The sequence below is a fragment of the Candidatus Mesenet endosymbiont of Phosphuga atrata genome (assembly GCF_964020175.1).
Lineage (GTDB): Bacteria > Pseudomonadota > Alphaproteobacteria > Rickettsiales > Anaplasmataceae > Mesenet.
Genome location: NZ_OZ026541.1, coordinates 1153429 through 1211099, shown reverse-complemented (window position 1 = coordinate 1211099; position 57671 = coordinate 1153429). Strand labels below are relative to the sequence as shown.

Here is a 57671-nt window from a genome sequence, read left to right as displayed (position 1 = left end):
CTTATATCTGATATAACGGATGAAGTATGCGAAGTTAGTAGCCTACTTTAATTATTTTATTTGAATTCATTTAAACATGAGCATTAATTATAAATATGATTTATTACGTATTGAAGATGTAAGCTTACTAGATATAGCTGTAGAAGTTGGAACACCTTTTTACTGCTATTCATTTGATGCTATCTGTAAAAATTATAGAGAGTTTGCAGATAATATTCCAGATAGCATGATCTGCTATGCAGTTAAAGCAAATCCTAATATCGCAATTATTAAAGCTATTGCTAGTATGGGTGGTGGAGCTGATGTTGTCTCTGGTGGAGAGATAAGACGCGCCATGGCTGCTGGAGTTCCAGTAGATAAAATAGTCTTTTCCGGAATTGGTAAAACGAGAGAAGAAATAGAATTTGCTTTAGAAAATAATATTTATCAAATTAACGTTGAATCCAAAGAAGAGTTAGAACTAATAAATCAAGTAGCATCTAGCAAGGGAATTAAAGCTTCGGTTGCAATTAGGGTTAATCCTAATATTGATGCTAAAACCAATGATAAGATCACTACAGGGCTAAAAACAAATAAATTTGGTATACCTGAAGAATATATTGATGAGATTTTTGCCAAAGATTTTTCTAATATCAATTTACTCGGTATCTCTGTTCATATTGGTTCTCAGATTTCTAATTTAAACATATTTCTAGACGTAATTAAGAAGATTAAAGTGATCATATCTAGAATTGAAAAACTTGAGCATAAAATCTTAAGAATTGATTTAGGTGGAGGGCTAGGTATTACATACGCTAATGATGATAATATTCCAAGTATTACTGAATATACTAGATTACTGAGGGAAAATATTTGCAATTTAGATTATAAAATAATATGTGAACCAGGTAGAGCTATTGTTGGTAATGCCGGGGTTTTAGTAACTAAAGTTCTATATACAAAAAGCAATGATGTTGTAAAACATGTAGTAGTGGATGCAGGCATGAACGATTTGATTCGTCCAGCGCTATATGGTAGCAAGCATCGAATAGTTCCAGTTAAAAAGAACGAGGACTTACCAGAAGAGGAAGTTGATGTAGTTGGTCCTATATGTGAGTCTGACGATGTTTTTGCTTATAAATACAAAATGCAGCAAGTAACCTCAGGTGATATGTTGGCTATATGCGATGTAGGTGCATATGGAGCTTCTATGTCTTCAACTTATAACTCTAGGCTACTTATTCCTGAAGTGCTAGTAAACGGTGACCAATTTGCCATAATTAGAAAACGTGGATCATACGAGGAAATGTTAAGTCAGGATATAATGCCTAACTGGAAAAATTTTGAATAACTTAATTTTGCTTTCAAAATAAGTGAGCTTGATGAGTAGTTGTTTATTGATTATACACATAATTTCCTAAAACATTTCCTGGTACATGAGGTTCGCCACGAAAGTTTTTTACGTTATTAAATTTATTTTTGCACGTAAGAAATTTCTTATCACAGCCAGCAGTGATGAAATATTGGTCTTTTTCCATAATTTTATGTGGCACCTGCATAAAAAGAGTAACGCTTCCTTTCCGATATTCTCGAATGGTAAAAGTTAAGCCGCTATTTGCTCCACTGGCAAATTTAACTATTCCATATTTGTAATAATTGTCATCTTCTGTTAAATTTTCATCTTGGAAATTATGATTATTTACCACTGATGTTACTGCACCAGATTTAGTGAATTCATTGCTGTCTAACTTGCACTTATTATCACAAAACTCCGCTCTACATAAGGTTGAATACAACTTTCCTATATTTTGCGTAAGTTTAGTTGATAGCCCATGAATTTGAGCTACGAACCTACCGTTGCTAAGTATTATTCTTCCTAAAGTACCATAGTGCATGCTTAGGCTTCCTTGGCTTAAATCATTATAATTAACTAAAAATATCTCAATTCGCGCAAAGTCATATTTTCCTGCTAAGATATCTTCTTCTTTTATACTACTGCTACTTAGCACTCCTTCTATTTCTAAGTTATCGATTGCTAGATCAGAGTTATTTACAATAGCACTTGCAGTAAAACCCGTATGTGATTGATAAACTATATTATCTATTGTTAAGTCTTTATCATAGTCAGTAAAACCCATAACTTCATTATTAGTTAGTGTTAATTTCCAACATGTTGCAATGCTTAGCACTGAGCTAGATAAATGTTCTTTTAATTCTTTGGTAATGTTTTTCATATGGTTAGAAATGTAATGCTAAATTGTGATTGTAATAGTGAAACAGCCTCTCATGCCATCACTTTTAAAACTAAAATTAAACACAGTGCAAATTGACAAATATTATGCTATAAAGAGCATAAATTATCCTTATAAGGGGGGATATGTCACTTGATGAACAACTAGTAGGTGCAATTAAAAGTGAGGATATAAAGAAAGTAGAATCTTTATTAAATGAGGGAGTAAATCCTAATGCTTATCTTCCACCAGAAAATGCAGCTGTATTCCTTACTGATACATATGGCAAAGAGTTAGCAGAAACACTTTTACGTAAGACGGATGGAAATGCAGTAACAGTGTGGCACATTGCTGCCTCATCTGAAAGCGAGAAAATAATAAAGTTGTTTTTAGAAAAGGGGATAGATGTTAACGCTCGGGATAATTATAATACACCTTTAAGCAAATTTATATTGAAAGATATTTTTGAATTAAAAGAATCTCTAGAGAGCTTTTTCCTATTCCTCATTTTCGGTGCTGATGTAAATAAAGAGCCTAAGTCTGTAAGGGGAAAAATAAACAATACATCTAAACTTAAAGAATGCCTTCAAGCATTTGAACAAATCAAAGCAATGCCGCACTTAGGTAAATTAATAGAAGCAAACATAAAAAAAGAAAATGCAGAAGCTATCGCTAGTTATAGCCATTCCTTTAAAGATCCGAATGAGATAAGATAAAGATTTAGGACCGTACATTTAAGAAAAAAGGCAATTGGATGAAGGAGAAAGTAGGTTGGTCAGAGGTTTAAGATAGAACTTTGTATGAATGGCAGCAAAGACGCAAGGAAACATCAGTCAAAAAAACTTGGAACTGGAATCATAAAATGGTTGCTGAGTTTGCGAAGGTTCTATCGGAAATCTGGGGTAATATTAATTTTCGCACAATACATAGAGCATTAAAGAAAATTGGATTTACACGCAAAAAAAGACCTATGGATATAAAGAAAGAGATGAAATTTAAAGAAATTATAGCAACCTAAAAGTCTGGTATTTTTAGATGAATCTGGCATCAATAATACAGAACTTATGGATATTGCCAGAAAGGGCAAAGATTTTATGCTTTAAAATCTGGAAAAAAGAGTCAAGTATGATTGCAGCTTTGAATAATGGGAAAATCTATGACCTTCGAAGGCCATTGTGATACAGAGGTTTTTAACACTTGGTTTGAACAATTTTTAACACCAATTTTGCAGAAACTTTGACATTTCCATAAATCTAAAAAAATTAGTGAATTTGCTAAGGCACTGAAGTTCTTTATCTTCCACCATATTCTCCTGACTTTAATAAAATTGAACCTCATTGGTTTATTATCAAAAACATGGCCCTGTTCAAGTCTTTTCGTCATGCTGTTGATTTTGCTTTCTTATGAATCCTTCAAATTATTGTGGGATATGCTATACTTCTCTGTACAACCCAACCCTCATCATTTGAGCTATACCCCTTGCATCTACACAAATCACTGGTAATCCAAAATCCCTTAACTCTTTACACATTGATATTGACAACTTTCTATCCCTATGGATTCTTATTTTTTGCCTTGACTTAGCAAGTTCTCTGCTATTGCTTTACTTTTTCTTGCAACAACTTCTTCCTTAACAACTTTTCCTTTCTCATCAACGATACTTATAAAAGTTTCTTTGAGTGAGACATCTAACCCAATATAATATTTTATGAGACTACTCCTACTTTAAAAGTTTAAATTATTTTTGCAGAACTAATTCTATCGAATTTCTTACTTCTCTCTAAAATATTCTATCTCCTTTTTTCAATAGCTATTACAGTATGTCTAATCTCTTAACTTGGCTAGTTTTGAACGCATAGCGTAATTTTATCCACCACAGAAACTTCAAGATGATGACTATCTTTGTTATATGACAGCTTTGTTCCATCTTGAAACGCTAAGCTACTGATCATTTTATCACTCTCCGCTGCTGGATATTTCTGCTGATAAATACTACCTACCAAGAGATAACTCTCCTGAGGGTGAAAACTTGTTCATCAATACTTGGTAACTCCTCTCTTCTCCAGCTCTGAAAGTTATCCACGGCAGCCATCCAGTTAAAATCTCATCTACTTTGACCACAACTCTTGCTTGTGAATAATCTACTTCTTTTACAACTCCAACACGGATGATGTTAGCTAGTTTCCTCTGCAGTTGCGAGATGGCAAAATTATGCTCCAGCACTTATACCTCCTATACTTATGGAATGTGATTCAATATCACTATCTACCCAGATTGAATGCCCCACATGCGCCTCATGCACCCATTCGACTAACCAAACAAGATAAGCATCCAATTCCGGTTTAAACCCATCTCCTGCTGCTGATATAAATTCAGCGGGTGAAATATTCTCCATATTCCAAGTATTCTTATTTACAACTCTTGCAACTTCAGCTGCCAGTGATCTTACAACTAGAAAAGTATACTACTATCAATTTGCTTCAAACCTAGCTCTAAGGGCAAGTTCCTGGATCTTTTCCTGGCTCCAAACTTGTAAGCTCAATAAATACTGCTGGAGCTTTTACGTACTACTGGATAGTGTTCACAGTGCTGGTATTTTATTTTTGACAAATTTTATCCAGTCCATTATACCTTTTACAAAATAAAATTAAGCTCATGCCCAAAATACTTTTCGAATACCTTCTCTACTTCATTACTCACGAGTCCCTTAATGATCTTTGATGCTTCTGGCTCTAGTGGTAATCTTGTATTGGTAGTGCCGTTTTACCTTTACGCTTAAAACTACTTGTATAACCTCTAGGCATAGTGGCAACAAATTCACTTTGAAACATATATTTTCCAACTTTTGCCCCAGTTTTTATCTGTCTCATACTCCCAAGTTTTGCTGCTTTGATTCCATAAAGACTTGCCATAACTAATGCTTTTAAAGAGTTTCTATTGGCTTTGTAGCCTATTTCTAATTAGCTTTAATTTTATTTCGTACTTATTTCCCTACTAGCTTGAGCTTTTACCCAAAGCACTGTTTTATTTAGTGCTCTAACTATTGCTAACTCTATCCATGGCTTAGTTGCATTTATTTTATCAGTTAATTTAGCGATATTACTGCTAACTTCTATACTAAACATTTGAGTTATCTGTTTTCATACATTCTATTCTCCACAGCATTTCTGAATTATCCTTAAGTGGTGATGAGTGGACCTTATACTTTTGCTCATTGATAACAAAGATATCTCCTACTATAGGCTGCAATATATCAAATACGCTAACCTCAAGTATTAACATCTCGCCAATGCTCACCAATCTCATAAGTGGTTGTTGCTTTAATATTGTGACCGTATATGACTTATTTTTTGACTTGTATAATGCCTTATCTCCTAAGTATAAAAAACAATCTGCAAATAACCTTTTTTAACATTTAAACGTTAGGAAGCTGTAAGTTTTATTAGTACTGCTGGTCTGTGACACATAGGAAAGACTGAGTATGCAGTCCGATCAAATCTTCTTGTTTTGCATAAAGTTAAAGTACTTACAATTTCATTAAAGTCTGCTGTAAATAGTAAATGTGTTTGCATGGGAAAACAATGTCCAGTATCTTTTTCATTCTCACATTGCCATCAGGATCAGTTTCGATACTCTTCAAAAGTAATACCACATCATATCATTTCTTTACCATCTTTCATAGTTTACAAAAAAGTTGAAAAAAACTAAAAAAAATGCAATTTTCTGCTTCCATGGTTGTGAATGTATATGATATAAAGAGAGAGCCAATCTGGAGAGATCGAGGCTGTAGAGGCGGCCTTTAAAATGGCAGATGTATAGGAAAAAAAATCTGAATATATTGAATAGGATCTTTGGCGACCTACTGAATAGTTTTAGCTATTTTAAGATTTTTTCTTAAAACAAGATTGATACCTTTGTGGTCATATGCTTTAAAACATACGACTATAGCGCTTCCAATTATCAATTCTCTCATGGTGGGAATCCGTGAAAAGGGCTAAAAACGCTCCTCTCTCTGATGTTGTACACCTCTCCAGATTGGCACTAAATCAACAATAGGTCGATTAAAAAATCAACACAATATATCCAAAATAAACAATAACTCAGTAAAAATTCTATTTAATATTTAAATTTTTCCTTTTTAATTATATGGTTTTGATATGAAATAAATTTCTTGGTTATAAATATTGAAATTTTCCTTTTATTAATCTTATATTTAAAGATTTTTCTAATATAATTAATATTATAGGTTTATATTGCATCAGTTATTACCTCTAAATCTTCAACTGCAGGAGATTCAGCATCAACAACCTTGGCAACTGATACTACTTTTTCATTAGGTTCAGTTTTAAATAAAATCACTCCTTGAGTACTGCGCCCTGCAACTCTTATATCATTTACTTCTATACGGATTAATTTACCTTGATCTGTAATTAACATTATATTATCTGTATATTCTACAGAAAAACTAGCTATTACCTTACCATTTCTTTTGGTTGTTAGTATATTGGTAATACCAACACCACCTCGTCTTGTAACTCTATATTCATAAGCGGAAGTTCTTTTACCAAAGCCATTTTCAGTTACGCTTAAAATAAGCTGCTCATTTATTGCCATATTGACAAATGTTTCTTGTTTTAAACCCAGTTCATCTATTAACTTTTTTGTACTACCTGCAGCTTCCATATTTTTTGCTGCTTCTATACGTTTTGTCAGTGGCACCTTTAGATACATATTTCTTATTTCTGATGTCATTCCTACTTCATCTGAAGATTCTGTAATATCTTGTATATCATCTTCTACGTCTGAGCCTATAACACTATTATTAGTATCTTCTATATCTGAATCTATACCGTTGTCATTACTATCTTTCATGTCTGATACTTCAGCATAGCCATTTAGCACTGACATTGAAATAACGCTATCTCCCTGTTGCAGCTTTATTGCTCTTACTCCATCAGATGTTCTACTTTTAAATTGACGTACACCACTTGCAGGAAATCTAATACTTTTACCAGTCTTAGTGGATAAGAAAACATGATCATCTTCTTTACACACTTCTACAGATATCAATTTATCACCTTCAGATAAAAGTATTGCTGTTTTACCATTACTTTGGACATACTCAAAATCAGATAAAGCATTGCGTCTTATATTACCATAAGCGGTTGCAAAAATTATGTTTAGATTTTGATTGTCATTTTCTTGCGGCAAAGGCATAACGTTTGTTATAGTCTCACCTTCAGAAAGTGGAAATATGTTCACAAGAGATCTACCACGTGCAGTTGGTTCAGCTAGCGGTAGTTTGTAAACCTTGAGCTTATATACCCTACCGATATTAGAAAAAAATAGAACACTAGTATGGGTGTTTACAACAAATAACTTTGTGGTGACATCCTCTTCCTTAACTGCTTGTCCTAATTTGCCTTTACCACCTCGTCTTTGAGTTCTATAGTGTGAAAGTTTTACTCGTTTTATGTAGCCGTTCATTGTAACAGTAACCACCATATCTTCTTGTGGTATTAAGTCTTCAGCCTCATATTCAACATTACCTTCTTCTATTACAGTCCTTCTTGGTTGAGCAAATTTTGTTTTAATCTCTTGTAAATTTAATTTTATTGCCTCCATCAACTTCTCTTCTGAGCCTAAAAAGTCAATATATTCTTTAATAAGATCAAGCATGAGCTTAAGTTCATGTTCTAACTTTTCTTTTTCAAGCCCAGTTAAACGTTGTAGCTTCATATCTAAGATAGCTTTAGCTTGAGCTTCAGTTAATTGATAATATGAATCTTTTTGAAAAGGGTCAGAATCAGTAATGAGTTTTATCATCTCCCTTATCTCAGCAGAGGTATTCCATTTCTTTTCTAACAGCTGCTTACACGCTTCTGCTGGATCTTTAGCGCCACGAATTATTGATATGACCTCATCAATATTTAAAACCGCAACGTAAAGCCCTATGAAAATATGAGCTTTTTCTCTTGTCTTTTTTAGTCTAAATCTAGTTCTTCTAATTAATACTTCTTTTCTAAATTCAATAAAAGCTGCTATCATTTCCTTTATTGACGCCTGTATTGGTGCATTACCATGAAGTACGTTCATGTTTATACTGAACCTACTACGCAGGTCAGTTAGAACAAATATTTGGTTTAATATAAATTCAGTAGAAGCATTTCTTTTTAGTTCTATTACGACTCTAATTCCTGATTTATCAGACTCATCTCTAATATCTACAATATCTTCAACTTTCTTTTCTTTTACTAGTTCAACAACTTTCGTAACTAATTTTGCTTTATTTACCTGATAAGGAATCTCATCGATAACAATCGCCTGTTTTTCCTGAGGCAAGTCTTCAATATGAGTTTTTCCCTGTACAGTAATTATTCCCCTGCCAGTGGTGAACGCTGATCTTATAGCAGTTTTACCCAAAATAACCCCACCAGTAGGGAAATCTGGTCCAGGCATAACAGCCAGTATATCCTCAACGGCAATTTCAGGATTTTCTATATATAGCAAGCAGGCATCAATAACCTCCCCTAAGTTATGGGTAGGTATATTGGTTGCTATACCAACAGCAATACCTTCTGTGCCATTTACAAGTAAATTTGGAAACTCAGCAGGTAAGACTATAGGCTCAGATTCATTACCATCATAATTAGGACGAAAATCAACTGTATCTTCATTTATATCATTTACTAAATAATGAGTTATCTTTTGAAAACGAGCTTCAGTATATCTCATCGCTGCTGGAGGATCATCATCAATTGAGCCCCAGTTACCTTGTCCATCAACTAAAGGATGCAGAATAGAGAAATCTTGCGCCATTCTAGCCATAGCATCATAAATTGCTGCGTCCCCATGTGGATGATATTTACCCATCACATCACCTACAATTCTTGCTGACTTGCGATAAGGCTTACCATAATCAAAACCAGCTTTATGCATTGCATATAATATTCTTCTGTGTACTGGTTTTAAACCATCGCGAATATCAGGTAGTGCACGCCCCATAATTACGCTCATGGCGTAAGAGAGATAAGATTCTTCTAATTCTTTCTCTATTGAAATTGTGATGATATTATCAGCCATCTTCCTTAACTATTTAAAGATTAAATTTAAACGTTAAAACCCATAAGGTCAAGCTAATGATGAAGAGGCTATATTCAAATTAAGCAGAAGAAATTAAATTTAAATATAAGGATTTGGAATATCACTTTATAAGTTGACACATAGTATTTTATGCTAATATTTTAATTATTATCATAAAATTTGGGGGATTTATGTCACTTGATAAAATACTAATTGATGCAGTAACAGAGGGTAATATAAAGGTAGTACGTGAGCTCGTGGAAAAAGGAATAAGCGCTAATACCGTAGATAGCTCACAGAGCAACAAACCAACAATTTTATATATTGCCGCTCAGAGAGGCAACATAAAAATTATGAAACTACTTCTAAAGTATCGTGCAAATATTAATAATGGCGATACTCATGGAGAAGTATCAAACTTCACACCTTTACATGCAGCTATTGAAGAAGAGCATGAGAAAGCGGCAAGATTTCTTATAGAAAATGGTGCAGATGTTCATGCTAGAGACATCCAAGGCAATACCCCCTTACATGAAGCAATTCTTTCTGGGCAAGATCCAAAAACAATAGGATTACTTTTAGAGCGTGGGTCAGACGTTCATGCTAGAGGTCGGCAGGATGACACCCCCCTACATCTTGCTGCTCTGAAAAAATCACAAGAATTAGTAGAATTACTTCTTAGTAGAGGTGCAGATATAGATACTCATGCTCGAAATGAATGGGGCTGTATCCCCTTACATTACGCGTTTGGTTATTGGCAAGATTCACAAGTAGTAAAATTGCTTTTAGAGCATGGGTCAGACGTTCATGCTAAAGGCATCTGCGGTTTAACCCCCCTATATAGAGCAATTAGTTGTTTTGAGAAAGATCCACAAATAATAAGATTGCTTTTAGAGTATGGGTCAGACGTTCATGCTAAAGATGATTATAATAATACACCTTTAAGCAAATTTATATTGCAAGATATTTTTGAATTAAAAGAATCTCTAGAGAGCTTTTTCCTATTCCTCATTTTCGGTGCTGATGTAAGTAAAGAGCCTGAGTCTGTAAGGGAAAAAATAAACAATACATCCAAACTTAAAGAATGTCTTAAAGCATTTGAAAAAATAAAAGCAATGCCGCACTTAGGTAAATTAATAGAAGCAAATATAAAAAAAGAAAGTGCAAAAACTATTGCTAGTTACATAAACAATGAAGCAGAAGGACAAAAGTTAATTGAAGAGTTCAAAACAATTAAAGAAAAATATGGCTCTAATGAACGATTATCTTTTATACTTAAGTGTTTATTGGATTTTATTCAGCATCTAAGTAAGCAATATTTGTCAGAGCACAAGAAAGATGCATTTAAAACTGGAGCTCTTGCTGAGTTTTTAAGGCTGGTATTACAAAAAGAAGGAAATTTTGACTTTAATAAAAAAATGGCAATACAAGATTATGGCCTTATTGAGGGAAATAATGATGCATTAAATCTGAGCGTAGCATGCAAATCTATCAATATAGAGGCTAGGCAGCATGCAGAGATCAGTTTGCAAAAACGAGAAAAGAAGATCAGCGAACTATCTCATGAAATGCAAAGGTTACTAACTGAAATTGAAGTTGAAGAACCCCCAAGAAAACGTCAACGCATAGAATAGAGATAATGAAAAATTTCCTAATTATTCAAATCATAAAACAGTTGCTGTGGGTAGGATTTAAAAATTTTTGAAAAAATAACAAAATTCCGCTAAAATTCTGCTTCCATAGATTTTCAAGTATTGCATATAATGGGGATGCCAATCTGGAGAGATTGAGGCTGTAGAGGCGGCCTTTAAAGTGGCAGATGTATAGGAAAAAAAGATCTGAATATACTGAATAGGATCTTTGGCGACCTACTGAATAGTTTTAGCTATTTTAGGCTCTTTTGCTTAAAGTAAGGGTTGATATCCTTATAGTTATATGCCTTAAAACATATAACCATAGCGCTTCCAATTATCAACTGGTAGTCCTCTCATGGTGGGAATCCGTGAAAAGGGCCAAAAACGCTCCTCTCTCTGATGTTGTACACCTCTCCAGATTGGCACTAAATCAACAATAGGTCGAAAAAGGTTGAAAGATAAGATCAAAATAAATAATGATTCAGAGAATTATATAACAATTACTTATGAATATTTTAAATTCTTTCTTTTTTATTATAGGAGTATGAGATGGAATAGCTTTGTTTGGTTTACTACGCTTCTATTATTTCTCTAAGCAGTTCGTTTATCGAAGTTTTAGAGCGCGTTTTCTCATCTACTTTTTTGACAATTACAGCACAGTAAAGAGAAACGTTGTTTTCAGAAGAAATAGAACCAGGAACAACTACAGAGTATGGAGGTATTTCCCCATAATGTATCTTACCGGTTTTGCGGTCTATTATTTTGGTCGATGCTCCAATACATATGCCCATAGCTAAGACTGAACCTTCTCTAACAATCACACCTTCAGTTACTCCGCTCATTGCTCCAATAAAGCAATTGTCTTCTATAATAACAGGAGTCGCCTGCAGAGGTTCAAGCACACCACCTATAACTACATTACTTGAAATGTGGCAATTTTTCCCTATTTGTGCGCAACTGCCAATAGTTACGCCACTATCTATCATAGTGCCAAAGTCAATATATGCTCCCACATTAACAAAGCTTGGCATCAGCACAACGTTTTCACCAACATAAGCAGAATAACGAACAAAAGAGTTAGGTGCGGATCTAATTTTAGACTTTAAAAATTTCTCTTGATCCCAGTTATCAAATTTACTGCTAACCTTATCAAACCACCATGTTTTCTCGTTCTTCGCTGCTGAATTACCAAAATTTATGAGTGATGAATCTACAGTACGAAAATGAAGTAGTATGGCTTTCTTAGTCCAGTCATTTACTTTCCATAATCCAGACTTATCTCTTGCCGCTACTCTAATTTTACCTGCATCTAATAAACTCAGTGTTTCTCGGATAGCTTCTTTAAGTTCTGCATTATTTGATATATGGTTTTTATTTTCCCATGCATTTTCTATGACTAATTTTATTTGATCCATTATTTTTTAAGTTACCTAAGGTATAATAACGTTAGTTACTCACTGCGTAAATTAATTGTTGGATGCACATCACGCTCTGAAACTAACGTCACTAACAAGTTATTAATTAGTTGAGCCTTTTCTTTACTATCTAATTGTATCCCATTATTCTTTTCAAAATGTTCAATTACTTCCTCAGTGATGCTTATAGCATTTTGTACTATATGCCTTCTTGCAGATGTGATAGCATGTGCTTGCTGACGCCTAAGCATTGCTTGTGCAATTTCTGGTGAATATGCAAGGTGTGATATACGAGCTTCTATAATTTCCACTCCTGCAATACTTAACCTCTTTTGCAACATTGACTTCAGCTCATCAGAAATAGTATCTGAGTTCTTGCGCAAAGACTCCTCATCATTTTCACTATCGTATGGGTAGTTACTTGCTAACTCTCTTATTACTGATTCGCTTTGCACCGAAACAAACTGCATATAATCATTAACGTTGTAGTATGCCTTAGCTGGGCTATCTACCCTCCATACAATCACTGCTGAAATTTCAATTGGGCTGCCATTTGCATCATTAACTTTAATTTTGTCTGTATTAATACTATTAAATCTTAGAGAAACAGGATATTTAGAAGAAAGTGGTACTGTAACGAAAATCCCAGGGTTAAAATAAGTTCCAATATAATGGCCAAAAAGCTCAACTATCGTTGCTTCATTAGGATTATTGATAAAATACCCAGTCAGCATTAAAAACAGTGTTCCTGCTCCAGTTATAAGAAATAAAGATTGCACAATTCCACTATTTATTTTTATGCCTGCAAAAAAAAGTATCGCTGCTAAAGTTACTATGAAAATCAATGTTGATATTAAATCTAACTTATTTAATTTTTTATCTTGTATCATATCCCATTCCCTTTACTATTTTTATATGTATAGATAATGCATTTTAGTATGGCATTTTAAGTTATATAAGCAATAAGAATGAAAGAAAGGATTAACAGTATATTTGCACGCGAAATATTAGATAGTAGAGGATACCCAACAATTGAAGTAGAGGTACTTTTATGCGATGGCTCAGTTGGCAGGGCATCTGTTCCTTCTGGGGCTTCAGTTGGAAAAATGGAGGCGCTGGAACTGCGGGATAATGATCCTCATCGTTACTGTGGCAAAGGAGTACTTAAAGCAGTACAAGCAGTAAACACAGAAATTGCAAAACGCTTAAGTAGTATGAATGCAACAGAGCAAAAAAAAGTAGATGAAGCTTTAATTGACCTAGATGGTACGGAAAATAAATCAAGAATTGGCGCAAATGCTATTTTAGGGGCATCTTTAGCAGTAGCTAAAGCTGCTGCTTGTTCTTTAAATATACCACTGTTTAAATACTTAGGCGGTATACATATAATGCCAGTACCATTCATCAATATCATCAATGGTGGTGCACATGCTGATAACATGCTAGATTTTCAGGAATTTATGATAATACCTGTAGGAGCTAGCACTTTTGAAGAGGCCATCAGAAAATCTTCAGAGGTTTTTCATAGCTTAAAAGAAATACTCAAAAGAAAAAACTACAGTACAAGTGTTGGTGATGAAGGAGGGTTTGCTCCAAATCTGAGCAAAACTGAAGAGGCTTTGGATTTAATATTGGAAGCTATAGAAAAATCTGAACATTCTCAAGATTTCTCTTTAGGGCTGGATGTTGCAGCATCAACTTTTTATAAAAATAATCTATATAAATTTGCAAATAAGGAGCTGAGTTCAGAAGAATTAATAGCTTACTACCAAAAGCTGGTGGATAAGTACCCGATTGTATCAATAGAAGATGGGCTTAGTGAGGATGATTACCAAGGTTGGCAGCTGTTAACCGCAAAACTTGGCAAAAAAGTACAACTTGTTGGGGATGATTTATTTGTCACAAACTGTAATTTAATTCAAAAAGGAATAGAGATGAATATGGCAAATTCAGTGCTAATTAAGCCCAACCAAATAGGTACATTAACTGAAACTTTAGATGCCATAGAACTGGCACATTCTCATTCTTATAAGACTATTATTTCTCACCGTTCAGGTGAAACGGAAGACGTGACAATTGCCCATTTAGCTGTGGGATTTGGTTGCGGACAGATAAAGACAGGGTCACTTTCTCGCTCAGAAAGATTGGCAAAATATAATGAATTAATTAGAATTGAAGAGCAACTTGAAGTATAGGTTTTCATGAGCTTTATTGATGAAGTTAAGGTGTACTTAAAAGCTGGCAATGGTGGTAGTGGTGCTGCAAGTTTTCGTCGTGAAAAATATGTTGAATTTGGTGGTCCAGATGGTGGCAATGGCGGTAAGGGGGGAGATATTATTTTTGTTGCAGATCAAGGCTTAAATACCTTACTTAACTTCCGTTATAATCAACATATTAAAGCTCCAAATGGGAAAAATGGTGCAGGAAGAGATAGGTCTGGTCCATCTGGAGAAGATATAATAATTAAAGTGCCAGTCGGTACGCAAGTTATAGAAGAAGATACTATCATTGCTGACGTTGATGAGATAAATAAGCAATTTTTGATAGCAAAGGGTGGTTCAGGGGGAATAGGCAACTCTCATTTTAAAACTTCAACTAATAGGGCACCAAGACATTTTACTTGCGGCCAAAAAGGAGAAGAAAAATATGTAGTATTAAAACTAAAAATACTATCCGATGTTGGTATTATTGGGTTGCCAAACGCTGGAAAATCAACTTTTCTAACGCGTTGTTCTCATGCCAGGCCAAAAGTTGATAACTATCCTTTTACTACCTTAAGACCATATCTTGGGGTAGCTAGTATAGATGATGAAGAAATAGTCATTGCAGATATTCCCGGTCTTATTGCTAATGCTCATTTAGGAGTGGGGCTTGGTCATAAATTTTTAAAACATATAGAAAGGTGCCAGGTTTTGCTGCATTTAATTGATTGCACAAGTGATGATGTACTTGCAGATTATAAATGCATACGCAATGAACTAATGCTCTATAATGAAAGTTTAATGGGTAAGAAGGAAGTTGTAGTTTTAAATAAATGTGATCTTCTAGATGCACAAGCAGTTAAAGCTAAAAAAAGCATCCTAAACAATTGTGTTAAAGAGGTATATGCTTTATCACTCAACGATGACCTTAAACCAGTTTTAAGATTATTAAATGAGAATCTAAAAAATAGTAAGGTAGAAATTACAAATCAAGTGTTTGATCCTTATAAATATAGCTAATAAAGCAAAAAATTTGCTTATTTAGTGATTGCATTTATATCCATATTAGAATAGATTCAGCTCAAAAAGGGGGATAGATAAATGACTAACTATGTTGAGGGAAAAGAATATGACATACTCTATACAATAGGGAAAAAAGTATATAAGGAGAAAAACTTTATTGTTCTGACAAGTCGACTTGAATCCGATCTTTACCAAAACCATGTTGTTGATTTTTGCTTTGGAGAGAGAGGAACAAGGGCAAGTAAGACTGCAATAAGTCTTATTATTGTACCTATAGCACTTTTTAGCGCTGTTATTTTTGGATTAGCTACAGGCATATCGCAAATTGCTATTGCTGGTGCAACTTGTGGAACTGCGAGCTGTTGTTTGCCACCATGTGTTGCTCATTGTGGCCGTGCTCACCACGTTCTTAATAATGAGGAGGTCTATGCATATCCAGTTACAGTTGAAATTGTTACTACCTTACCACAACTACAACAGCATTTATTTGTAGGTAATACTATTGAGACAGAGTTAGCATATGATGGAAAAAAATCGTTTATGAAATTTCTCAAATCTTTAGAAAAGTCAAAAACATTAAAAATTAACGACATTACGCAACATTCAAGACTAATTATAAAAGTACCTAAGGTAATAATAGGAGTAGGGCAAAAGTTGAGTTTTGATAAATTATATGATAAATACCAAGTATATAAATTATTTAATAAATATTACAACACTGAAAAGCAGCTAATCTTAAAAATACCATTTGACATTCAACATAAAGGGGAGGAGAAAAGCGGAAGCGGATATATAGAATATATTGGTATTAATCATTCAATAGAAAAAACTACTACTGATGATAGAGGTAGAGAATACCAAGTAGGAAAGACTATAGAGCAATTAAAGATAAAGAGAAATTATGTTGTAACTGAAGGTCATATGTTTTTGATAAGTAGGTGGACATCTTATACTATTCATGAAAGAAAAAGAGAGAAAATAATATATAAGGATGAAGAAATAGAGACAAGAATAGATGCAAATGGTGATGTCAAGGTAAGTGATAAGTACTTAGAAGCTTATCAACAAGGAAAGATTAATATAGCTAATGGTAGCGGTAGTATTTTCATAGGTGATATTCCTTTTGCAGATGTTGTTGCTTGTGGAAGGTGGAAAGATAATGCTATTAGGCATAATTTTGCTGTAGCATCAACGTATCAAGCTCCTTTTTTATCAGGCTGGAAACCATTAAGTACAAGTAATGTTATCACAACAGAGCCAAGTTCCAGTATAGAGCTGGCTAATGTTAGAACTACAGCAATGTGCAAAGATTATAAGTAGCTTCAAGATTGATATTGTCTAAAATTAAATATTATGATAAGAAAAGAAGTGGACGGATGGCCGAGCGGTTTAAGGCACCAGTCTTGAAAACTGACGCATGTGTGAGCATGCCGTGGGTTCGAATCCTACTCCGTCCGTGTAAGGGCTATATATATTTATTAATATATATAAAATTTTTCTACTTACTTAAATAAGTTTATACCCTATAATGTTTTAGTTACTGAGATAAAGTTTCTTACCTAGACCAGCTATCTTATAACAATAATTAAAATGGCCTGACAACAACCATTATCACTATTATTATTATAAGCACCGTTACTATTTCATTTAAAACTCGAAAATAAATGTGAGACTTCTTGTTAATATTTCTTTCGAAGTCTTTTCTATGTTTAGCGAACAACATATGAATTATTGACATTATAATTATAGCAAAGGCTTTAATGTGAAACCATGTCTCAAAGTATACTTTTTTAATACTGATCAGCATTATACCTAAGAGAAAAGTAGAAATCATAGCTGGGTTTATAATATATCGCAGCAGTCTTCTTTCCATTACCTTCAACATATTATCACTTTCAGAACCGGGCTTGACTTCTGTGTGATACACGTAAAGCCGTGGCAGGTATAACATACCAGCCATCCACATTATTACTGAAATGATATGAAACGCTTCAATCCAATGATAATAACTCATAAATATTTCCTGAACTTTTTTATAACTTTAGTTATACTAAATTATTAGCGAATATAAAACTTGATTTTTTTTATTATGCTACAGAAGTAAGCAAATAATATTTAGGGAATATATCGATGAAAAAACACAACAATTTGGGGAAAGAACAAATAGTAAAAGCTTATACTGATATGCTCTTTATACGTCGTTTTGAAGAAAAAGCTGGTCAATTATATGGAATGGGTCTCATAGGGGGTTTCTGTCATTTATATATAGGACAAGAGGCAGTGGCTATAGGTATGCGGCAGGCAGTAAAAACTGGAGATTCATCTATCACAAGTTATAGGGACCATGGACTTATGCTTGCATGTGGTGCAGATGCAAAAGCCGTGATGGCAGAGCTACTTGGTAAGAAGTCTGGTTGTTCTCAAGGCAAAGGAGGATCTATGCACATGTTCGATGTTGAAAAAAACTTTTTCGGTGGGCATGGAATAGTTGGAGCACAAGTCCCTATTGGCACTGGCATAGCCTTTGCCAATAAATATAAGAGAGATAATAATATAAACAAAAATGACAATATAGTCTTCACTTATCTTGGTGACGGTGCAGTAAATCAAGGACAAGTATATGAAGCGTTCAATATGGCATCTCTGTGGAAATTACCCATAGTTTACATTATAGAAAATAACGAATATGCCATGGGAACTTCAGTTGAGCGCTCTGCTGCAGTTACTGATTTATATAAAAGAGGAGAAAGTTGCGGCATTTTGGGACATAAAGTAGACGGTATGGATTTTTTTGCGGTAGCTGCAGCTGCAGCAGAAGCTGCTGAGCATTGTCGCTCAGGCAAGGGCCCTATTATTTTAGAAGCAAAAACTTACCGTTATCGCGGTCATTCTATGTCAGATCCAGCAAAATATCGTTCAAAAGAAGAAGTTGAATATATTAAGGAAAATAAAGATCCTATAGAAAGTTTAAAACAATATATTATAGGCAATAAAATTGCTTCCGAAGAAGAATGTAATAAGTATGATAGAGAAATACGAAACACTGTACAAGAAATTGCAAATTTTGCTCAAAACAGTGAAGAACCAGTTCTTGATGAGCTTTGGACTGATGTTTATAAATCTTGAAATAGCTTCTATATAAAAACATCAAATTTATAGAACTTCACCAATAAAAATAGGCTTATTCCCTGCTATTGCTGGAATAAATGCAATTTTTGATTTCTCAAGTGCAGGAGCTGGCATAGTACTTATACTAGCATTTATATACTCACATAACTCCATATCCGCTGCTGGCTCTTCTTTTAACTTAAGCTTAACTTCTGTAGATGAGCAGTCTGCATAATGGAATTTAATAGAGTTTATGTTGTATAATTTAGTGAATTTGAAAATTTTATCAGCTGATTTTTGGGTTTTCTCATCTGATAAATATGCTGTATCATACTGATATCTCACATTATAAGAATCACTATTGTGGTATTTGTCATGATCTGTTTTCTTAAAGAAAAATATTTTCGATCCATTAATTTCGTTTATAATATTATATGCTCTCTGAGAACCTATTACCTCAGGGTATATACTTTTATTTTTACTTGACCCAAAAAATGGCTGAGTAATAGTAAAAGTTACTCCTTCAAATAGTTTATTATCTATCTCTGTTAACCCTTTATTTTCTGTATTGTCCTGTACAACTGGTATCTCTATTTCATTTTTACTTGGCCTTATCACAAGGCCATTATGACCTAAGCTTATAGTTACTTTTTCTATTTTATCTTTCTTACTATCACTTAATAACAGCTCTTTAGTTTTATTAAGAAGATCACTATTACAGTTTAAACGTTTTGCCTTAACTTTATGAAATATAAAACTAGAAATCAAAACCGCTAAGATAACTGATGAAGCTATAATATAAAAGCAGGTCATTGAACCTATTGCATCTTTCAAAAAGTTCAAATCTACTTTTCTACGATTACCAGCTTGTATTGCTCCTAATAGTAAAATTGATGAAATAAAATATGCAAGACTGAATAGCGCAAGTGTTGCACCTGCAACTTTAGATACTGTTCCATCTGCTGTTTTTTTCTTAAGATATTTTTGAATAGATTTCATGTATCCCCCATTACTACATAAAAACTTAATACTTAAGTATAAATCTTAACTTAAGAATTGTCAAATTACCTCATTTCCTCCAGTGGTTCTATGTTAAAAACTGACAAACCTGAAGCAATCACGCTGGCGACTGCTTGTGCCAGAAAAATTCGCGCAGATGTAAGTGCTATATTATCATCGATTATAAATTTCATATTTAAATTCTTACTGCCGTATCCCCATAAAACATGAAATTTTTCTGCTACTTCAGTTAAGTAAAAACTAATTTTGTGTGGCTCATATGCTTTTGCAGCTGATTTTACTACCTGTGGCCATTTTGCTAGTGTCTTTATCAATAACAACTCCTCATGAGAAGAAAGAAGTGATAGATCTATCTCGCTCTTAGGTAGTAACTTTGGAGCTCTACGCATCAGTGAATGGGCTCTTGCATGTGCATATTGTACGTAAAATATTGGATTGTCTTTCGATTGCTCTTTAACTTTAATAAAATCAAAATCTAAAGGCACATCGTTCTTGCGAGTTAGCATTATAAACCTAGTTATATCTTTCCCTACCTCCTCTACTACGTCTTTAACTGTCAGGAAATTTCCTTTTCTTTTTGACATTTTAACTGGCTTTCCATCGTCTAAAAATTTCACTAAATTATAAAGTTTTGTTTCTACTTTTGCTTTACTTTCACTGAGTGCCGCAACTATTGCCTTAAGCCTTCCAGTGTATCCTGCATGGTCGGTTCCAAGTACGACTATCATTTGATTGAACCTGCGAGAGATCTTATGAAAATGATAAGCAATGTCTGTAGCAAAATATGTCCAGCTACCATCTTCCTTTTGTAGTGGCCTATCAACGTCATCACCAAAATTAGTAGAGCTAAATAGCATCTGCTTTCTTGGTTTCCAGTTTGGATCTTCTTTCCCTTTTGGTTTATCCAGGCACCCGTGATATATTAAACCCTTATCAGATAATATCTTTATACTTTTTTCAACAATACCACTTTTTTGCAGTTCATATTCTGACGTAAAAACATCATGTTCTACCCCCAGTAAATTTAAATCATCTTTAATTAATCTAATGATATAATCTAAAGCGTAAGTTTTAATTTTTTCAAAGTCTTGCTCTACCGATAACTCCTTACCATACTTTGCTGCAAGCCCTTCACCCACTGGCTTTAAATATTCCCCGGGATACTGGATATCATCAAAATTTACAGATTCCTTGAGTGCTTCTTTATACCTTAAGTAAACCGACTGCACCAGCTGATTTATCTGCACGCCAGCGTCATTGATATAATATTCTTTAGTTACATCATAACCTGATTTTTTGAGCAACCTTGCCAAAACATCGCCAAATACTGCTCCCCTTGCATGCCCAATATGCAGTGGACCTGTTGGATTTGCAGATACAAACTCAATATTAATTTTCTGATTATTACCAATATTTGAGCTGCCAAAATCTGTTTTGAGCGTATTAACCTCCCTTAAAACATTAAGCCATACGTCTTGCTTTAAGTGCATATTAATAAATCCAGGTGGTGCTATGTCAATGCTTGCAATCACGTCAGAAGGTTTAAGAACATCTACTAAAACCTTAGCAACTTCCATAGGATTTTTTTTCTCTATTTTCCCTAAAATCAACGCTGCATTGGTGTATACATCACCATGGCCTTCATTATTTGGTGGCTCAACTACTATGCTTTGAGCATCATAGCTGTAATCTTTTAGTTCACCTATCTTTTTTAGGATAAAATCTCTAATTCTGCTAAATATATCCATGTGCAAAATTTACACTATAATGTTCTTATGACATAAAAAAAAGCTTTAAGTTGTTTTTAATAATAAATCCAACCGTTAACTAAAAATATAATAAATCAAAATCAGGAAAATTTGCGTTTTGCTATACTTTGCATGGTTTTAAACATATCCTTAATACAGTTTAGGTTATGATTCTGAGTTAGATTTTCAAAGAAACTTTAGAAACAAAGAGAGAGGAATATGATAAGTAATAACTTAGTTACTCGGGTATTATCATCTATAGTTATGTTGGTGATAGTGTTGCTTGCCTTATATTTTGGAAATTTGTCATTCTATTTGCTTATTTTATCTATAGCTGTTTTATCTGCTTTTGAATGGCATGAAGTTACAAAAGGCAAAAAAAGACTATATCCTTTAGGGTTGATTGCAATTGCACTGCCAAATGCGTCTTTGATATACTTGTACAACTTACAGAACGGAATTATTCTATTGCTTTGGCTTGTTTTTAGCATTTGGAGCATTGATACTGGAGCTTATTTTGTTGGTAAAAGCTTAGGAGGGTGGAAAATTTGTCCAATGATAAGTCCAAATAAAACTTGGTCTGGGCTTGCTGGAGCTATTCTAGCTAGCATTGCTGTAAGTTGCTTAACATCAATATTCTTTAGATTATTTACAATACCTCACTCTCTCATTATAGGTTTTGTCATTGCAATAGTTGCACAGCTTGGAGATTTTACTGAATCCGCAATTAAAAGGATTTGTGGAGTAAAAGATACTAGCAACATTATACCTGGACATGGAGGGCTGCTTGATCGTGTTGACGGTTTTATATTTACTGCACCTCTTGTCGCTATTTATCTTAAAAATTTCTCTAGCTTATTATGAACGATCAAAAAGAAGTCACAATATATACTGATGGTGCCTGTTCTGGCAACCCAGGACCAGGTGGATGGGCAGCTATAATATTGTTTAATGATAAAAGAAAAGATATTTGCGGAGGAGAGGAAAATACAACAAATAATAAAATGGAATTAAAAGCAGTAATCAGTGGCATAAAGGCTCTAAAGACTCCTTGTAGAGTGAACATATATACTGATAGTACTTATGTTAAAAATGGAATAACGGAATGGATAAAAAAATGGAAGATAAACAATTGGAGGACATCTAAAAATCTCAAAGTAAAAAATTTAGAGCTGTGGATGGAATTAGATGAAGTAACTACAAAACATAGTATTAATTGGTATTGGATTAAATCTCACGCCGGTCATAAGTATAACGAGGAAGCTGATTGCTTAGCACGCAAGGAAATTTATAACCTTCAAATAACTTAAAAAGTTTTATGAAGAAAGTTTTTGCATTATTGCTATCTATAATAATCATATCACTTCTGAGTTGGTGTACATACTTATATATCAAAGACAAGAATGACATAGCTATTAATATAAATTACGTCAACTTTCACATAAAGAACAAGTTGCTAAAAATATTCCCTGATTCACAAATAAACATTCACAATACAAAGTTAATATGGCAAAAAAGTGATGAAAAATTGTACCTATTGCTTGAAGGAATAGCAATAAATAACCAAGATACAACTATCGAAATACCTAAGGTGTTTTTATTTTCAAAAGCGGGTTTGGCATTTTTGTTTGATAGCTCTAACATTGCTTTGGTGTCAGTGATTGATCCCTATATACTCTTGGGTAAAAAGCACAGCAATCAGAAACATGATATTGTAGCGCAAGCTAGAACATTTTTTAATAATATGCCGCTTTGGATGGAAATTAAAGTAAATGGGCTTATCATAGAGAGAGAATTAGCAGGTAAATTAAATATAAATGAACTTATAATAGATAAACAAAAAGAACGTAATATAAGCACCATCAGTGTAGTTGTAGATAATAGATCTGAAGATGACATGCTGATTAACTTGCGTGCTTCTGAAGACAATAATCACTCTATAACTACTTTGGTAGAATTTTCAAATTTAAATATAGGATTGCTACTAGATAGTGTTGTTCCTACTCTTAGCGGTAAATTCTCTGTCAATATCGACAAGAAAGATAAAATTACAGATGGTCAACTCAGTATTTGGAAAGCAAAAGGAGCAGTAAAACTCCATTCAGATTTAGAGCCTATAAACTTAAATAGCGCAAACCTTAAGCTAAGATATAGCCAAAATGTTGCCGATATACAGAGTTTGCGTGCACAGATAGATCAAACAAATCTATTATTAAGTGGTGAAGTTAATACTGAAACTGAGCAAATTTCACTTAAAGCACAAATTGATAAGGTGCCTGCAAAGAGTTTATGTTCTTACTTTCCCACATCAATGAATTTTAAGGATTGGTATTGCAATCATATAACGGCAGGTGATGTTTTAAGCGCAGCTGTAAATCTAGAAACCACAATTTCAGATATCATATCAGGCCAAAGTCTAAAGAATATTGATTTGAAAGCTAATATAAAAGATGTAACTGCAAAATTCCATGAAGATTTTGAGTCAATAAATCATTTAGATGGTAACATATCAATACAGAATAACAATTTAAAGGTTGCTGCAGATAAAGCTCAGTTTCAAGGTTTTACCATTAGCAGTGGAAATATGGAGGTCAGTAATTTAGGTAAAAACGATCAGAGGATAAACATTCATGGAAATGCAAGCAGTGATGCCTATGAATTATTTGAGTTATTTAAGATAAAAGAGATTGCTAAAGTTGATAGAGGGCATGTACTAGGAGAAGCAAAGTCAGAGTTTAACTTTAATATCAATGATGCAGATGGACTTGTTGCTAATTTAGCATCAAAAATAGATAATTTATCAATTTCTAACGATTTTTATGACCTATTTGTCTCTAGTTATAATTTTGATCTAAGTTTTAATGATAATCTTGATATTGATTTTAAAAGTCATGGTTTGATGTATGACAAACCAATGCAGCTGAATGTAAATGGTAATTATGAAGCAAGCAATAAATTAAGTTATGAATTTTTAGGCAATATCTCTCCTAGAAACGCTAAAAAGTTTACCAAGTGGGCAGAGATGGATGGCTATGTGAATCTTAATTTAAAATCTCGGTATGACGAGCATTTAGTTATAGAGGGTAAAGCAGATCTGTCAGAACTTGAGCTTAGTATAAGTAGCTTGGGCTGGAACAATGAATCAGAAGATCATAACATAATTGATTTTACAGCAGAAATAAAAGATAAAGATGATATTTTTCTAAAGCATGTTCATGCTTATGGTGAAGATTTAGATATTGAATTAAACGGGAGAATCAATAACGGTTTATATCTTGATTTTGAAAATTTTAAATTGCTAAATAATAATCTTAAATTGCAAATACAGCTTAATAATGATCAGAGTACATTCAACATTAGCGGTGAAAGTATAGATTTAAGTAATCTTCGTGCTTCACTTGGAGGTGGTAGTAAATTACGCAACACGAAAGTTACTATGAATGTTGATAAAATGATTATGAAAAATGATGTAGTAATAAATGATGCAGATCTAGATTTTAATTGCATTAACGATAATTATTGTAATGGTAAATTTTCAGGTCTACTACCAGATGGCAGCGATGTAGTAGCAGAATATAGCAAAATAGGCCTTGAACTTTATGCAGACAATGCTGGCTTATTTTTAAAAGCTCTAAATATTGCTAATACGGTAAATGGTGGTAAGTTATCGTTTTATCTTTCTTCAAAGTCAGAAAATAAAACAGCATACGGCATGGCATCTCTGAGTGATTTTTACATTGTGCGTACACCAATACTGGCAAAAATATTGGCACTATCTTCATTACAAGGAATAGTTAATACCCTTAATAATGATGGGATATACTTTCACGAATTTGATATACCGTTTTCATATGAAGGTGGCATCATTAATATTGAGGAGTCATGGCTCGAAGGTTCAGAGCTTGGTATTAGTGCAATTGGTAAAGCAAATCTTACAGATCAAACATTTAACATAAAAGGACAGATAATTCCAGCATATGCACTAAATAAATCGATATGGAAAATACCACTGCTAGGCAAACTTCTAACAGGTGGTAAAAGCAGAGGGGTGATAGCAGTTGACTATAAGATTAAGGGTAATGAGCAAAAAAATGATGTGTCAGTTAATCTAATATCTGCTTTAGCTCCTAACATACTTAAAAGAGTATTAGAAGCATTTAATCATTCTCGTAAATAAAAAACAGATTAAAAAAATTGATGCTTTCGGTCTGCATTTTATAATCTTATAAAAGTTTTTAAATGCTAATGGATAAGAAAAGCTACATTTTTTCTGACATTATAAATTTACCAGGAATAAGTAAAATAACGCAAAAGATATTAGGTAAACTATGTGGTGCGAGGATAATAGATGTACTTTTTTTCCGCCCTTGTCGTTATATAGATAGGAGGAATCATCCACTGACTGCAAAATCAGGTGAATATGTTACTTTTACTGCTAAAATTAACATGCATAAGCTTCCCACTGTGAAGAATAAACCTTATAGAATAATCTTAGAACTGGAAGGACAGCAGGTAACATTAATTTTTTTTCATTATTCGGTTAAATATTTAAAACAAGCTTTACCTACTGGTAAGGCATGTGTAATTAGCGGCAAGCTTGAGACTTTTTTAGGGCAACTACAAATCACACATCCAGATTACATATCGCTTGACATTTCCAGCTTTGATGAGGTTTGCTGTATAGAATCAATATATCGCTTAAGTCGTGGCATTACCAGTAGAAAGATCTCAAAGATTGTTGCATCAGCACTTAAGATTATGCCTGAGTTTCCTGAGTGGATAGACGGTAATTTTATCGAAGAAAAAGGATGGTTAAGTTTTAAAACCAGTTTGAGCAAATTGCATAACTTAGATTCACTAGAAGAGATGGAGATGTGTCGCTTAAGGCTTGCATATGATGAATTTACAATTCAGCAAATAGCATTAAGAGTTGCAAGATATAAACAAATGAAAGAAAAAGGACGAAAGTTTTTAGTTCGAAATAAATATAAAGACCAAGTTATGAGAAGACTGGAATTTGAACTTACGCAAGATCAAATCAGAGCAATAAATGATATATCAAATGAGCAACAGTCTCAGCATCGTATGATAAGGCTTTTGCAGGGTGACGTTGGTAGTGGTAAAACGGTAGTTGCTTTATTTGCTATACTAAATGCTGTTGAGAATAATTGTCAGGCGGCACTTATGGCACCAACAGCAATACTGGCAGAACAGCATTATAGTTGGTTTAAAGAAGTATTATCAGGAACTGATATAAAGATCACTTTACTTACTGGCAAAATCAAGCAAAAAGAAAGGAAAACAATAATGCCTGCTTTGCAGGACGGTAGCTTAGATATAGTTATAGGTACTCATGCTTTATTTCAAGAAAGAGTTAAATTTAAAGACTTAGCATTGGTTGTAATTGATGAACAGCAAAGATTTGGTGTAATGCAGAGAAATAGCTTAATTCAAAAAGGAAATAATGTAGATATTTTATTTATCAGTGCCACGCCAATTCCAAGAACGTTAAGGCAAGCATTGTATGGGGATATAGAGCACTGCAGCTTAAAAGAGAAACCAAAATGCAGAATGCCAATCAGTACTGTAGCAACGAATATAAAAAAGACATCTAGTATAATATCAAGTCTAAAGCGAGCAATTGATTTAGGTAAAAAAGCCTATTGGATTTGCCCATGTATAGAAGATAATGAATCCTTAAGTGTTGCAGCAGCAGAGGAGCGTTTTGCTCAGCTGCAAAAAGTATTCAAAGAAAATAATATAGGATTAATACATGGTCGCTTAGAGCAAAAACAAAAGGATGAAATAATGCTTTCTTTTCGCGTAGGTGAAACTTCCTTACTTGTTGCTACAACTGTAATAGAAGTTGGCATAGATGTACCTGATGCTACCATAATTGTCATAGAAAATGCAGAAAATTTTGGTTTATCACAGTTGCACCAGCTTCGCGGTAGAGTAGGACGCGGTGATCAACCTTCTTTTTGTATACTTTTATATGATAAACTAAATAAATCTTCATATTTAAAACTTAAAACTATGAGAGAGTCGCAAGATGGGTTTTATATAGCTCAGCAAGACATGCTGCTGCGTGGTAGTGGAGATGTTTTGGGGATCAAACAGTCCGGGAATATAGAATTTAAATTTGCTGATATCTACAAAGACAAAGAGCTACTTAACAGAGCTTACAGTAAAGCTAAAAACATTATTGACAATGATCCAACATTAACTGAGATTCAGAATCAATCACTGAAAGAACTACTTAGTATCTTTGGCTATAATGAAGAATTTGAGTTCCTTAGATAAAACTCAATTCACTCAATCATCTTTCCAATAATTGCCTTTGAAATAGTTAAGTGCTTTTACCTTTTAATAACGGAGTGTAAGATGCTATCTATGCACATTTCCTTTAAAGTGCTAACTGGGCCATCAATATTTGGCAATGTTGCATAAGTAGCAACCGGACCTATCTGTGACTCTATCTCTTGTACTTCAGATAATTTGCATATATTATAATTAAATTTTTGTACTCTAACTTTTTCGTTAATATTTGAGTCACTATGAAATAAATTTTTTACTAAAAAGCTTTCAAAAGATAGTTGATATGGAGTTTCACCATCATTATTCTTAAGGAAAAGACCTGCATCATAGCTTATTAATAACTCAATGATAGGTAAATTTTCTTTTAATACTGCTATATGTAATGGCGTATTACCGTTATGATCAGATATATTAATATATCTCTTTGTTTTGAATAGTACCTTCATTCTCTTTATATCACTATCAGTCACTGGTATTTTCGAAGCAAGCTTGTGTAATTTACTACTAAGATTTAAAATAATTTCAAACTTAACATTATTGTTTATTAACAAAGTACCAAAATGTCCATTTTGAGACTTCATGTATAATTTTCTGAAAACTTCTTTATTTAATTTTTCAAAACGTCGTCTATCGTGTACTTCTATCTTGATTGATAAATCTTGCAGATTAGGTCTAATCTCAATTGGTTCAACTTTAGGGCTTAAACTTAACTTACTCTTATTCTTTTTTTTTGCAGCAAAAAGTTCAATGATCCTATCTAACATCCATTCCCCCTTCAGCTTCTTATCTTTGCCAACGATAAGTGATAAAAACTAAATAGTAAATAAAAGATTAATATTTTATAAAAATAAACATAACATTGTAAAAAAAAGAGGTCTATGACCATAATTGATGTACTACTACCCCTGCCAGTTAATAAGGCTTTTTCATATATTACAGATCTTAAGCTTACAGTTGGCAATTATGTTACTGTACCATTTGGTAAAAGATGTTTAGTAGGTGTAGTGTGGCAGCTTAGCAGTAGTGCCACAATAGATATTGATAAGCTCAAAACTGTAATTAACAGATTAGAAATACTCCCAATCAGAAAAGAGTTAATACAATTTATAAAATGGGTATCAAACTATAACTTAATACAGGTAGGTATGCTGCTTAAAATGGTTACCAGTTGTAGCCTTAAAAAAATAAACAATTTTGAGCGTGAAGAAAAACCTATCACATATAAAATGGATTGCAATTTGACATCTGACCAGCAAGCTGCAGCAAATAGAATAATTAGCAATTTCGGCAAGTATTCGGTATCATTGCTTGATGGGGAAACTGGCTCTGGTAAAACAGAAGTATACCTGTTTGTTATTATAGAGCTACTTAAGGTTAATAAAGATGCTCAAATTCTCATTCTTTTACCTGAAATTGCTTTAACGTCACAATTAATTAAACGTGTTTACAGTTATTTTCCATGTGATCAGGTAGCTGAGTGGCACTCTGATTTAACACCTAAAAATCGCATAAGAAATTGGACCAACATAACCTATGGAAATGTACAAATTATTGTGGGTACAAGATCGGCATTATTTTTACCTTATAAAAATTTAAGATTGATTGTAGTTGATGAAGAGCATGACTCATCCTTTAAGCAAGAACAAAGAGTAATATATAATGCTAGGGATATGGCCGTGGTTTTGGCTAAAATTGAACATATCCCTATAGTACTTTGCTCTGCTACCCCTTCGCTTGAGACAATCAATAACGTTCAAGAGGGCAGCTACGAGCATCTGCAGCTTACTAAGCGTTTTGGTAAGGCGGAGCTACCTCTAGTAGAGATTGTTGATATGCGTACATGCAAAACACAAGGCAAATGGGTATCATTTCAACTCTATGAAAAAATGCAAAAGACTTTAGCAGATGGTAATCAAGTAATGCTTTTTTTAAACCGCAGAGGTTATTCTCAGCTTATGCTTTGCAAAGCATGTGGTCATAGACTGAATTGTCCGAATTGTTCCACTTGGCTTATAGAGCACAAAAAGCAAAATATTTTGCTATGCCATTATTGCTTGTATAGATTAGCTATTCCCAAAGCATGTACTAGCTGCAAAGGCCAGCTGATTTCATATGGAATAGGGATTGAAAAACTTTCTGAAGAAGTATTAAAGCTAATACCAAACGCTAAAATAGCAACTATCAGCAGTGACATCAGCAAAAAAGCAGCAGATAACATTATTGATTTGATATTAAAAAAAGAAGTCAATGTCATTATCGGTACACAGATGATTGCTAAAGGGTACAATTTTCCTAATCTAACTTTAGTGGGAATTATTGATGCCGATTTTGGGTTGGATAACGCTGATTTAAGATCAACAGAAAAAACATATCAATTGTTGCATCAAGTATCTGGTAGATCCGGAAGGTTTGAACAAAAAGGGTGGGTAGTAATGCAAACCTATAACCCAGAAAGCCCAATTATCAAAGCTATGCAGCATTACAGGCGTAACCTATTTTATAAACTAGAACTTAAATCAAGATATGATGCCAACATGCCACCATTTAGCAGGTTAATTGCACTCATTATCACTGGCAAAGAACAAATAAAAACGTTAAAGTCAGCAGAAAATATAGTAAAGCTAATCCCTCAAAATGACAATTTAGTTGTGTTTGGCCCAACTCCCAGCTTTATGAGCTTTTTAAGAGGAAGGTATAGGTATAGAATACTGCTAAAAGTGAATGACAAAAAAGATTTAAAAGTACAACAAAATCTAAGGAGGTGGATAGAAGATTGTGAATTATCATCTAGCATAAGAATTATCATCGATGTTGATCCAATCAACTTTATGTAGTTAGGTGCTCGCCTTAGCTGTACCAGACACCACTTAATCTGACAGTGACGAATTAACTGACAGAAGAATTTAAATATACTATCAGAATCCTGATTTAATATTTTTCTAAAAAGCAATATATCAAGAAAAGTTTGCATTGGCGTTTTATCATAGCAATATTTGTCTGATTGTTTCGTTGTAAGAACGCAACCAACATCAATTTGTAGGTCTTCTAAAGAACTATATTTCTAAAGATGATTTGCATAGTTTTGTGAAGCATATGCCATTAGTTTGCAGAGTTAGTTCTGGAATGATCAATGTTTTCAATTCCCAAATAAAGCATGGTTTTCCGGCTTACCGCAATATTCTGTACCTCTATCAGTCAAAATGCGCAATATCAAAGAATGGCTATCATTTAGCAAGAGGTAATTGCTGTCTTATCGACTTAGCAAACGAGAATAAGTATCGATAAAGGTCTAGCTGGTAAATTCGCCCATTATATTACCCACGTAATATGTATCCTGAGAACCCAGATAACCTGAGTATCAATTTCACTATCTTTGTTCTTTCACTTTTTCTAAAGCTGTTAGAATTATTCCATCTTTTTGCTTCAAGCGCCTTAAGCCTTTTTTTGAAAGTTTCAACTTAGCCATACATCCACCTTCAGATATTATTTTTTTCTCAGCTCATTTTTTATATGCTGGAAATTCTGTTGCTATACAGATCTTTCTATGTCTTCCGAAACTCTGTTTGCAAACTTTCTTACTTATCTCATCTCCATTTTCGTATAACTCCTTGAAGCGATAAAATTTGAATATCCCATACGCTTGTGACACATTTCCTAGTTGTTTTGCTAAAATCCTAATTTTAGTATTTTTTTTGTATTGTATTCATTTCTCTTATTTTTTGTTGTTTTTTTGTTCTAAGTGTCAGTTCAAGTTTTATTTAATACAGTTTACATGATCTTTCTTTTTCATTGGCTACCATACATAAAATTTTCAAAAAATGTGGTGTCAGTCTTTTGAATAGACCTCTTGCATAACTTATGAGATCAACTCTAAATTATAAATTCCGGAAATAAGATTGAACCTCAATCCAAAACGTTTTTGTCGATTTCGATATCTATCTGAGATGATTTTAAACCTTTTCAACAATCCAATCACATTTTCAACCACTTGCTAATAAGCTTTTGATTTTCTTCCCTTTGCTCTTTTGTTAGTTTTTCGTTTTCCTATATGGCAATTCAACGTTTTCATGAATTTTTTGCAAACCTCTATATCCTGCGTCTGCTAGCATCTTCATTTCTGGTAAAATACGCACTCTCGACTCCTTAAACATTCTAAAATCATCCATTAGAAAATTCTGTACATACTTGTTCTCTTTTCCTATTGTGTGCCGCTTTTTCTTTCCAGAATAAAATCTCTTCTGCTTTTTTTTGGCCTCTCTATTGCTGTTTCCGTGCTGTCCATAACTACAATTTCGTATTCTACATCACTTCTTTTTTTCGGCCTGGCAGTGCAAAATCCGGATTAAAATATCCTCTTAATGTTGCGGTAACTCGCTGATTTCATAACTCTTTGCAATATGAAAATATGTCCATTCTAATGACATCAGTAAGCGATCTTCCATACACTGTTTATTTGGCTTACCTCCTTTGGCTTTTTTCTTAACTTCTTCCTCTATTAAAATTTCTATCATTCTTTTGAATGTACTACACTTTACTCCTGTTAACCGACGAAACTCCTCATCTCCCAATCTGCTTATTTTTTCAAATCTTATTATACCTACTGTACCATCTTCAGCATGCTATAACCTTTTATATAGTTATGCAAGAGGTCTATTCTGATATTAACTATTTAAATTCTTCTGTCAGTTAATTCATCATTGTCAGATTAAGTCTTGTCTAGTACAGATTATGTTAAACCTCATTTTTCTAAAAATTACGGTAAACATAATTTTAAATATCTTTGAATCTTATTTTCCACTCTCATCCTAAACGACGCAAGCTATGATCCTTTTGCTCCGGGGTTTTTTACGGTATTTTTTATACTTTCTGCAATTTTTGCCAACCCTAGAATCAGCATATTTTATGCTATCTACTGGCAGAACTGTTTTCGTATCTTAAACACGATGAGATTTTGAAACCTTGTCCGTTTTCTTCATTTCGGTTTTTATGTTTTCTTTTTTCCAATTCCTTCTCTTTTTGCTATCTTTTGGCTGCTGTGTCTGTCACATCTACCAAAATATTTTTTCTGGTTTTGTGATCTTGATTTTTTTCGCTAACCCATTTTTTTTAGCAAATATTTGAATTGTGTAAATTAAACAAATAGCCCAAAAATGGATGCATTATATACGTTCGGTAGTATATTAACACACATAAAATTTTGTCTTCTAGCGTTTTAATGTGATTCCGTCGCCTGTTTTTTAACTTTTTCCCACTAACTATTTCGACTATTTTTTCGCATTCTGCTATTAGTAGACCTGTTAGTTGACGGAAAATGTATTTGCCACTTTTTCATAACTTCTGCCAAAACTGCTATTTTATATCTTTCTCTCTCTTTTCATACCTGTTTCCTCACTTTCTCAGGGGGTCTTCTGATGTTTGGGTTTAATTTCTCTAAATCTTCCATCTGTTGTTTTTGTTTTTCATTTAAGACAGAACTGACGTAAAATAAACAAATTAAACGTTCTGGCTCCCTTTTAGCCCAATTATATAACCTTTGCTGGTATGTTGGTATTAGTCAGTGGATGACGACCACCTTCTAATAATGCTAGATCTTTCACTATCCACTGCATAAATATTGGTGTGTTTTCTGGTAAATACTTATCCTTATTTTTAGCTTAGATTTTTTCTAAGAGTTTAGGTAAAATTTTATCATATTCTTGAGTATTCATTGTTTGTTTTGTGGTGTTACTTTCCATTATTTTTCCCTCTACATAATATTAATTTACAAATAATTATATTGAAATTTCCTTAATTAAATCTTTTTTCTAGCTTGCTAAGTAATGTGAATAAAGTTTAGAGAAGCCAGATAAAAGCCTCAACAAAAGCCCCTAAAACTTTAGCAGAATCTGCATGAAATCCTCCTAAAATTCTTGGTTTTGCGAAAAAATATTTAGATAAGTATCGCTAAGGATTGAATAGTATTTTATTTACTAAAATCTTAAAAAGAGTTAAACATTAAGGTTAAAATAAACAGTAACTAAGTGCAAGATTACCAAATTAAAAAAGTACTGCTATCAAGTTTGTTGTGCAAACTGATGATATGGTATGACTTTATGCTTTTTATTGATTTAATAAATTTCATTAGCAATGAATTCTTCCCTAAAGTAGGAATTTATCAGAATTTATTTAAATTATTTGGAATATTTGCACTTAGTACCATTGCAAAACCATTTGGTGCTTTTATATTTGGCTACATTGGTGATAGATATGGAAGAAGAGTTTCATTATTTATCTCTATTCTACTTATATCTATTCCTTCTAGTTTTATTTCATTCATCCCTGGATATGAAAAAATAGGTATATTTGCATCTATATCAATTATTTTAATTCGAATAATGCAAGGAATTGCGTTTGGTGCTGAACAAGGAAGTCCTATTTATTTTATAGAACACTCAGCTGATAGAAAAAACCTAGGCATGTTTTATGGAATAGTAGGCTTAGGTAAGTCTTTGGGAATTTCACTTGCTGCAATTACAATAATCCTTTGCAAAAAAAATACTGACTTTAACACTTGGGGATGGAGACTACCTTTTGTTCTTTGTTTTGTTTTGGGACTCATAAGTGCATTTAGTAGGTATAAACTCAAAGAAACTTTGGCATATCAAATTAACAAAAGTAAAGATAATCTATCTAAAACACCAATCTTTGAACTTATAAAAAATTATAAAAACACTTTGATATTAGCAATTTTTATATGTATGCCAATCAACCTTATCTCTGGTTTTATGACATTCTTTCGTGCCCTTACAAAAGAAAGAATAATGCATATATATGCTACTACATTTGTAAATGAAATCACTTTAATTATAGGTAGTATATTGATACAAATAGCTGCAATTATTTTTGGAATATTGTCTGATAAAATAGGAAGAGAAAAGGTAGCAATTTCATGTATCATAGTATCAATGCTCATGTGTTGTTCTATGCTACTTATAGCATATCATTGTAATAGCTATTTAATAATTTCATTGAGTATTATGGCTCTCTCTGTAATAGAAGCTGGCATTTCACCACTTAGTATAACTGTCTCTGAGCTATTTTCTACAAAAGTCAGATTTAGTGGTATTAACTTATCACGTAATATATCATCAGCTCTATTTGAAGGGCTGACCCCAATCATATGTACTTGGTTTACTATCAAATTTACTGGAGCTGCTGGATTTTATATGGTCTTGTGTCTTTTAATTGGTATAATAGCGATACTAAAAATAAAACCACAAGATAAAAAGTTTGATTGGTAAGATATAGCTTAATTCACAAAGGTAGAGACAAACCTAAGGAAGAAATAAACAGCATCAAAAAAATTATGTGAGATATTTTACGAATGTTGTGTTTAATCTTAAACCAAAAATTGGATTCAGATTATAGTTGATAAATACAAAACTCTACATCCAACTGACTCTTTCTCACTTTTGACGTTTTATGAAAACTTATATTGTCTAAAACAACGCTGTCCGCAAGCTTTTATAACTAACCCAAGAAAGATTTCCCTAATTCTTGAAACACAAAATTGATAGCAACGTTAATGTTTGGCCAAAAAGTTGGTAATGTTTTACTCACAGCGTGTTTTATGGCAAATCAAAAATGTTCTAAGACCCGGCGAATATGGAGGTAAAAACAGCGCTCTACATCCATCAATTAATTTTCTTGTTTTTAAGGATTTTGCATTATCAAATTTGTCCTGGTTTTAATACTGGAACAAGAATATTCTCGACTCAAAAATTTCACTGTTACAGTAACTTTCAAATATCATTGGCGCTACAATCCTTCCCTGATTCATGCCTCAATAATACTGATCCTTTTCTTCTTAAATGCAGATTTTTCAGCAAACAATCTCTTGCCTTTTGCAGCCCATCCATATGCATAAAATTCGTTATCATCAATTCATCTATGAATATCACATCTTCTTCTTTTACTTTAGCTATACAAAATTTTTACCCCATCTCTTTCCTGATACAGAAATTTATATGTTTAACCAACTTTTTTGAAGTAATTATATACTGTGCTTTTACACATGTTACCAAATTTTTCGATTATTTGGTCAACTGTAATATCCTGATTCTTATATAAAAATTTGTTAAAATTGTCTATATTTTTGATTTATTTCCTTTTTAAAAGCTAATTTCTCTCTCATCTTGCACCATCGGTATATCGTCGATATCTCTTTTGCTTGCTCATCTTTCTTTCATCTACCACTTTTAAAACTCGTTCTCTCAAATCTTCACTTTTGGCACTTTAACCCCCTTTTTTTACCTAATATACCTTTTTATCACAAAACCTAACTTGTATCATATGTTAGCTATAGTATACCATTAATCTCTGGGACTGTACATCTAAACCTTAACTTCTCTAAATTTGCTCATAATCTCTTAACTTGACGCGTATAATTTGTTGAATATTCCCACCTTTATTCTATTGAGTAATTAGAAGATGTTGTATGTAAGTTTATTTATAATGTTACGTAAAAAAGCCTTTTGCTTTTTTTATCTTCTTATTTGTAAAGTTCGGTATGAATCATTTTGGTTCTCCAGCAACTGCCATTTGATCTATAAATTCAAGACATCTTTGAATTATCAATTTTGACTTTATATTTATCATACAGATGCCTAATCAATTGTTTTTTAAGCGCATCAACACTACCGCGTACAAGCTCATCTTTCATTGTCTTTATTGTGACTTCATCAGCTTCCTCATTAGCATTTTGTACTTCCTTTAACATCCCTATAAGAACATCATTTTGATCTTTTATTGGTTTTGTTAAACTACCTTCTTTTATAGTAAATACTTCATCAATTAAATCTTTAGGTTGAGTAAGACGTTCAGCATCTATAATTTCAAAGCGACTAAATACCTGTTCTTTAGAGAATTCTATACCTTCTATATTGGAAATATCTGCTTCAGCTTGTAATTCAGACTCCAGATCACTTGCAATTTCATACATCTGTCTATTAGTAAACTCATTGTGCCATAACTCAATTAGTGAGGATTTACTCTCTTGAAAATCTTTAAGTCTTGGAGCAGTAATGTCAATAACCGTTACAAGAAAATGACTAACTTGAAAATCGTGGTCAGTAGAAAAACTGACAAAATGTGTTTTGTCATCATTTATTGAAAATACTGCTCGGATAAAAGCATCAGTTTTTGGTAAATTGTCAAATTTGTTACCATTTTGATCTCTTTCGTTGTTATCTATTGGACCGATTATATTTACACGTGAATCTATATTATACTTACTTAATACCTCTTCAATGGTAAGTGTAGCATCGCCTTCAAGATCTTTTGACTCTACTTGTGCATACTTTATTGTTCTATATTCTGGAGTGTAAAAATTTGATTTATATTTCTCATATAAATCTTGCAGTACATCCTCTTCAGGATATGGTATTTGCTTAACAGCAGATGGAGTAATTCTAATTACATCTGCTATCCTACGTTGATGGCGATTTTGGTACATTCTATTTATCAATCGAAAGGTAAATGCGATGGATTTAGATTATCAAAAAGACAGTTCATAAATATAGTTATTGGTAATGTTTTTTTTAGATCATTTATATACTCATCTTCTGTAATATTTGCATACTTTAAAACTTTTTACCCTTATTAAATTTCCCTTGCTCATCTTGGAAGTATTTTATACTTTTAAGATGTTTTTTTATGCTCTAATCTTAAGATTAAGTTCATCTACCAAGTTAAGTAATAGTTTTTTTTCTATTAACCTTTGCAGTACAATGTACTCTACATTAAAAATTTGTTCTTCCGTTAGAGGTTGATCTAAAACTTGTTTGATGTATTTAAGTTCATTCTTATAGGCTGCTTTATATTCAGAAAGCAATACTTTTTCTTACTAATCTTTGCTACAACTTTCTCATGATTATGATTTATTAATATATTCCCGTAAAAATTAAAGCTCCTACTATAAAAATAACTGCAGAAAAAGTTAATATTCTTCTTATGCTCATGCTGGAGTACTTTGCAATGTGTTAAATGCATTTTGCACAAATGCTGGATCACTTAAATATTCTGAAACCTTCGAAAAATTATACATGTCATTGTCTATTATATTTTGATTTCCTTTTGCTTCATCTAGTTTAGGATTATCTATTACACATTGTTCTCTTTGATAGTAATAAGAAAAAGTACGATATTCATTTTTTGTTTTATGGAATAAATTTCTAATAAGGTTAATGCAGAATATTGTAAATATAAGATGTACAAGACCATTAATGAATGAAGCAAGCCTTTCTTTAGCATTACCATGTTCATGATGATCACAATGTGATTTCGTTTTCTTAACTTCTTGCTTAATTTCAGACCAACGCTTTTTTAATTCACTTTCACCAATTATACCATCTTTAAATTCGTTAAACAGTACCCAAACGTCCTTTAATAGCTCACCTCTTTGGTATACCATTTCAATTAATGCTCTTCCTACGTCTGTTTCAAGAAAGTGATCATAAACCATACCCAGCCCTGCATGATCAAGCATAATTTCTGGAACATCAGTAATTGTATGAGCGACGTTCAATAAACCTGGGATTTGTACAGCAATATAATATGCAGCAAAAGCTACTGCAAACACTTTTGGATCTTGAAATTCTTCAACAAAATCTACCGTATATTCTTTTACACGAGAAACAAGTGAAACCCTGCCACGGTCTATTCCAAGGATTAAAGCGGCATTTTCAGCTCCATGAGATGGAGGTGCAAGCAGTGCGCAATTATCACTAAAGGCTGCTCTAAACTGATGTAAGCTGTTACTCTCATGGTTTTTAGCAGTAAGTTGATCGATGCTACTCAGCATATAGTGCGCATCTGCGATATACCGAGTAAAAATCATTTCGTAAGCACTGAGCTCATCTGCTGATACTTGTCTTTCACAATTACGGAGTTCTTTTAATTTTTCACTATAATCATGAAGCGCAACTTCAGCACTTATATGGGCTTTTGTGGTTCGAAAAATAGGTTCTGCTTTTTTTATAGCAAAATCTATATCAGAGTTTTCTAAAGCATTTCTTGCCCATTCTATTGCTGCAATTTTTTTATCTAATGTTTCTGGATCAACAAATTCTTTTGCTTGGTTATTTATACATTCTTTAATAATATTTCTGGCATTATCAAATTTCACTTCCTCTTGTTTTTTTGGTAACAATTTAGTTTGAAGAGAAGTTGCTACCATAAGGTCATATATTTTCATTCTGTAGTTTTCTGCTGCAATATCTTTTCTTGCATACTGTGTTTTGTCATTACTTTTAGAAATTTCTGTTAAAAGTTTTTCTGGATATTTGCTTAACAAATAATGGAACTCATACTGAAATTTGATAAAATTCCAATCTAAAGTAGATTTGAAATTGCTTTTATTATCATTCAAGTCACACATGCTTGAGAAGTTCTTAGAAAGCTTAGGGAATTTTATATCTCTACCAAATAAATCTATTTCAATTTGAGATTTGAGGTTGTTAAAAACGTATTTAATTCTTTCGCTATTTGACTTGAGACCTTCTGCCTGTGATTCTTGCCATAACTTTTGTATTGAGGATGATATATTATCTATGTTATGCTTTTGACCCAGCATTATATCTTTTTTCTTCTCTATCTTTTCTTTTACTTCACATCCTTCTTCTTTTTGTTTTTTTATTTCACATTTTTCTTCCTGTTTACTGTTTGTTATTTTATCATATAAAAGAATTAAGCTGCCATTTAATCCGTAAATTCTGATTGTTTCATATAGTGCTTTAAAACCGCTACTTATTCCCTGAACTACTTTACCTATACCCTTTGTTAGGTACCTAATTGTTTTTGAAACAAGACCAAAAAGTAAGATATAATCAACACATCTAACTATTAGACCTGCTAGATCAACAGCAAGTATAAATATGCTATCTATAATAGTATCAAGCCCAAACATGACGACAAAGCCGTCAAATATTCCACGTAGCGAATTTATCATTCTGTCTACCACTACTGGCGGCATAATACCCAAGCATGACAAAACCCTACCAGCAATTGCAGCAGCAGAGGTAAATAAGATAAAGATAGTAAGTAAAGTATACCATAGAATTTTATTTTTACCTAAATAGGTAAGTACTTTCTCTTTTGCTCCTGATATTCTATGTTTTTTGCGAAATTCTTTTATTAGCCAACTTGCTTCATGTTTACTTTCTACAAACTCCTTATCATCTGTGCTTAAGCTCAAAGCCTCTCTAATATTTTTAGAAAATTCAGAAGTCTGAATAACTCTATTCTTTGTATATAATTTTTCCTTTAGAGTTTTACCTTTATATTTTGTTCCTGTCCGTGATTTACTTGGGTTTACATGAGACAACCAGATTGAAAAAAGTGGAACATAGTATGAAACATTATAAAGCCACTGTTTAAACGCCAGCCACCTACTTTGCTCAATGTGTACTTTATTTTTTTTATCGGAAGGATCATTGACTATTGCTTCTAATTTACGGGTAAAATCAAGCGTATCCTTCTTGCTATTTAAAACATCATTACTTTTAACTATCTTCCATAATTCACCTGCAGCGTCAGTGTTTTTTACACTAAGAAATTCAAATAATGGATGTAATTTAAGTTGATTAAGTAGCAATTCGTTTTTACTTTCTTCGTTACCTTTATAATCTTGGATATTCTTTAATATATCATTATGTAACTCTTTTACTTCTTTACGCGTAAAATTAATCACTATATCACGCTGCTCTAAATCATCTGTAAGCAGAAAATCATGTACAAGTAATAGCTCATTTATATCACTATGAACTTTTCTGCATGTTTGATTTAAGAAAATGTCCAAATCTTTTTCTGTTAGAACGCTCTGAAAAGTAACTAAAAAAGTAATTTCAGAATCTATGTGTGCAGTTAAAGCACGGAAATATTGCTCAGCCTGTAGTACCCCTTTATCATCTGTAAATTTATCAAAAAATTCTTTGTTTGCCGCTATGTTTTTTCTTACTTGATAGAGGGCTTTGATTGCTTCTTCTACTGATGCATTATCTTTTTTTACATTATTTATACTCTCAATAAAATCAGTAACTTCCTTCTCTAATTGTTGAGTTCCATTTTTACTTTTTATAAACTCTATTATTAAAGAAATAACATGAGTTTTCTGCTGCTCCAAAGACAAATCTTTTTCTAAACTTTGTTCTCCTAAAATTTTTGTAATTGCTTCTTGCCAGACGCAAAAAGGTGCATAAATTGTTTTCTGATCTTCGCCAATTGAAAATCCTTTTGGTAATTCTATAGAATTCTCTTCTTCTGTTAATTTTTTTAAAAATCTATATAATATACTATCTTTCCAATTATTTGAAATAGTCAAAGCATACTGACCTTTATATTCACCTTCATCAATATAACTAAAATGCAATCTTAATAACTCTGGATTAGGAAAACAAAGAGGTATGAGATTTTCATATTCATTTTGCTCTTCAAGACGCCCTGGATAGCCTTCATCATCATACATCCAATTTAAAAATTGTTTTGCTCTGCCGCCACCAGCCCTTTGATCATGTATATAACGATCTTGACCATGCTCATATAAGTTTATGCAATACTCATGCCATCCTGGAGTTGCTCCAAATAACAAAGATGTTATAAGCCTTGTACTATATTCATCATCATTACCCCAAGCCCTAATAGGATTAGCCATCTGTTCTTTTTGGTAACGTAATAAGTCAGCTTTTGTAATTTTTAGATATTTTTCTTCTCCGTCAGTAAACTCAGTAAAAAGCTCTTTTGGAATGTGAGAAAACATCTTTTCTCTATTCTCCTTGGTATCTTCGGTGTCTTTGATAAGAAAAGAGCTAAATTTTTCTTTTATATCTTTTGAATCAGTACCTAATAGGTAACCTGAATGTAAAAATTCACTAAGAGATTCTTTTATAAATTTATCATGAAAAAGCACCCAAGCCTCCTTTTAAGGAATTTACATATTAATAATTATAACAACCAAATTTAACAAATGCAAATTACTATTAATCTTTCTATATTTTTTATTTATTTCTTGTTATTCATTTGTGGGTGGAAATTTTTATAAGTATCAATAACATCTTTATGATTTAAATGAGTATAAATCTGTGTTGTTGATAAATTTACATGGCCAAGTAGTTGCTGAATTGATCTTATATCAACTTTTTCTCTAAACAAATGTGTTGCAAAACTATGCCGAAACGCATGTGGAGTGACAAACTCAGGTAAATTAGCTATTTTCCTTACCTTTTGCAGGTAATTGGCAAAATAAGTTCTACTTAACTTTTTTCCTCTGACGCCAAGAAATAAATCTTGATCTTGTATTTTATAGCTAAGATAAGGACAAAATTTTATATATTTTTCTATTTGCTTTTTCACTATGGGAAGCATAAATACCCTTCTTTCTTTGCCTCCTTTGCCGGTAATAGTTAACTCATCATTCCCTACATCCTTTAACTTTAAACTTAATGCTTCACTAATTCTAAGCCCACAGCCATAAAGCAGAAGAACAATTGCAATATTACGCTGCGCAACCCAAAAATCTTCCTTTTTTATCTCCTCCATAGTGGTTTTGATCTCGTCATTTGATAACACTTTAGGCAAAGTTCTTCTTAGAATCGGCTTTGATATAGAATATATGGTTTGATTATCTATGTCGTAATAATTACTGATATATCTAAAGAAATTGCGCACTGCTGATAAGGCTCTAGCATTAGATTTAGCACTTATGTTGTTTTTATGACGGAAGCTAAGCCACCCCCTTATGTTACGCAAACTCAAATCTTTCAGAGTCTTAAGTGTTACTACTTCTCCCATACTTGAGTTTAAGAATGACATCAAATGGTTTAAATCTCTTCTATAAGCCTCAAGAGTATTTTGCGCAAGATTTCTTTCCAGTCTTAGCCATTCATACCAACTCTCTACAATTTTATATAAAATCATTAGATCTATTAAAAATAAGACAATATGCAATTAAGGTTCTAAGCATAACAGAGCAGAATTGCCACCCATAGCAGTAGAATTCACGCTTATTACTTTTTCCACAGAAAAACGGTGTAAATAATATGGTCCACCAGCTTTAGGGCCAGTACCTGACAAACCCCTTCCACCAAATGGCTGCATCTCAACTATTGCACCTATTTGATTTCTATTAATATAGATGTTACCTGCAGATATTTTACTGCTAATATAATCAATATTGTTTTGCACGCGGCTCTGCAGGGCAAATGTCAGGCCATACCCAGTGCTATTTATAGCATCAATCACCTTATCAAGATGTGATTTTTCATAACGTATTATGTGCAAAATTGGTCCAAAAACTTCTTGTTTTAACTGTGAAATATCTTCTATCTCATAAGCATGAGGAGGAAAAAAGTAACCATTATCACAATGATGTGATGTTTTACAAAGAAGCTTTCCTATTTTTGGCATTTTCTTTGTATGCCCATATAACATCTCAAGCGAATTTTTATCAATAATTGGCCCAATATCAGTACTAAATAACATTGGATCTCCAACTCTTAGTTCTTCCATAGCGCCGCATATCATTTTTATTTGTTTATCCGCTATATCATTTTGAATAAATAAGACCCTCAGTGAAGAACAGCGCTGACCACTGCTACCAAAAGCAGAGAGCAAAGCATCTGCTGTCACTTGTTCCAAAAGAGCTGAGCTATCTACTATCATGGTATTAAGCCCACCAGTTTCAGCAATTAGTGGAGCTATAGGGCCATCTCTTTCAGCTAGCATTTTATTAATTAATAATGCAGTTTGCGTTGAACCAGTAAAAGCAACACCAGCAATTTTCTTGTTAGGTATTAAAGTCTTTCCTAAAAATTCACTATCTCCTGGAAGTAAGCTGAGTACATTTTCTGGTATTCCAGCACTAAGAAGTATCTTGATTGCTTCATAAGCAATAATAGGCGTCTGTTCTGCTGGTTTTGCTAAAACAGTATTGCCAGCTACAAGTGCAGCAGCAACTTGTCCAATAAATATAGCAAGTGGAAAATTCCAAGGAGATATGCATAAAAAAACTCCCCTTCCTTCAAATAAAATAAAGTTATCTTCACCGGCAATGCCTGGAAGCACTTTTGGTTCACTTAAATCATTCTTTGCAACAGCTGCATAGTAACGTAAAAAATCTATTGCTTCTCTAACTTCTGCAATTGCATCACGTACAGTTTTACCGGCTTCTACTATAAGTAAGTAGATTAATTTTAACATATTTTCATTTTCTATCGAATCAGCTGCTTTTTCTAAGCATTCTGCACGAGTTTGTACTTTAGTATTCTTCCAATCAGGCCATGCATGATATGTTATATCTAAAGCTTCCAAGGCTTGTTTTTTATTTGTATCTGATACATACCCAACAACATGTTCTAATCTTGCTGGGTTTATAACCTGTGCATTGCTTGAGTCAGAAAATTGACCATTTACTATTGGTCCTACTTGCCACTCCGTGTTTGCAAAGCTTTTTATACCTTCTTCTATTTTCAACATAGATATAGAATCGTTTATATCTATACCAGAGGAATTCTTTCTTTTTGGAATGATATTTTTAGGTAAAGGAATACTTGGATGAGGATTGTAATCAAAACTTTTTGCTTTATCTATCGGATCTGCAATCAGTTCCTCGACGTCAATCTCTGGGTTATTTATTTGATTAATAAAAGAGCTACTCGCTCCATTTTCAAGCAAACACCTAATTAAGTAACATAACAGATTATCATGGCTACCAATTGGAGCGTAAATACGGCAATTTATGTTACTGGCTAGTTCTGATGTTATGTAGTCATATAAATTCTTTCCCATCCCATAAAGACGCTGAAACTCAAAACCTGAATGGTCTTTATCAGCAAGCTCAATAATAGCAGAAAGTGTATGAGTATTATGAGTAGCAAAACAGGGATAAAAACTGTTTCCTTTGCCTAAAAGCTTTTGCGCACATGCAAGGTATGAAACATCTGTATATGCTTTTCTAGTAAAGACTGAGTAATCATTAAGCCCGAGCTCTTGTGCATTTTTTATCTCAAAATCCCAGTATGCACCTTTTACAAGCCTTACCATCACTTTGTGTTTAGATCTAATAGCAACATCTTCAATAAAATCTAGCACTGATAAGGCACGCTTTTGGTAAGCCTGCACTGCAAAACCAAGGCCTTCCCATCCATTGAGCGATCCATCTAAGCGTAAAGCCTCAAAAATAATTAGTGAGGCTTCAAGTCTTCTTGCCTCTTCTGCATCTATACATAAAGAAATATCATATTCCTTTGCAGCACAACAAAGTTCTAAAATTTTAGGTATCATCTCGCTCTTAATACGATCAAGTTGGGTAAATTCATAACGTGGATGCAGAGCAGATAATTTTATCGATATGCCGTCTGATTTAAAAGGTCCTTTTGCATTTGCAGCGCTACCTATAACCTTTATTGCATGCATATACGAATTAAAATAATCATTTGCACTCTCAGCAGTATACGCAGCTTCACCTAACATGTCGTAAGAATACAGATCTTTATTCTCATTAGACCCTATATCCAAAGCTTCTTCTATTGTTTCTCCTGCAATAAAATGTTTACCAAGCATTGACACAAATTGAGTGACAGCTCCACGAATAATAGGTTCACCAAACCTTTTAATGAGATTATTAACTATATTATACCACTTTGAATCTTCAACATCTTGAGTAAGTATACTTTTTCCTGTAGCAAGAGCCCAAGTTGAAGCGTTTACAAATAAAGAAGAAGATCTTTTTGCACGTTTATTCCATTGACAATTTGCAATTTTGTCCTTAATGAGTTCATCTATTGTACAATTATCTGGTATACGAAGCAGTGACTCAGCAAGACACATCAATGCTATACCTTCATCACTCGTAAGTGAATGTTTTTGTATAAATGCGTCAATAATATTCAACTTACTATCTTTGATTTTTTCAATTATCTGTTTTGCAACGTTATAAATTCTAATTTTTGATTCGTTGTTAATATCGATGCTTTCAACAAGGTAACGAATATGGCTCTTCTCATTAACACAATAAAGCTTCTGAATATGCTTTCTTATTTCACTTGGAATATAAATAGAATTATCAGACATAGAGAATCTCTAAAAAATACAATAAAATTGCCATAAGCTACATTATAATTTTATTTATAGTGTCTAAGAAAAATTTAATATCAATGCTTTTTACTAATTTAGATTTTATACTAAATTATATTTAGCTATAGTCAATCATACCTATCGATAACTGTAAGATGATTACAAAAATAATGGGCATTTTAAACATTACACCAGATTCATTTTCAGATGGAGGAAAATTTTTAAGTCAGAACGCTGCTTTAAAATATGCTGGGTATTTAATAGATAATGGCGTAAATATAATCGATATCGGTGCTGAGTCAACAAGACCTGGAGCAATCCTAATAAGTGAAGAGGAGGAATGGAATCGCCTAGAACCTGTTTTACAGAAAATAACTGATATGGCTCATAAGGCAAAGATTGAAGTGAGTGTGGACACAAATAAAGCAAAAATTGCAGAAAAAGCGATTAATATTGGTATTGACTATATCAATGATGTTAGTGGTACATATGATAAAAAAATGGCAGATATCATATCTCAAAATAAAACAAAGCTGTTTTTAATGCATAACCTGGATGTACCTGCAGATAAAAATAATATTCTTCCTAAAGGAGCTGATCCTACTCACGAATTAATAGAATGGTTTAAAAAGCGCATTGCAGTTTTAAGTGATTTAGGCATTGCCAAAAACAACATAATTATCGACCCTGGTATAGGCTTTGGTAAGGATGCTGAGCAATCTTGGTATATTATTAATAATATAAATAAATTAAAAGAACTAAACCTTCCAATATGTGTTGGTCACTCGCGTAAGTCTATGTTTCATATTTTGAATGAGAAACATAGCGATAATTACGAAATAGAAACACTCACAGTTTCAATTGCACTTGCGCAAAAAGAAATACAATACATCAGAGTACACGATGCAGCGCTCCATCTGCAAGCATTTAATGTGTTGAATAAGTTTGGTAATGTAGGTACATAATAAAAATATCCACATGTACGTTTAGCACCTCTTGGTACGCTGTCAACAAAATGATAAGATTATAGCTTAATAGTTATAATTATTAACTTTTATATTTAAAAATATATTGATAATTATTAATTTAGTAATATATTATTCTAATGAGGTAATTATGAATATAAAAGAATTACAACAAGAATTAATTGGCATAATATCTTGTATTCCAGCATCAAGTGAAGATTCTAATGATAAAGATAGAGCTCTTGAAATTATTCAAGCTTTAGGTCGTGATCATATCAATGATATAATTTCGTATGGTTCTAAAAAAGGAACCATTTTAGACTTTATAATAGAGTTTGACTCTAGACCCGATCCGGAATCCAATCGTATCATAGCAATGGGAGATAATACATTCACGTGGAACAGTCATAGGACAAGGTTAAATAATAAAACATTAGTAGAATTAGAAAAAAGTGTTAAAAGCTTTGGTGGAAAGAAAAGTGAAGATTTAAGAGACCTATTAGATAGGACTATAAGAACCTGTCTTAAAAAGATGTGAAGAAGAGAATATACTGAGGTAAGTATAGATGGAGAGGGAAAATGTATCCAAGCGATATAGGTGATAAAGAATGGGAAATGCTAGAGCCATACATTTTACAAGGGACAATAGGACGACCAAGAAAATATGATATCAGAACAATGCCATAAGATACATAATGAGAGGTAGTGGAGCCAAAGACCGTGGAAAATAGTATACATTTTAGATGGCGTAATAATGGTAAACTATATCTTTTCTAAACTGAATGATAAACCTAAATAATAGCTTGACCAACAAGAAGAAGAAATGTTGATGCATTTGAGGTAACTTTTGATGGTATGCGAGCAATGCTCAATGGGGTTCAAATCCGGAGAATATGGAGGAAGATAGAGCAAATGACAATCAGCTTTTTCTATTAGTTCCTTTGTTTTAGGAGTTTTATTGCATTATCCATAACTATCGCACTGTAATTGTGGTAATAATATTTGTTCTAACCACAGATTAAGCACCTCTTTGTCACAACCTCCTGTAAAGGTCAGAGGTGCAATGAACTTTTTCCCAATCCATCCACCAATCATACTGATCCTCTCGCGTTTCTTACCAGTGCGTATATTTTCTCTCCTCTTGTCCATATTCTCTATATAATCTTTCATCTCTTGATAAATTTTTTTTAATGTGATTTTTAGCTCTCCCGTAAATCTAAGCTATCTCTTTATATACTAAAAATTTCATTATACCTTTATCACTTATTTTTGAAAGTACTATAGCTTATGAGCGGAGAATCGGAGTGTATTATGAGGATTCAAGCACCGACACAATTGTCCGCAGAATTCGAAAGAAGTCTGTTGAAGGAGCTGAGAAATATTGTAACAGATTATAAATCTGCAAATTCAACCCAATTTTTGGCTTCAATATTTATTCTTAGCATTTATAAATTTCATTATGTAAAAAGTAATTTTCATGAAGGATTTAATCAATTTATAAATTAACAAACATAGTATTTTATGTAGTTAGGTGCTCGCCTTCAGCCTTAGTATTTCAGTATTAGGTCTACTTTAGTTTATTTATAAACACACAGTACGTTTGATTTAAAGTATCATGTAGTATTTTGTACTAAATACAGATATTTACAGGTGAAATAGCAGTAGAGAGATTATCAGAGAAACATGTGTTACAAATTACTAGATATTGTAACTTACATATTCTATGCCGCCCACTATCCAAGTTAATACAATATATCAAACCAAGAATTTGAACACTTAAGAAAAAGATATTGGGGCCAGCACCTTTGGGCAATTTGCTGTTACTGTTGGTAATGTAAATTCTACAGATGTACAGAAATATATTGAAAGTTCATAATAAACATTTAACATCTCTGAATTTTTAATCTGCTTTATAAGCGTTACCACCAGCTCTAGCTGGTTGTAATTGATGAATGATTTGAAGAAAAGCTTCAAATAGAGAAATCGCTAAAAATTTGAGCTGGAAGAAAAATGGGAATGTAGTGGCAAAATAATTGGGAAACTGGCTATTTTAAGTACTCAGATCCTGTTAGGCGGATAGTTTACACTACCAATCCCATAGAGGGACTGCACAGGCAAATCAGGAAAAAACCAATTTACCAGTACAAATGCCTTGTACAAGCAATTATACTGTGCTATAAAAAAGATAGAGCAAAATTGGGCTTTAACCATCTCTCAACTTAATATTTTCTTTCCTAATAGATTAAAAATTCAGTTGAGTTTTTGACACAGTTTGTTGAATACTCCCCTGGCTTTCGAATTTTAGACGCATGAGTAAGGATTATGAACATTCTTCTACCACTTCTAAAACCAATATCTTCTTTAATATATTATGTTACGTAAATTGGCTACTTAATTACTTTCAAGATATGTTCTGAGGTAATTGCATGCGCATATAACTAAATTCTTTATAACTTTTCTCTAAAATAGCTAGATCTATAGTTGTTGTATTATTTATATCAAGTAATTTTTTTTCAGTAACTATACCAATATTAGAATAAGGAATATTAGAAAATAATTGCTCAAATTTCTTTTGGTTATCAGGCGCAACTGTCACAAGTACTCGGCTTTGTGACTCAGAAAACATTACTACTTCATTTACTATATTTCTATCTTCTATTTGCCCTAAAATGACTTTAGATAAATCTATTTGTGCCCCAAGCTGTCCAGCAATTAATGATTTTATCAAGGCAACAATTAGTCCACCTAAATTTGGTGCAATTGCCGAAGCAATTAGTTTTTCTGCTACTGCTTTTCCATAAGTATCATATAATTCTTTTGCGCTTTGGGCTGAAACTTTTGGTACATTATTGCTGCCAATGCCGCTGTACATTTGATATTCAGATCTACCAAGCTCATCGTATGTCGTGCCAAGAACATATATTAAATCACCTGGAAATTTAACATCAAGTGATATAGAATTTTCTATATCTTCTATTACGCCAACTGCAGATATAAGTAGTGAAGGTGGTGCAGAAATGGTAACTTCTTTTCCATCTTTATTATATCCTTTAAAATCATTAAACATACTATCCTTTCCTGATATAAAAGGCGTAGCAAAAGCTTTAGCATAATCATAACAACTCTCAACTGCTCTCTTTAGTTGCCACAGTCTTTCAGGATTTGTTGAATCACACCAGCAAAAGTTATCCAGCAGTGCCAGATGATTTATATTGCCACCAGCTGCCACGTAATTGCGTATTGCCGTATCAATTGCACAGGCTGCCATATGATACGTATCAATTTCTCCATAGCTTGAACCAAATCCTTGTGATTTTACAACACCTTTTTTAGATGATAAAATAGGGCGTATTACAACTGCTTCGGAACAAACACAACCTATTCCTTGTAATGGCTTTAGCACCGATGAACCTTGAACTTCATGATCATACTGCATGGCTATAAATTCCTTACTGCATATATTGGGCCTTGCCATCATCTCATGAAGCTGGGTTTCTAAGGAAATGCCATCAAGTTTTCTTTTGCTTTCTGCAGGCTGTTTCGACCAAATTCTTGTTTTTAGAGGTATTTTAGGGTTACCACTGTGGAGAAAATCAGTATCTATATCCATAATTGGATTTTTCTCAGATTCAGAACACTTTATAATTCCTCTACCAGAGTTTGTGAATTCTCCTATAACGCAAAACTCTACATTATGCTTTTTCATTATATTCGCTAGCAACTCAAGTTTTGTAGCTGGCACAGCCAAAGTCATCCTCTCTTGTGATTCTGATATCCATATCTCCCAAGGAGCCATATTGCTGTTTTTTAGTAGTACTTTACTTAAATCCACTTCAAATCCATCCTTTCCCATCTCACCAACTGAAGAGGAAAGACCACCTGCACCATTATCTGTTATAGCGTTATATAAACTTAAATCTCTGGCTTCAATTATGGCACAAGAGAGTTTTTTTTGTGTGGTAGGATCGCCAATTTGCACAACAGTAGAAGTGCTGCTACTGGTTAAAGCGGCAGAAGAAAAAGTTGCACCATGAATGCCATCCTTGCCGGTTCTACCACCAACTATTACGATTTTATCGCCATTTTTAGGTTTTTTAATATGAGATGGCATCTCACCTATACTACGAGGAATGATTCCTAAACTGCCAACAAAAACCAAAGGTTTACCACAGAATCTATCATCAAAATACACAGAGCCTAAAGGGGTTGGAATACCAGAGCAATTGCCACCAACATTTACTCCATCAATGACACCGTTCATAATAAATTCTGGAGATAAAATCTCATTGGTGCACTCTTTATTCCTATAAAGCTTTTCTGGAACTTTCTCAGCAAAGCAAAAATAATAAGTATTCATAATTGGCTTTGCTCCTTTGCCAAAACCAATAATATCTCTATTTACTCCCAAAATTCCAGTCATTGCTCCACCAAATGGATCAAGTGCTGAGGGGCTATTATGAGTTTCAACCTTATCTACAATGAGAAAATCATCATCAAAAACTATGCCACCAGCGTTGTCAGAAAAAACAGAAGTGCAAATACTTGAATTTATCTCAAGCGTGGCGCGTTTGATATAATGCTCATATAGTCCATCTTCTATATCATTTATGGGAGCAGAAAAGATGTTGTGTTTGCAATGTTCAGACCATGTTTGCGCTAATGTCTCCAGCTCTATATCAGAAGGATTGCGTTTTAAAATACGAAAATAAGCTTGAATTGCTTTCATTGCTGGCAATGACAAGCCTAAGTTCCCACTTTTGCCTATCATTTCAAGCTCATCATCTGAAACTTCTAAATTTATGTATTGAACAGAGTTAGTAATACTCTCTTTAGTAAAAGAAATGTTTCCTTCAGTAGTAAAAGAACCATTATAATAGTTTTGTAATGTGTAAGAATTATCAAATCTTTGAATTAACCTGCAACTTTGAATTAAAGGGTTAAATTGCTTTTTTATTTGATCTATGCTTGGTAAACTTCCTTCCCCTAAGATAAGTTTAGCGCTTTTGACACTCAGTGCCTCATTTTGGATACTAATATGCTCACATATGATTTGCTTTGCTGTGTTTCCTAAATTGTCAGTAACTCCAGGTAAAAATGAAATTTCTAATGCCCAATCTGCTTCTGAATCAATGAATTGATACTGAAGTGGCAAAATATCATAAGTATCAAGTTGATAATAACGATATTGCCCTAATACTGGATGTGCTAGCATTTTGCAGATTTTCCCACAAAATACAGCATCAATTGAATTTATCAGATAAACATCTGCAAACCAATGCTTATTTGAAATTTCTATTCTCATGTTAATTTCAAAACCTATTAGAAGGTAACATACTTTTACTTTATTGACTAGATATAGATCAATTTATTACTAAAATAGCATTTTAAATAAAATTATTGACCCAGTTAGTATCTATTTAATGATATTAGTATAATATGACGTTAAAGGGGGAATAACATGCTAAAAGCTTTCAAAAGAATATTAGTTAATTGTGCGAAACTATTACAAAAAGCATTAAAAAACATATATTGGTATATAAGAAAGTTATTTAAAAGCAATGTATCACAAAAGATAGAAGTTGATATAGAAAGTAAAACTACTTTTGTTCAGGAACAAAGTGTAGAATTAGAACAAGAAAACATATTACAGATCTTAGAAAATAACTTAACAAGTCAAGCAGAGAGTACTAACAATTACGACCTTACCACAGCCTTACAATATAACAACTATCTACCAAATTATAACGACGAAATTTCCAGTACAGAAAAAAGTAGTAGAAAAACAAAGCATGATAATATTAGACGTATTCTAAGAATTCAAGGGTACGATTGTTTCGCTGTTGAAAGAATATTCGGTATTAATGATAATATATTCAATAAAATAAAAAATGATGTTGAATTACTAAAAATTGTTTCACAAAATAGCTGCGATGTAGATTATATAATAAATATCTATTCTCAAAATAATTATGTGCGTAATATTCTAGAATTCACACTAAATATAACAGCAATAGAACCTGACAATAGAAGCAAGATAAAACAATGCTTGAGTATAATATTAGCTTTATATGAAACTAAATTTATCAAAATTGAAGATGTTTTTGATGAAAAGCACATAAAAGACTCTGTTTTGAACTGCTTTAAGCATAAAATAGAACCAGTAATTCAAGCTAAGTTTCAACAAAAATGCAATCTTGATTATCTACTAAAAGGAGTATTATCTTACAAAGAAGATGAAAAATCACCAATGCCTAGCTTACAGCAACTCTGTATAGAGAACCTGATAAGAAATACTGATGCTCGAAAAAATGTTTAAATTTTATTTTCATAAATAAATAAAATTATAAAACACTTAAACCAGGCATTTCATTGCCACTTATATATTGCAAAAATGCTCCACCACCGGTAGATACATAAGTAAAATCCTCTATATTAATTCCAGCAGCGTGTATTGCCGATAAACTGTCGCCACCGCCTACTATGCTTTTTATTTCTTTTGTCTTTGTTAAGCTAGCAATTTCTCTTGCTACCTGAAAAGTGCCGTTAGAAAAAGCTGGATATTCAAAAGCACCTAAAGGACCATTCCACAAAACTGCTTCGCAGCTGAGTAGTATTTGCCTTATCTCGTCTAAAGTTTTAGGACCTATGTCAAGTATTACATCATTATCTAAAATAAAACTCAAATCACCTCTAATGAGCCCAAGTTTGTAATTTACATCTTTTGCAACTAAAATATCTTGAGGTAAAATTATTTTGCAGTTATTTTGCGCTGCTACTTTTATTACTTCAAGAGAGATATTCTCTGCGTCTTTTTCATACAAAGATTTTCCTATATTAAAGCTTTGAATTAATAGAAAATTATTAGCAATTGCTCCACCAAGAATCAAAAACTCTACTTTTTTCGCTAAACTGAGTAGCAGATTTATCTTAGTTGATATTTTAGCACCACCAACTATCGCCACTGTAGGTTTGTATTTACAAGATATTATTTCTTCCAAATGATTCACTTCGTCCTGTAAGCAAAAGCCAGCATATGCAGGTAAAAATTTTGTCACTTGGGCAATAGAAGCATGATTACGATGAGAGCAAGAAAAAGCATCATTAATATATATATCGGCTACTGATGACAACTTTTTCGCAAAATCTACATCATTCAACTCTTCCTCAGGATAAAATCTCAGATTTTCAAGCAATATCACATCTCCTGGCATCATTAACTTTATTGCCGTATTTACTTTATCGCCTATACAGTCATCAACAAAACTAACTTGCCTGTTCAGTAGCTCAGATAAAGGTTCAATCACTTGCTGTAGTGAAAGACTGTCATCTCTGTCCTTGGGGTGCCCAAGATGGGATATTATAACTGTCTTGGCATTTGAACTTGCCAAGTAATTAATTGTAGGAATCACTCTTAGCACACGGGTTAAATCTTGAATAGTACTACCAACGATAGGTAAGTTAAAATCAACCCTGAGCAAGACAATCTTACCACTTACATTACAATCTTGAATGATCATAATTAATTAAAAAAAGACCCAATAAAAGAATCCCACAGTTCTTTTATAAAAGCACTAAATAAGTACAAACCGTTGATCATCCATGTTTGTAACTCTGAAAGTATAACATACAATTTATCCATCATTCTCCATATATTGTTTACTTAATTCTATATAATTTGCTGCAGAAATATTAATATTTTCTATCTCCTCCTGCAAAATTTTGCGCAGTAGCTTTGCTGGACGGCCAGCCCAAACTTCTCCACTCTTTACTATTTTTCCTTCTGTAACTAGTGAACCAGCTGCTATTATGCTATTTGATTCAATAGTAGCATTATTCATAATAATTGACCCCATACCAATTAGCACTCTATCACAAACAGTACAAGCATGAAGAATACAGCCATGACCAATTGTAACCATACTGCCAACCTTAGTATCGCCTCCTACTCTATCTACATGAATTATGGTACCATCTTGAACATTACTGCCGTCACCAATATAAATCGATCCCACATCGCCTCTAAGAACAGAATTATACCAAACACTTACGTTTTTACCTATTTCTACTTTACCAACAATATACACCCCCTTAGCAATAAAGGTCCCTTCTCCTATTTTTGGTAAAAACTTTTCATATCTAACAATGCTGGCCATATATAATTTTAAATAAAAATTTCTAAAGCTAAAATATCATTTTAATATACGAGTTTTTATTTGTTTGTTCCAATCTTTGTGTAACAAGTGGTGCAGAAATGTATTCGTTGATGTAGCCATAGAGGAGAAAATTTTGTAAAAACTGTATAATTCACAAGTATTTAGATTACTATAGTAACATTTGGGCTTTTCAAATACTCTTTATTACAGTATATTAATTATAGAATAATATAAGGGGGGGAATGATGAATAGTAATCAAGGTAGCAAATCAAAGGAATGGTCAGAAAAAGAGTTTAGTAATACCTATGAAAGGGTATCTGAAGGAGTTTATGGAACTAATGGGGGTAATATGTTGAGTGCACGAGGACACGTAAATTCGTTTGCAGATCGTGTAAAAGAAGATCGACATGCAGTGTTTAATGAGTTACTATGTGCTGCTGTTGCTAAAGGTGACAGTCTGGTTGTCGATTATTGTCGGCAGAAAGGGGCAGATCCTAGTTATGATACGTATGGTAATAAAACTCTACTAGAAAGTGTTGAATTTTTTAAACCTAAAGAAAAGTATGGAGGTTTTAGGGAGTGGGAAGCAACTGATAATGCTTATGGTAAACCTAACTCTAGCTTAGATAAGTGTAGTTATAGTAATCAAAAAAAACAGAGTAAGGGTAAAAATGACGAAGAAGAATGTATATTAATGTAGGCTCTTTAGGTTCTTACTACATTTTTTAGAGCTTAAGTTATTATATTTTATAGGTTTTACTTCTGATGCTATTTTTATAACTTCAGAAGTAAAGCTTATAGCGTTAATTATATCTAAATTTTTCGGTTATAAATTTTTTACTATGTTTCTTACTCATACATATGTTTTAAAGTAAATAGTAAATTTTTATATGTAAAAATACTAAAATTGGTTAAGCAAGTGTGATTCTTTTGCTGCAGCCAATACTGCTAACTTACTAACTAAATTCCAAACCAGTAGAGTCTTTTTTTCCATGGTAGAGCTAATATCAATAAAATCACAGCCTGAGGAATTTAAGTTGGAATATTTATCTTTATTGCTATTATAACGAAATAAATAACATGCTGGACAATCCCCTACATAATATATCAAGGGTTCTGCTGCACTTTCATGAAAGCGGTCAAAGGTTGGTATTCCTTCCTGTACTATCACGCTGTCAACTTTAACACCATCTTTTATTTTATTCATCTTGTTCCTATTTTTTTTGTTAATTCGTAATATGTCTTCTGCACTAGTTACTGTCATAATACCCATGCCATAGGTTCCCTTATCAGCTTTCATCAACACATATGGTTGCTCTTTTATATTATAAATCTCAAATTTATCTTTTATTTTAATTATTATATCATCCACTGCTGCAGCTACCGCTTCTAGTCCTTGATTTGTAGCAAAGTCAATATTCTTGCAGCCAGTTGTGTAAGAGGATATTAGCCATTCATCTAATTCAAATTCACTACAAAACTCCGAAACGATTTTTTTGTAAATTTCAAAATATCTTGATTTACTTCTGTTATGCCACCCAAGTAAAGGTGAAGGTATTATATCTTGTGTTACATTTTCTAAAATATCTGGAATGCCCTTTGTCATATCGTTATTGATTATAATCAAATCTGGTGTGAAACCTGCTTCTGTTATAAGTAGATTGTCATCTTTTTTGAGAGCTGAAAAGCTTAAATCTACATTTTCGTGATGTACGTACGTTTCAATTCCAGCAAGTTTAAAAATATTTTTAATAGCAACTAAATTGGCTATATATTTAACATTACGCGTATGATTTTCAGGTAAAATCAAAACTTTTTTATACTTTAATAAGTATTTTTGCACAAATTCAGAAGTAAAAATCTGTGACTTCTCGCTTAAATTATTATACCCTGCTGGAAATAGATTTGCATCTACCGGTGCAATCTTATAACCAGAATTTCTAAGATCTATAGAGCTGTAAAATGGAGGTTTAAAATTTTTAAAACTTTCCTCAAACCAGTTGTTTATAGTAGATTCTTTTTTTTTGATCAAAGAATAAATCAGATCGATAATATTTTGCATCAATTGCAGACCTTTTTTTGAAAAAATAGACTATAATACTATCTCAAAAGAGTTAAAACATAATTATTTAAATTATTAATATGGATTTTCATAAAAATTTCTATATAGTAAAATTGTTTTTGCTTAGGAAGTGAATGAATCACGATTATAATAAAATATATGGTACAACGATCCTATCGGTAAGGAGAGGAAAACATGTAGTTATAGCTGGTGATGGGCAGGTATCACTTGGTCATACTGTCATGAAAGCAAAAGCTAGAAAAGTTAGAAGCTGTGCAAACGGTTCAGTAATAACTGGATTTGCTGGTGCAACTGCAGATGCTTTTACTCTTTTTGAAAGGTTAGAATCTAAACTTGATAAGCATCCAGGACAGTTAATGAGAGCTTGTGTTGAGCTGGCCAAAGATTGGAGAACAGATAAATATCTAAGAAGACTTGAAGCCATGATGATTGTTGTGGATAAGTCTATATCACTTGTAGTTACAGGTACTGGTGATGTTCTTGAACCAGAAGATGGTATTGCTGCTATAGGTTCTGGTGGTAATTTTGCTTTAGCTGCTGCGAGAGCGTTAATTGGTATTGAAGGTATGGCACTAAAAGATATAGCAGAGAAAGCAATGAAGAT

41 protein-coding genes, 1 tRNA gene and 8 pseudogenes (1 of these 50 running past the window's edge) are annotated in these 57671 nt (G+C 32.9%); 21 read left to right on the top strand and 29 right to left on the bottom strand.

From position 1 onward, the window contains the following. Positions 1 to 76 precede the first annotated feature (76 nt). On the top strand, positions 77 to 1330 hold the full coding sequence (gene lysA, locus AACL09_RS05875) for a diaminopimelate decarboxylase (RefSeq protein WP_339047707.1): 1254 nt from the start codon (positions 77 to 79) through the stop codon (positions 1328 to 1330). Between the two features lie 43 nt (positions 1331 to 1373). Here the strand turns inward: lysA and AACL09_RS05870 are convergent, their stop codons facing one another. After that, positions 1374 to 2213, bottom strand: a complete 840-nt coding sequence (locus AACL09_RS05870; protein ID WP_339047705.1) for a DUF2163 domain-containing protein — start codon at positions 2211 to 2213, stop codon at positions 1374 to 1376. 143 nt (positions 2214 to 2356) lie between these two features. Here AACL09_RS05870 and AACL09_RS05865 point away from each other — a divergent pair, with 143 nt between their 5' ends. Next, positions 2357 to 2926, top strand: coding sequence for an ankyrin repeat domain-containing protein (locus AACL09_RS05865; RefSeq protein WP_339047703.1), 570 nt, complete (start codon positions 2357 to 2359; stop codon positions 2924 to 2926). 77 nt (positions 2927 to 3003) lie between these two features. Beyond that, positions 3004 to 3617 (top strand): annotated as a pseudogene (locus AACL09_RS05860) (transposase); the annotation flags it as partial. 449 nt (positions 3618 to 4066) lie between these two features. On the opposite strand, the pseudogene AACL09_RS05855 reads toward AACL09_RS05860, so the two are convergent. The 7 genes and pseudogenes from AACL09_RS05855 to gyrA all read right to left on the bottom strand — a co-directional run. Beyond that, positions 4067 to 4433, bottom strand: a pseudogene (locus tag AACL09_RS05855) (phage baseplate assembly protein V); the annotation flags it as partial. Further along, positions 4420 to 4802, bottom strand: a pseudogene (locus AACL09_RS05850) (hypothetical protein); the annotation flags it as partial. The pseudogenes AACL09_RS05855 and AACL09_RS05850, both read right to left, overlap by 14 nt. Before the next feature lie 140 nt (positions 4803 to 4942). Next, positions 4943 to 5122: a hypothetical protein gene (locus AACL09_RS05845; RefSeq protein ID WP_339047701.1), complete on the bottom strand. Its 180-nt coding sequence runs from the start codon at positions 5120 to 5122 to the stop codon at positions 4943 to 4945. 60 nt (positions 5123 to 5182) lie between these two features. Then, entirely contained in the window at positions 5183 to 5335 is a 153-nt protein-coding gene (locus AACL09_RS05840; RefSeq protein ID WP_339047700.1) for a hypothetical protein, read from the bottom strand. Then, positions 5328 to 5537 carry a hypothetical protein gene (locus AACL09_RS05835; protein ID WP_339049045.1) on the bottom strand — a complete coding sequence of 70 codons (210 nt, stop codon included), beginning with the start codon at positions 5535 to 5537 and terminating at the stop codon, positions 5328 to 5330. The genes AACL09_RS05840 and AACL09_RS05835 overlap by 8 nt, the downstream gene beginning before the upstream one ends. Before the next feature lie 95 nt (positions 5538 to 5632). Next, positions 5633 to 5863: pseudogene (locus tag AACL09_RS05830) on the bottom strand (major capsid protein); the annotation flags it as partial. Positions 5864 to 6458: 595 nt separating this feature from the next. Then, a complete protein-coding gene (gene gyrA / locus AACL09_RS05825; protein WP_339047698.1) occupies positions 6459 to 9293 on the bottom strand; it encodes a DNA topoisomerase (ATP-hydrolyzing) subunit A in 2835 nt (944 codons plus the stop codon). A 191-nt stretch (positions 9294 to 9484) separates the two neighbouring features. Between gyrA and AACL09_RS05820 the strand changes: the two genes are divergently transcribed. After that, entirely contained in the window at positions 9485 to 10927 is a 1443-nt protein-coding gene (locus AACL09_RS05820; protein WP_339047696.1) for an ankyrin repeat domain-containing protein, read from the top strand. A 572-nt stretch (positions 10928 to 11499) separates the two neighbouring features. Here the strand turns inward: AACL09_RS05820 and AACL09_RS05815 are convergent. After that, positions 11500 to 12342: a 2,3,4,5-tetrahydropyridine-2,6-dicarboxylate N-succinyltransferase gene (locus AACL09_RS05815; RefSeq protein WP_339047694.1), complete on the bottom strand. Its 843-nt coding sequence runs from the start codon at positions 12340 to 12342 to the stop codon at positions 11500 to 11502. Positions 12343 to 12377: 35 nt separating this feature from the next. Continuing rightward, positions 12378 to 13232 carry an SPFH domain-containing protein gene (locus AACL09_RS05810; RefSeq protein WP_339047692.1) on the bottom strand — a complete coding sequence of 285 codons (855 nt, stop codon included), beginning with the start codon at positions 13230 to 13232 and terminating at the stop codon, positions 12378 to 12380. 78 nt (positions 13233 to 13310) lie between these two features. Here AACL09_RS05810 and eno point away from each other — a divergent pair, with 78 nt between their 5' ends. The 4 genes from eno to AACL09_RS05790 all read left to right on the top strand — a co-directional run bounded on the left by eno (position 13311) and on the right by AACL09_RS05790 (position 17023). Beyond that, complete coding sequence (eno, locus tag AACL09_RS05805; RefSeq protein WP_339047690.1) at positions 13311 to 14537, top strand: phosphopyruvate hydratase; 1227 nt, start codon at positions 13311 to 13313, stop codon at positions 14535 to 14537. Between the two features lie 6 nt (positions 14538 to 14543). Next, positions 14544 to 15563 (top strand): Obg family GTPase CgtA, encoded by a 1020-nt coding sequence (cgtA, locus tag AACL09_RS05800; protein WP_339047688.1) that lies wholly within the window; start codon positions 14544 to 14546, stop codon positions 15561 to 15563. Positions 15564 to 15644: 81 nt separating this feature from the next. After that, entirely contained in the window at positions 15645 to 16886 is a 1242-nt protein-coding gene (locus AACL09_RS05795) for a hypothetical protein (protein WP_339047686.1), read from the top strand. A gap of 50 nt (positions 16887 to 16936) precedes the next feature. Next, positions 16937 to 17023: transfer RNA gene (locus AACL09_RS05790), tRNA-Ser, on the top strand. 128 nt (positions 17024 to 17151) lie between these two features. On the opposite strand, the gene hemJ is transcribed toward AACL09_RS05790, so the two are convergent. Next, a complete protein-coding gene (gene hemJ / locus AACL09_RS05785; protein WP_339047684.1) occupies positions 17152 to 17580 on the bottom strand; it encodes a protoporphyrinogen oxidase HemJ in 429 nt (142 codons plus the stop codon). Positions 17581 to 17696: 116 nt separating this feature from the next. On the opposite strand from hemJ, the gene pdhA reads away from it, so the two are divergent. After that, positions 17697 to 18692 carry a pyruvate dehydrogenase (acetyl-transferring) E1 component subunit alpha gene (pdhA, locus tag AACL09_RS05780; protein WP_339047682.1) on the top strand — a complete coding sequence of 332 codons (996 nt, stop codon included), beginning with the start codon at positions 17697 to 17699 and terminating at the stop codon, positions 18690 to 18692. A gap of 27 nt (positions 18693 to 18719) precedes the next feature. Here pdhA and AACL09_RS05775 read toward each other — a convergent pair whose 3' ends face one another. Beyond that, on the bottom strand, positions 18720 to 19673 hold the full coding sequence (locus AACL09_RS05775) for a hypothetical protein (RefSeq protein WP_339047680.1): 954 nt from the start codon (positions 19671 to 19673) through the stop codon (positions 18720 to 18722). Between the two features lie 65 nt (positions 19674 to 19738). Further along, a complete protein-coding gene (gene argS, locus AACL09_RS05770; RefSeq protein WP_339047678.1) occupies positions 19739 to 21442 on the bottom strand; it encodes an arginine--tRNA ligase in 1704 nt (567 codons plus the stop codon). Positions 21443 to 21661: 219 nt separating this feature from the next. Here argS and AACL09_RS05765 point away from each other — a divergent pair, with 219 nt between their 5' ends. The 4 genes from AACL09_RS05765 (at position 21662) to recG (ending at position 27745) form a co-directional block, all read left to right on the top strand. Next, a complete protein-coding gene (locus AACL09_RS05765; protein ID WP_339047676.1) occupies positions 21662 to 22306 on the top strand; it encodes a phosphatidate cytidylyltransferase in 645 nt (214 codons plus the stop codon). Continuing rightward, positions 22303 to 22752, top strand: a complete 450-nt coding sequence (gene rnhA, locus AACL09_RS05760) for a ribonuclease HI (RefSeq protein ID WP_339047674.1) — start codon at positions 22303 to 22305, stop codon at positions 22750 to 22752. The genes AACL09_RS05765 and rnhA overlap by 4 nt, the downstream gene beginning before the upstream one ends. Positions 22753 to 22760: 8 nt before the next feature. Next, positions 22761 to 25619, top strand: coding sequence for an AsmA-like C-terminal domain-containing protein (locus AACL09_RS05755; RefSeq protein ID WP_339047672.1), 2859 nt, complete (start codon positions 22761 to 22763; stop codon positions 25617 to 25619). Between the two features lie 68 nt (positions 25620 to 25687). Then, the gene (gene recG, locus AACL09_RS05750; protein ID WP_410519837.1) at positions 25688 to 27745 is read left to right on the top strand and encodes an ATP-dependent DNA helicase RecG; all 2058 of its coding nucleotides are present in this window, start codon (positions 25688 to 25690) and stop codon (positions 27743 to 27745) included. A 56-nt stretch (positions 27746 to 27801) separates the two neighbouring features. Here the strand turns inward: recG and AACL09_RS05745 are convergent, their stop codons facing one another. Then, on the bottom strand, positions 27802 to 28524 hold the full coding sequence (locus AACL09_RS05745; RefSeq protein WP_339047668.1) for an ankyrin repeat domain-containing protein: 723 nt from the start codon (positions 28522 to 28524) through the stop codon (positions 27802 to 27804). A 114-nt stretch (positions 28525 to 28638) separates the two neighbouring features. Between AACL09_RS05745 and priA the strand changes: the two genes are divergently transcribed. Then, positions 28639 to 30594 (top strand): primosomal protein N', encoded by a 1956-nt coding sequence (gene priA, locus AACL09_RS05740; protein ID WP_339047666.1) that lies wholly within the window; start codon positions 28639 to 28641, stop codon positions 30592 to 30594. 47 nt (positions 30595 to 30641) lie between these two features. Here the strand turns inward: priA and AACL09_RS05735 are convergent. From AACL09_RS05735 to AACL09_RS06560, 3 pseudogenes are all read right to left on the bottom strand, one after another. Continuing rightward, positions 30642 to 31409 (bottom strand): annotated as a pseudogene (locus tag AACL09_RS05735) (IS481 family transposase); the annotation flags it as partial. Between the two features lie 207 nt (positions 31410 to 31616). Then, a pseudogene (locus AACL09_RS05730) lies at positions 31617 to 32352 on the bottom strand (transposase family protein). 517 nt (positions 32353 to 32869) lie between these two features. Next, a pseudogene (locus tag AACL09_RS06560) lies at positions 32870 to 33004 on the bottom strand (transposase family protein); the annotation flags it as partial. 848 nt (positions 33005 to 33852) lie between these two features. Between AACL09_RS06560 and AACL09_RS05720 the strand changes: the two are divergent. Then, positions 33853 to 35040, top strand: coding sequence for an MFS transporter (locus AACL09_RS05720; protein WP_339047664.1), 1188 nt, complete (start codon positions 33853 to 33855; stop codon positions 35038 to 35040). 501 nt (positions 35041 to 35541) lie between these two features. Here AACL09_RS05720 and AACL09_RS05715 read toward each other — a convergent pair. From AACL09_RS05715 to putA, 6 genes are all read right to left on the bottom strand, one after another. Further along, a complete protein-coding gene (locus AACL09_RS05715) occupies positions 35542 to 35700 on the bottom strand; it encodes a hypothetical protein (protein WP_339047247.1) in 159 nt (52 codons plus the stop codon). A gap of 653 nt (positions 35701 to 36353) precedes the next feature. Next, positions 36354 to 37253 carry a hypothetical protein gene (locus AACL09_RS05710; RefSeq protein WP_339047662.1) on the bottom strand — a complete coding sequence of 300 codons (900 nt, stop codon included), beginning with the start codon at positions 37251 to 37253 and terminating at the stop codon, positions 36354 to 36356. A 198-nt stretch (positions 37254 to 37451) separates the two neighbouring features. Next, positions 37452 to 37631, bottom strand: a complete 180-nt coding sequence (locus tag AACL09_RS05705) for a hypothetical protein (RefSeq protein WP_339047660.1) — start codon at positions 37629 to 37631, stop codon at positions 37452 to 37454. Positions 37632 to 37754: 123 nt separating this feature from the next. Continuing rightward, positions 37755 to 41702 carry a hypothetical protein gene (locus AACL09_RS05700; RefSeq protein WP_339047658.1) on the bottom strand — a complete coding sequence of 1316 codons (3948 nt, stop codon included), beginning with the start codon at positions 41700 to 41702 and terminating at the stop codon, positions 37755 to 37757. A gap of 92 nt (positions 41703 to 41794) precedes the next feature. Next, a complete protein-coding gene (locus AACL09_RS05695; RefSeq protein ID WP_339047656.1) occupies positions 41795 to 42709 on the bottom strand; it encodes a tyrosine-type recombinase/integrase in 915 nt (304 codons plus the stop codon). Positions 42710 to 42739: 30 nt separating this feature from the next. Continuing rightward, positions 42740 to 45862 (bottom strand): bifunctional proline dehydrogenase/L-glutamate gamma-semialdehyde dehydrogenase PutA, encoded by a 3123-nt coding sequence (gene putA, locus AACL09_RS05690; protein WP_339047654.1) that lies wholly within the window; start codon positions 45860 to 45862, stop codon positions 42740 to 42742. Between the two features lie 158 nt (positions 45863 to 46020). Between putA and folP the strand changes: the two genes are divergently transcribed. Next, the gene (gene folP, locus AACL09_RS05685; RefSeq protein WP_339047652.1) at positions 46021 to 46830 is read left to right on the top strand and encodes a dihydropteroate synthase; all 810 of its coding nucleotides are present in this window, start codon (positions 46021 to 46023) and stop codon (positions 46828 to 46830) included. A gap of 151 nt (positions 46831 to 46981) precedes the next feature. Continuing rightward, on the top strand, positions 46982 to 47368 hold the full coding sequence (locus tag AACL09_RS05680; RefSeq protein WP_339047651.1) for a hypothetical protein: 387 nt from the start codon (positions 46982 to 46984) through the stop codon (positions 47366 to 47368). A 224-nt stretch (positions 47369 to 47592) separates the two neighbouring features. On the opposite strand, the gene AACL09_RS06555 is transcribed toward AACL09_RS05680, so the two are convergent. Together AACL09_RS06555 and AACL09_RS05675 are read right to left on the bottom strand one after the other, a co-directional pair. Next, positions 47593 to 47742, bottom strand: coding sequence for a transposase (locus tag AACL09_RS06555; RefSeq protein WP_410519801.1), 150 nt, complete (start codon positions 47740 to 47742; stop codon positions 47593 to 47595). 51 nt (positions 47743 to 47793) lie between these two features. Next, the gene (locus tag AACL09_RS05675) at positions 47794 to 48000 is read right to left on the bottom strand and encodes a hypothetical protein (protein WP_339047649.1); all 207 of its coding nucleotides are present in this window, start codon (positions 47998 to 48000) and stop codon (positions 47794 to 47796) included. A gap of 852 nt (positions 48001 to 48852) precedes the next feature. On the opposite strand from AACL09_RS05675, the pseudogene AACL09_RS05670 reads away from it, so the two are divergent. After that, positions 48853 to 49096, top strand: a pseudogene (locus AACL09_RS05670) (transposase); the annotation flags it as partial. 135 nt (positions 49097 to 49231) lie between these two features. Here AACL09_RS05670 and AACL09_RS05665 read toward each other — a convergent pair. Further along, complete coding sequence (locus AACL09_RS05665) at positions 49232 to 52132, bottom strand: phosphoribosylformylglycinamidine synthase subunit PurL (protein ID WP_339047647.1); 2901 nt, start codon at positions 52130 to 52132, stop codon at positions 49232 to 49234. Positions 52133 to 52288: 156 nt separating this feature from the next. Between AACL09_RS05665 and AACL09_RS05660 the strand changes: the two genes are divergently transcribed. Beyond that, positions 52289 to 53146 carry a hypothetical protein gene (locus tag AACL09_RS05660; protein WP_339047645.1) on the top strand — a complete coding sequence of 286 codons (858 nt, stop codon included), beginning with the start codon at positions 52289 to 52291 and terminating at the stop codon, positions 53144 to 53146. 25 nt (positions 53147 to 53171) lie between these two features. Here AACL09_RS05660 and AACL09_RS05655 read toward each other — a convergent pair whose 3' ends face one another. Together AACL09_RS05655 and AACL09_RS05650 are read right to left on the bottom strand one after the other, a co-directional pair. Beyond that, entirely contained in the window at positions 53172 to 54347 is a 1176-nt protein-coding gene (locus AACL09_RS05655; protein WP_339047643.1) for a phosphoglycerate kinase, read from the bottom strand. 114 nt (positions 54348 to 54461) lie between these two features. Then, the gene (locus tag AACL09_RS05650) at positions 54462 to 54983 is read right to left on the bottom strand and encodes a gamma carbonic anhydrase family protein (RefSeq protein ID WP_339047641.1); all 522 of its coding nucleotides are present in this window, start codon (positions 54981 to 54983) and stop codon (positions 54462 to 54464) included. Positions 54984 to 55228: 245 nt separating this feature from the next. On the opposite strand from AACL09_RS05650, the gene AACL09_RS05645 reads away from it, so the two are divergent. Beyond that, positions 55229 to 55684: a hypothetical protein gene (locus tag AACL09_RS05645; protein ID WP_339047640.1), complete on the top strand. Its 456-nt coding sequence runs from the start codon at positions 55229 to 55231 to the stop codon at positions 55682 to 55684. 201 nt (positions 55685 to 55885) lie between these two features. On the opposite strand, the gene gshA is transcribed toward AACL09_RS05645, so the two are convergent. Further along, entirely contained in the window at positions 55886 to 57046 is a 1161-nt protein-coding gene (gshA, locus tag AACL09_RS05640; protein ID WP_339049043.1) for a glutamate--cysteine ligase, read from the bottom strand. A gap of 134 nt (positions 57047 to 57180) precedes the next feature. Between gshA and hslV the strand changes: the two genes are divergently transcribed. Then, positions 57181 to 57671, top strand: the 5' portion of a protein-coding gene (gene hslV / locus AACL09_RS05635; RefSeq protein WP_339047638.1) for an ATP-dependent protease subunit HslV. The gene runs 64 nt beyond the window's last position; only the first 491 of its 555 coding nucleotides appear in the window; it begins with the start codon at positions 57181 to 57183; the stop codon falls past the right edge of the window.

Excerpts from the sequence above, each read along its gene's own strand:
- lysA (WP_339047707.1), top strand. The coding sequence starts at position 77 with ATGAGCATTAATTATAAATATGATTTATTACGTATTGAAGATGTAAGC.
- AACL09_RS05870 (WP_339047705.1), bottom strand. The coding sequence starts at position 2,213 with ATGAAAAACATTACCAAAGAATTAAAAGAACATTTATCTAGCTCAGTG.
- AACL09_RS05865 (WP_339047703.1), top strand. The coding sequence starts at position 2,357 with ATGTCACTTGATGAACAACTAGTAGGTGCAATTAAAAGTGAGGATATA.
- AACL09_RS05845 (WP_339047701.1), bottom strand. The coding sequence starts at position 5,122 with ATGGCAAGTCTTTATGGAATCAAAGCAGCAAAACTTGGGAGTATGAGA.
- AACL09_RS05840 (WP_339047700.1), bottom strand. The coding sequence starts at position 5,335 with ATGTTTAGTATAGAAGTTAGCAGTAATATCGCTAAATTAACTGATAAA.
- gyrA (WP_339047698.1), bottom strand. The coding sequence starts at position 9,293 with ATGGCTGATAATATCATCACAATTTCAATAGAGAAAGAATTAGAAGAA.
- AACL09_RS05820 (WP_339047696.1), top strand. The coding sequence starts at position 9,485 with ATGTCACTTGATAAAATACTAATTGATGCAGTAACAGAGGGTAATATA.
- AACL09_RS05815 (WP_339047694.1), bottom strand. The coding sequence starts at position 12,342 with ATGGATCAAATAAAATTAGTCATAGAAAATGCATGGGAAAATAAAAAC.
- AACL09_RS05810 (WP_339047692.1), bottom strand. The coding sequence starts at position 13,232 with ATGATACAAGATAAAAAATTAAATAAGTTAGATTTAATATCAACATTG.
- eno (WP_339047690.1), top strand. The coding sequence starts at position 13,311 with ATGAAAGAAAGGATTAACAGTATATTTGCACGCGAAATATTAGATAGT.
- cgtA (WP_339047688.1), top strand. The coding sequence starts at position 14,544 with ATGAGCTTTATTGATGAAGTTAAGGTGTACTTAAAAGCTGGCAATGGT.
- AACL09_RS05795 (WP_339047686.1), top strand. The coding sequence starts at position 15,645 with ATGACTAACTATGTTGAGGGAAAAGAATATGACATACTCTATACAATA.
- hemJ (WP_339047684.1), bottom strand. The coding sequence starts at position 17,580 with ATGAGTTATTATCATTGGATTGAAGCGTTTCATATCATTTCAGTAATA.
- pdhA (WP_339047682.1), top strand. The coding sequence starts at position 17,697 with ATGAAAAAACACAACAATTTGGGGAAAGAACAAATAGTAAAAGCTTAT.
- AACL09_RS05775 (WP_339047680.1), bottom strand. The coding sequence starts at position 19,673 with ATGAAATCTATTCAAAAATATCTTAAGAAAAAAACAGCAGATGGAACA.
- argS (WP_339047678.1), bottom strand. The coding sequence starts at position 21,442 with ATGGATATATTTAGCAGAATTAGAGATTTTATCCTAAAAAAGATAGGT.
- AACL09_RS05765 (WP_339047676.1), top strand. The coding sequence starts at position 21,662 with ATGATAAGTAATAACTTAGTTACTCGGGTATTATCATCTATAGTTATG.
- rnhA (WP_339047674.1), top strand. The coding sequence starts at position 22,303 with ATGAACGATCAAAAAGAAGTCACAATATATACTGATGGTGCCTGTTCT.
- AACL09_RS05755 (WP_339047672.1), top strand. The coding sequence starts at position 22,761 with ATGAAGAAAGTTTTTGCATTATTGCTATCTATAATAATCATATCACTT.
- recG (WP_410519837.1), top strand. The coding sequence starts at position 25,688 with ATGGATAAGAAAAGCTACATTTTTTCTGACATTATAAATTTACCAGGA.
- AACL09_RS05745 (WP_339047668.1), bottom strand. The coding sequence starts at position 28,524 with ATGTTAGATAGGATCATTGAACTTTTTGCTGCAAAAAAAAAGAATAAG.
- priA (WP_339047666.1), top strand. The coding sequence starts at position 28,639 with ATGACCATAATTGATGTACTACTACCCCTGCCAGTTAATAAGGCTTTT.
- AACL09_RS05720 (WP_339047664.1), top strand. The coding sequence starts at position 33,853 with ATGCTTTTTATTGATTTAATAAATTTCATTAGCAATGAATTCTTCCCT.
- AACL09_RS05710 (WP_339047662.1), bottom strand. The coding sequence starts at position 37,253 with ATGTACCAAAATCGCCATCAACGTAGGATAGCAGATGTAATTAGAATT.
- AACL09_RS05695 (WP_339047656.1), bottom strand. The coding sequence starts at position 42,709 with ATGATTTTATATAAAATTGTAGAGAGTTGGTATGAATGGCTAAGACTG.
- putA (WP_339047654.1), bottom strand. The coding sequence starts at position 45,862 with ATGTCTGATAATTCTATTTATATTCCAAGTGAAATAAGAAAGCATATT.
- folP (WP_339047652.1), top strand. The coding sequence starts at position 46,021 with ATGATTACAAAAATAATGGGCATTTTAAACATTACACCAGATTCATTT.
- AACL09_RS05680 (WP_339047651.1), top strand. The coding sequence starts at position 46,982 with ATGAATATAAAAGAATTACAACAAGAATTAATTGGCATAATATCTTGT.
- AACL09_RS05675 (WP_339047649.1), bottom strand. The coding sequence starts at position 48,000 with ATGAAAGATTATATAGAGAATATGGACAAGAGGAGAGAAAATATACGC.
- AACL09_RS05665 (WP_339047647.1), bottom strand. The coding sequence starts at position 52,132 with ATGAGAATAGAAATTTCAAATAAGCATTGGTTTGCAGATGTTTATCTG.
- AACL09_RS05660 (WP_339047645.1), top strand. The coding sequence starts at position 52,289 with ATGCTAAAAGCTTTCAAAAGAATATTAGTTAATTGTGCGAAACTATTA.
- AACL09_RS05655 (WP_339047643.1), bottom strand. The coding sequence starts at position 54,347 with ATGATCATTCAAGATTGTAATGTAAGTGGTAAGATTGTCTTGCTCAGG.
- AACL09_RS05650 (WP_339047641.1), bottom strand. The coding sequence starts at position 54,983 with ATGGCCAGCATTGTTAGATATGAAAAGTTTTTACCAAAAATAGGAGAA.
- AACL09_RS05645 (WP_339047640.1), top strand. The coding sequence starts at position 55,229 with ATGAATAGTAATCAAGGTAGCAAATCAAAGGAATGGTCAGAAAAAGAG.
- gshA (WP_339049043.1), bottom strand. The coding sequence starts at position 57,046 with ATGCAAAATATTATCGATCTGATTTATTCTTTGATCAAAAAAAAAGAA.